Raw genomic sequence first — 54,688 nt, 5'->3', positions numbered from 1 at the left:
TGTCCCCCGTTTCTCATATTTGACAACGTTTGGCGATGAGCCACTCTTACACAATTTGTGTAAGAAAAAAGCCCTTCTAAAAAGGGCCTTTTTTTATTTATTCCACTATTTTCGATTGGGGAGAGCTAATAATTAATATTAGCCCTTCCCAATCGAAATCACATTTTATCTAATAAAAAAGGTGCTGCTAATTCGCAACACCTTAAAACATTGGATTTTCATCCAAATACTCATATACATTATTAACAAGCTCTTCTACTGTTGCACCTTGTACAACTTCACCATTTACAAGTGCAAACGGTCCTTCAAAACAAATACCACAATATCCTAGACAACCATACTCCATTACATCTAAATTCGGATCTTTTTCTAATTTTTCTAGAGCTGCTTGTGAACCACTTGCAAGGTTACCTACACAAAATTCAATTAATGGTTTAATCAAAATTCTCCCCCCTGTACTACAAAACAAATTACCTTTTCACTTTATCTATAAGAAGAAAACTAAGCTGTTTCTTGTTGTTTTCGTTACACATTCTAAACTATTTAGTTACTTCATTATTTCACTTCAAAGTAGATGACTTCTTCTATATAACATGCTACTTCCAATGAAATAGTAACTACAAAGGAAAAACAGTTTATTTTACTTTTCTTCTTATTGTACAACAGAGTATTCATTCATGCATTGTTATTTGTTCACAAATTCGATATAATTTGATTGAGTAAAGTCAAAATATTTTATTAATATAAAATTTTATGATTAGGGGATATTTCAACAGAAAAGGGGTAATCCATCATGAAACACCTCGTAATACTAGGTGGCGGCTACGGTGGAATGAGAATTCTGCAAAGGCTACTTCCAAGCAACCAACTTCCAGATGATGTACAAGTGACATTAATCGACAAAGTACCATATCATTGCTTCAAAACTGAATATTATGCATTAGTTGCGGGTACTATTTCAGAAACGCATATTCGTATACCGTTTCCTGAACACCCACGCCTCAATATTCAATACGGCACAGTAACAAATATTGACCTCGAAGAAAAAGCTGTTCATCTCGATGGCGGCGAAGCAATCCAATATGATGACTTAATTATCGGACTTGGCTGTGAAGATAAATATCATAACGTTCCTGGGGCTAGGGAATATACACATAGTCTACAATCAATTGAACAAACACGTAAAACCTATGAACAATTAAATAGTCTAGAACCAAATGCAACAGTAGCTGTTGTTGGTGCTGGCTTAAGTGGCGTTGAAGTAGCAAGTGAACTTCGTGAAAGCCGTTCTGATTTAAAAATCTATTTATTTGATCGAAAAGATAGAATTTTATTCCCATATCCAGAGAAATTAAGTAGATATGTAGAAGAATGGTTTGTAAAGCATAAAGTTAACATTATACGAAACTCTAACATTACAAAAGTAGAACCAAATATTGTGTACAACCACGATGAACCACTTGAATGTGATGCAATCGTCTGGACAGCTGGTATTCAAGCAAATGAAGTTGTTCGAAATCTTCCAGTTGAACAAGATGGTAGCGGGCGGGTTGTCTTAACGAAATATCACAATATTCCAAACAATGAGCACGTTTACGTTGTAGGAGATTGCGCAGCACTTCCACATGCACCATCTGCCCAACTTGCTGAAGGTCAAGGAGAACAAATTGTCCAAATATTATTAAAACGTTGGAATAATGAACCACTCCCGGATGAACTACCTGTTATTAAATTAAAAGGTGTTCTAGGATCTCTTGGTAAGAAGCATGGATTCGGTTTACTCGCAAACCAACCATTAATGGGACGTGTACCGAGATTATTAAAATCTGGTCTTCTTTGGATGTACAAATATCATAAAGGTTAATACTTTACAGGCTGTCTACTATGTAGGCAGCCTCTTTGCATCAGTTTTTAAAAATTATCAGACACATCTTTCTCAATATTTATAATGATTTATTTTTCATTTTTATATTAAAAAATATTGATAAACATTGTATGCTATTTGTAAGTTGTTTTATTATTTCCTTGAAGACCGAATTCATTCGGTCTTATTTTTTATGTGATAAATACTTTTGTAGGAGGCATTACATTCCACTTATGAACTTATCGAAACTAAACAATCGAATAGAAGCGAAAAAGAAAGAGTTAATCTATCTCGTTGAACGATACGGATTGACTCATGATAAAGTGATTTCTTTCAGCCAAGAATTAGATCGTTTACTTAACTTATTAATAAAACTCAAGACGAAGAAAAAACGTTGCTCTTTATAACCGTTATCTTCTCTTTTTTGATACGATATAACTAGAATCAGAAAGGAGCGATTTATGTTCATATTAAAAAACGTTATATATAAATATATACTACACATTCCTTATTTACAGATTCAAAAAGAAAAGATTACTTGCATTATCGGTGAAAGCGGAAGCGGAAAAAGCACGTTGCTTCGCATGTTAAACGATTTACAATCTCCAACATCCGGTACAATTGAATATAACGGAAAATTAATTTCTGATTATCACCCTATTCAATTACGTCGTGACGTAGTTATGCTTGGGCAAACTCCACCTATTTTTGATGGAACCGTTAAAGACAACCTATTAATGGGACTTCGTCTTTCTGAAAAACCATTTCCAAATGATGATGCCCTGCGGAGTGCATTACAAACCGTTAGCTTAGACAAGCAATTAGAAGATAGCGCCTCCTCACTATCTGGCGGTGAAAAACAAAGACTTGCCTTTGCACGTATCGTACTTATGGATCCGCCTGTCTATTTATTAGATGAACCTACTTCAGCATTAGACAGTGATACAGAAAGCCGCGTTATGAAACAATTTACTGAACTAGCACGAAAAAAGAAAAAAACAATTATCTTCATCACACACTCACAACAACTTCCAGAAGAAATTGCAGACGACATTATTGAGATTAGTAAAGCAAACGGTGCAACTAGAAAGGAAGTGCTCTCTGTTGAAGGGCGTTATTGAACTCCAAATTTGGCAACTTGCAGCTGCCTATATTTTCATTCTTATTTTAATTGGACTTGTAAAATTAAAAGGAATACCTCGCGAAAAACAAATCGCGCTCGCAACATTCCGTATGACGATTCAGCTCGTACTTGTTGCATATGTCCTTACATACGTATTTGAAAACAGTAATCCATTTTATACAATTGCTCTCATTACTTCTATTACTACCTTTGCAATTTTTAATATTTATAAACGAGTTAACATCCCAATGTCTAAAGAATTAAAACGAGTAGCCGCCCTTTCCATGGTCGCCGGATCAATTGGGCCACTTCTACTATTTATCTTTGTTATTATCGGACATGATCCGTGGTATGCTCCGCAATATATCGTCCCTATTACAGGAATGTTAGTTGGGAATGCCATGACTGGTGTTTCTCTCGGCGCAAATACGTTCTTAAACAATATGAAATCGCAAAGAGGTCAAATTGAAGGTGCACTTATGCTCGGCGCAACACCGAAAGAAGCAGCTGCTCCGCTCATTCGAGACGCTTTTGACTCTGCTATTTTACCAACAATTAATTCTATGGTCGGAATGGGAATTATAAGCTTACCAGGCATGATGACTGGTCAAATATTATCCGGTGTATCACCATTCACAGCCATTCAATATCAAATCGCCATCATACTCGGTATTTCTGGAAGTACTGCCTTTGCTGTCATTATCTTTTTACAGCTTGGTTATAAAACGTTCTTTAATAAGCGATGTCAATTGAAAGAAATTGACTATGGTGCACGGTGAATCGTGCGTAGTTCACGATGAATGAAATTATATTAACGATTTTTTCAATATATCTATCATAACTTGCAATATATCAACGATTTTTCAAATATATCTATCATAACTCAGAATATATCAACGATTTTGTACGAAATATCGATTTACCGACAAAAAGTGACATAATAAAAAGAGGAGGCTATTCGCCTCCTCTTCTATTTACTTACGCCTTCTTAACGAACTGTGATTTTAACTTCATAGCTCCGAAGCCGTCAATTTTGCAATCGATATCGTGATCGCCATCAACTAGACGGATACTCTTTACTTTCGTACCGATCTTCACAACTGAAGAAGTTCCTTTTACTTTTAAATCTTTAATAACAGTAACTGCATCGCCGTCTTGAAGAACGTTTCCGTTCGCATCTTTTACAACTTTTGCACCATCATTATTTTCAGCTTCTGCTTCTTGGCCCCACTCATGAGCACATTCTGGACATACGAAAAGAACGCCATCCTCATACGTATATTCTGAATTACATTTTGGACAATTTGGTAAAGTAGCCATAAATTCATTTCCTCCGTTCATTATTTATACGTAAAAATCAAAGTTGATGTTTACATCTCGATAAATAAAATTTGTATAGCATTTCTTTATAGTGCCATAGTCTCACGTTATTGACAAGCCTACCTCAAATTCTCATTTTTTATTGTATTTTACAAAATTTCAATTTGTATGCCGTTTTTCTATTTGCTCTTCTACTAATTTTAAAAATCTTCGTTGTGCATTTTTATTTTTTACAAGCAATCGAACTCTTAGCTTACTTTGTAAATATGAGCGAACTTTGTAGTTCGTAATAAATAACTTTCGATACTTTTCGTCTTCATATATCATTCGAAACCATTCATACTGCTGCAAGTAACGTATGTTAGCATCAATCTTTTTCGTGTGTAAACCCGTACTTAAACTAATCGATCCTATTAGAGCTTCTATTACTGCTGAAATTATTTCTCTCCCCCTAATAAACAAAAGAAGAACCTTCACAAGATTCTTCTTTTCAAAATGAACGAGTTCCCTCTAGAAACCCCAATTATTTTCTTCAATGTAAATTTGATATTCTTCTACTTCTTCTTCACTTAACTTCTTATTATTTTCATATACCTCTTGCCACTCGAAATAATCTTCATCGAAATAAACAGCGAATTTAATTTTCACGTTTTTCTTCTCTGTATAATCATAACCAGTAAACTCTACTACGTCATAATCTTTTTCTTTCTTCACAAACTTCCAAGTTGGATTATCAGTCATAATCTCTAAAGTAACCCCTTCGCCACTTGAACGAACAACGTTTTTAATATTCGGCTCAGTTGGTAAAAAGGACAGCCCGAACGCAGCTAACCCATACACAATCCCGACTATAATCTGTAAAACAATCATACCAGCAATACTCACGCCGCCCTTTGATTGTAAAAAATACGCCTTCTCATGATCAGACGCATCTTCTCCCTTACGAAAAACACGAACAGCCTGCTTATAATATAAACGGTTTCCTTGCCATCCAGTAAATATCATCATTCCTAATTGAAGAGCTAAACTAAATGTTACATAAATCCCATCTGGAATATCTATAAAAGGGGGTATAACTATACTAGGTATAGCCAATAACGCAAATATAATAAATAACTTATACATTTTACGATAAGCTAACCAAAAAGTTGGGAAGAAAAAGGCTACCCAGTTCCATGTATTCCCTTGCGCTGGATTTTCTACTTTACCCCACTTAAAGTCATAATAAGCTGTATTCTTTTGAACAACTTTATGTAATTCTTGTGGAGAAATCGTTTCTTGTAAAACCGTGTCCTTCACGTACATCATCCTTTTCTTATTTCTATATACATTTATTGTATATGGACAAAATGAAGGAATCTAACAAAAAGTACACATATTTCATAAAAGTGAACGGAAATCGAATATATTCCGACAATTATCCGTTTCTTATTTCATTTTACTTTTAAATATATTAAAATAATCGTGTATCATACCTTTAATACACTAAGTTAATTATTTTATATATTCACTAAAAAGGATGCATCAAAATCATTTTTATACATCCTTTTTAGTGAATATATACTACTATTTTAAAACAAACATCTCGACTTAAGAGCGCTCACAAATTAGCCTTCTACTATTTCAAACATATTTCCACTTACACAACTAATGAATAGTCCATTATTACCTGCCTCAATTGATACAATAAAATCTATTACAACAACATTTTTAGGGAGTTTAATTATATCTTTTACTTCACCACATTCAGCATCAAGTATTATCAATTCTAAATTTGAAGTTGCAATGTAAATTTCTCCATCTTTATATAACAGAACCTCTGTAATATCATGTAGAGTAGTATTGTTCCAAAGCACTTTACCTGTTTGAATATTAATACCACAAATTCTGCCTTCTCCTAAGGACAATACCATCATCTCTCCGATAAGAAATGGAGGCAATTCAATTTCAAAAGACATATTTACTTCATATAACTTTTGACCGCTCTTATGATCATAACATTGTATTTGTCTACTTACCCCTTCATATCCATACTCAGTTCTTGTTAATAGTATTTTTGCTTCCTTTGATTCAATGCAAGAGTACCATACCTCATCAAAAGCTTTTTCAAAAATTAAGTTACAGCCTTCTTTTCCATATTCCCACTTTTGTAATACCTCCATTGCTACACATATAAAATGTTCATTAGTTAAAGTAACTGGTTCATTTGGATTACAACCTTCCATCATTTGTTTCCATCGTGTAGAAGCATCTAATAATTGAATGGCAATTGCAACATTACTATATGCATCAACTTCCCCATCTTCATCAAAAGGATTCCCTGCTAATACATAGTAATCTGTGCCAAGATGGCACTGCAATTTTTCTCCTCCGACTCGAACATTCTTTTCCCATACTTTTACTCCACTTTCAAGCTCTAATAAAACATTGTAGCCTTCTTGTGTAATAACTAGTAAACGTGGTAACTCTTCTCCCGTATTTTTTACATCTTGTATAATATGCCCTTCTATTTCTAAATCCCATAGAAGCTCCCCACAACTTGATGAAATAGCGTACAATTTCGCCATACTTTCTCCAAATCTATTTGCATGCCAAATAATTACGACACCATTCACAGTAATGCAATTACAATCTTCTACTATTGGAATACGGCACTGCCAAATCTCTTCTTTCGTTTCACTATCGAGTTTACGAATTCTGTGGTTATTTTCCTCTACATAAAAGATACTCTTCTTATCATGAGATAGTACCGGAGTAAATATCGGTTCAACCTCTCTCCCTTTTAAATACTTCCATTTTAATTCATACTTGTCGCTTGTAGCATGATAAGTTCGATACATAATTTCGTCATTTCCATTTACAAGTTTAGGAACAAATGGATCAATTTCTAACATTCTATGGTAAGCATCTTTGATTCGAAAAGAATCAACTCCACTCATGTAAATCTGCCCTATCTCCTTTTTAAGAAACGAAAAGAGTACTCGTAAAAATTGCTCGCTATCAACACTAGCTAACTTCTTGTCTCGCTGATTAATAATGAGAAATTCCCCATCTTTCTTCTTAAATTCCATCTTTTTTTCATATTCATTTAAGAAAATTGTAGCGTCATTATATCTAAAGACCTCGATACAAGCGTCAAACAACTGACAAATCGGGTCTATTATGTCTGTTTTTTCTTGAAACACAATACTCTCATCTATACTAAGTACTATTTCTCCGGCATTTTCTGTCGGCAGTTTATTTAGTTCGATTTGAAACTTTTTCATTATTTCCTCCCTCTTAATCACATTGAAATACTATTTTATTTCTCGCACATTCCCCTTCACTTTCTCAATAATATCTTCTATACGTTCCGCTATACATTCCAGCTCCCATTCTCCCTCACCGTGCATAGCTGTATAAACTGGACAATTCTCATCATTACTATCTACAAAAATCGGGTCTCCAAGATATGAATCTATCCCTATTACAATCCATCCTTCTTTCCAATCTCCTTCTTCATCAAAACTATAACCAAGTTGCCCTTCTTCTATTTCTTCACTATTAAACAATTCTATCGTCATAGGTTCAGATTCATACTCCAGCTCAATTTCATTATCCTCAGCACGATCTACATGTGCTAAAAGTTGTTTAATTTTATTATGGTTAATCATGATATCTTCTCCATTCTATCTTTTAAAAATCTAATTTTATTCATAATGAGCTGCCGCAAGTAACATTTGAGCAATAAACTTCCATGAAATATTTTCTGGAAGCTTCTCCCCTTGATTTATATAAACCGATTCACAAGAACCTAACCAACTATTTAATGCCTCTAAATAAGTCTCTACCTCTACATTCTCCCATTCATCTTTATTCACTTTAAAATCCTTTTGGAGGTATACAAGAAATTTTAATAAATCTTCTTTAGAATTTACGTGATCGAGGTATTCATACACATCCATACTCCCTTCCTCCCTCTATTGCGTGTTATCTAAACTAACTATAATATATGACATAAGATTCTTAAAACTATTATTTGAGGTGACCGAATATGAAGAGTACAATTTGGGCAGACGATGACTATTTAAAACTAGCACCCATTAACGATGAACTAATCAAAAAAGCAGAAGAAGTACTGAACGTAAAGCTTCCAGAATCATATATAACCCTTCTAAAAGAACAAAATGGGGGAACTCTTCGTCTCGATGTTCACCCTACTTCAAAGCCAAATTCTTGGGCAGACGATCACGTTAATGTATCTGGTTTATATGGTATTTCTTTTAATGAAAATGAATCTAGTATTTTAGAGAGCCGCTATTTAATTCGAGAATGGGAAATGCCTGAGAATATCGTACTTTTATCTGGTGATGGACATACATGGATTGCATTAGACTATCGAAATGTAGCTGAAAATCCTCCAGTTATATTTATCGATAATGAGTTTGAGGAAATTATTGAATTAGCACCTAACTTTGAAAGTTTCTTACAAAACTTAACTACTTATGAATATGACGAAGAATAAGCCTGGCTCTAAAAAGGAGCAAGATTTTATTACAAATTTACACGCCACTTTAAAACCACTCGGCTTTAAGAAAAAAAGACATATATTTTTCAAAGCTGAAAACGGATTTTATAAGCTCATTAACATACAAAAAAGCCAGTTTGGAGATGATTTTTATATAAATATAGGAGTTCACCCTATCGGTCTCCCGCAGCTTATTACGAACCAATTACAAATAAAAGAAAACATTTCAATATTCGCTTGCATTCTACAAACAAGAATAGAGCCTATACATATCAAACAGAACCAGCTATTGCACAATGTTTCACATGAAACTATCAACATTCCGAATTACCTTTCTACTATTTTCGACTGGTTTCAAACGTGGGCATCTTATGAAAATTTAGTGGAAATAAATATACATTCCATTACTCCGGTACTAGCTGTCGTTCCAATATTAGAAGAAAAAGCGTTTCTACTTCTTACCTGTTTTTCTTTCTACAAATTAAAACAGTACGAACAAGCTAATCGCTACTTACAGCAATATTTACATTGCACCGTGCATCTGAATACCGAGGAAAAAGAGCCCATATTCTTTCACGAAGTTGATATGTATATGAAAAAACTAGTAGAAAGTACAATGTAATTTCACATTGTACTTTCTACTAGTGCTTTATATTCCTCTTGTAACTTTTTAAATCGTTCTTCATACTTTTGCATCTTCACAGTATCCGTTTTTGAATTAAGGACTGGCCTTCTTCTCCCAGTCACCATTATATTTTTCCCATCTATTGCATCGTTCATATATACGTAAGGTTTAAAAGACTCGCATACCGTATATGGCAATGCTACAGAGAGTTTTGCATACTCTTCCACTTTAAATTGATTAGATAAGCTTAACTCCTTTAAATTTTTCAATTGCATTAACGGTTCTAATGAATCATCTTTAACCTTTAAATTCATCAAAGTAAGCTTTTGCAACTGCTGTAATTCAGCGAGTGGTTTTAAAGTTTGTACTTTCATCGCTGTATTTATTCCACCACCCATATAGAAGGTATTAAGTTGTGTGCACTTACTTAAAGCACTTAAATCTTCTAACTTAGAAAAATCATCAATTAGTAAGGATTTGAGTTTTTTATTATAATCAATGTCCCATAACGTCTTCGCTTTTGTATTCCAGCACATATACAACTGCTGTAAATTGGACAATTTCTGAAGGCTACTTAAATCCTCGACCCTCATTTTGTAAACGTATAATATATCGGGACAAACATACGTAAGAATATGATCAAACTGCTTTTGATTTACTGTGAACACCCATAATTTTTTAACTTTCAAAGATGCTAGTCGTTCTATATTTTTTGTTTTCCCCTCAATCGCTACTTCTTCTAAATCACCAGCTATACTTGCTAAGTCTTTCATAATCTTCGGCTGATCACCAATCGGAAACATGTTATCCCCCCTACAACTCCCAAGTAATATTCATTTCTTCAAATGAGTCCTTACTAACTTCCAATCCTTCGCTATCTTCCGTTCCAATCATTGCTACTTCTTCTTTAGACAACTTAATTTCCTCATTTGGCCTTTGGATTTTTTTCTCATACACGAGTTGTAAAAGCTCTATTTGTTCCTCTGTCAGTTCATACTCTTCTTCTAGTCTTTCCATTGCTGATTCTGTATCAAGTAATGGAATTTCTAATAAGAATCCGCCGTGCTCTTCCATCTCCTCAAATGAATCAATTGAATACGCACCGCTATCCTCAATCCAAAATGCAGTTGTAATAAAAGGAACTGTTTCGCCTTCTACTTCTTCTAATACGTATTGAAGTGCTTCTTCTTTCGCAATATCTATTACTTCCGAAGGTGCCCCTTCAAAATAATTTTTCGCATCAATCCACTCATCCATTCTCTCGCTATTCACATCTTGAAGACATACAATCGTGTAATTCGGATGAAACGTAATTGTCCCTTGTCCCCCTTGGCTATCTTGCATACTATAGTTAAATCCATCCCATGAACTTTCATGTGAGAAATCTGGACAATGCGCTACATTAATTGCATGGGCAATCGAATTTAAAACGCAGCCTTTCCATAATTGTTCTCTATCTATATATAATTTATATTTACTCATCATCTTCCCCCATGCGCATATTTTTTTCTATTATCTTTCCTCTACACAATGCTTGTAAATACTTTTCTATCTACTACAAAATAAAAAAGACAATACACCCCACTGTATTGTCCATTTTCTTCCCTACCATTTCTCTCTACACGTCTCAATTAAATGCAGTAAACACCTCTTCGTCATATCTGCTCTTCTCCACCTTGAGAGCATTCGCGTTTCTTTTGGATTGTGCCGTATTCTCGCTACTTCTTTTAATAAGAGCTCCCACTCTTCCGCTGAACGTTCTGACAAGTATTGCAACCCTCTATCTTTTGAAACGATTGTTTTATGATCTAGTGTATATAAAATACGTCCCATCGTAACGACAGCTGATTCTACCCACTCTTCTATAAAAAATAAATATGGCTTCTTCGCCTTTTCACTCCAGTACTGTTCTACGTTGTATTTCATCGTATTTACTACATCATTCCATTGTATTTGCAGCGGAAGATCTTCTGCTTCTTTTCCTGTAACTGTAATGCCTTGATTTTTCAACGTCCACCATGTGACCGCATTAATGTCCCAATGACCAACATTAGCTTTACCGTCTGCACAATACACGTACTCGTTCATTTCATCATTGTATTTCCCTAAGTCAGCAAGCGGAATATACATACCGTCCATTCTTTTACCTAGCGTATTGTCACTAAGTTTCTTATGTAGTTCCACAAGCTGCTGTTTTTCAGCTTCATTCACGGAATCATTTATCACTGTAACAAAATCAACATCGCTCGTTTCCTTATGAAATGCACCTAGTGCGATGGATCCGTAAATATATACCCCGACTATTTTTTCATCCAAAAAAATTTCTTTTAATTCTACTGTGTACCGCTCCATTAACCGTTGTACTTCCGTTGGTAACGCATGCTTCACTCCATTTTTCATATCTATCCCTCCAATAAAAAAGCCTTTGCAAATTCGCAAAGACTTCTTGTTTTATAAATATTTCTCGATTTCTTCGTAAACATCCTTCAAACGAGGATTTCCTTCTCCAACAATTTCTCCATTTACAAGAACGACCGGATAAAATAAATCTTCTTCCACTACGCGCTCTGCGAATGCTTTTTTATCCGCATCTTCTTGTTCTTCTTGGAAATCAATATACTCGAAATTAAATTTATTTTCTTGTCCTTCATATTTACGACCAATTGCCGCTTGTAACCATTCAAACGTTTCTGTTGAAGATGGCATTCCGACGCAGCTCGCACAAATTACTTTCGTCCCATACACTTGCACATTAACCATTTCTTCTCCCCCACTTCTTGTCCCAACAGTATATTCAGATGTCTTATTACATAAGCACATCATTTTACAAACTTATTCCATACCCCTATACTGAAAAAACACGATACAATATTTCGACAATAAAACAAGAAGAGAAAAAATAGATTTTCCCCTCTATCTTGATTATAATAAAACTGATGAAAGGAGTCGATAAAAATGGAAAACCCACATATGCAAGAACAAGTATTAGAAGTATTAGATAAATTACGTCCATTCTTACTTCGCGATGGCGGAGACGTTGAATTAGTAGACATTGAAGAAGGTATCGTAAAACTACGCCTTATGGGTGCATGCGGAAGCTGCCCAAGTTCTACAATCACACTAAAAGCTGGTATCGAGCGCGCGTTACTTGAAGAAGTACCAGGCGTTATCGAAGTAGAACAAGTATTTTAATCTAAAAGCGGAAGCGGCTCGTTCAGAACAGGAGGTCATTGGAGCTCCTGACGAAGAGGCGCTTTTTGCCTCACAGGAAGGCGCGAAATGGCCGACTGTTCTGGCCGCTGGAGCTGGATATTAATCTAAAAGCGGAAGCGGCTCGTTCAGAATCGCCTTCTAAAAGGAGACCAAATTTGGTCTCCTTTTTTTATTCAAATCACATTTATCCGTTAACATCATAAAACAAAATTGGAAATCCTTCTCAAAAAATGCGATAATTAATACTATATAGTGAATCGTTCACACATATACAGTAAAAAAACATAGGGGGACGACAGATGCCAAAAATGGGGAACACTTTTGTAACAATTCAAGAACTAGAAAAGAAAAAAGAGTATTTATTAGGCCTTTCATCCGTTATACCAACATGGAATACAAGCTATCAATTTTTATTTAAAGAAATCCAGCAAGAATTATTGGGTAAAGTAAATGAAAAGCTCGAAAGGCATCAATTCGTTTTAAATATATGTACAGATCAGCAGGTAGGGGCATAATGTATTACATAAAATTGTGGTATATAAAAAAGAGACCTCACTCGGTCTCTTTTTTATATTTTTAAGATAACCAATCTAATTTTCTAATCCCGAGCTTATCTACTGGTAAACGAAGTGAGCCATAAAAGTGCTTCATAAATTGCTCTGAGCGGTTCACATCGTGTAAAATGGCTTCTAAGCGATCTCTATATATGCTTTTTTGTTCTTCGTTTCCAGTTTGATAATATCGTTCGACCGTTTCAAAATAGTGAAGCGGGAACAGGAGCCTTGCAAATAATAAACGCCAACCAAATGAGGACAGCGAGTAATTCCGTTCATAATCTGTAACAAATTGAACGATTGTTTGATCCCAGTCTTTCTTTTTTTCAATCATCATATAGCGAATCCATTCTGCTATATCTCGAGTTGGGTGATCATACACCCAATCAAAAGGGAGTTTGAGACGCTTCGTTTGATGCCATAATAAAGGTGTGAATCGTTCTTGGCAAATTGTCGCTGCATCCGTTAGTTGCGGCGTATCATCCATTTCTGTATCAACAACATATTGAATGGCATTTTCTGCAACTCCTAAGTAATACGGGAAGGATTCAATAAACAATTGATCGAATACGTCTGTAGGGTGGTTCATTACTTGTGATTGCCAAAACTTTTCTAACTGATCGAGTCTCTTTTCCCATAACGCTTTCCATTCACCAATGCGGCTTAATTGCTCGATTTCTTCTGGAAAGAATGCACCTCGTTTATGGAATATAGAAAGTTCACTTCCTAATGACGTAGCATGTCGTTCTAACGCTCGCATACCTTTTAATAAGCAGTAATTTTGTTCTTCTATCTCACTTACATAGTAGCCGTGTATAGTTGGAACGAAAGTCGCTACAGTTATATCCCCTTGCTGGTTCATATAGTCACTGAGCTTTTTCATCTCTACAAGTACTTCTTCCTCCATTTCTCCAATTGGAACAAGTACATAAATTTTGTTGCGAATCCAAAAGCTTTTATAGGGGCCAAGGGGGATTAATTCTTTAACATGCATGTGATAATGCTCATAAATATGCTGAATCATCGCAGTCGCCACCTATGGTTTTTCTATATATATATGAGCTTGTGCTCGCCTTTCATTCCTATGCACATGATAAAGCAACGAAACGTATACAAATACTAAAAAGAAAAAAAGGTGATAAACATGAAAGAATCAAATCAACTACAAGAAAGAGCATTACAACTATTACAAGAACGTGGTGTAACAATTGACGATATTGCTGAACTTGTTCATTTTCTTCAAAAAAAATATCATCCAAATTTAGAGATGTCAGAATGCCGTTACAATGTAGAACGTGTACTATCAAAACGTGAAGTACAAAACGCACTGATTACTGGTATCGAACTCGATGTCCTTGCTGAAAAAGGAATGCTAAGTGAACCGTTACAAGATATTGTAAAACGTGATGAAGGCCTATACGGAATTGATGAAGTTATCGCACTTTCTATCGTAAACGTGTACGGCTCTATCGGTTTCACGAACTTTGGATATATTGATAAATTAAAACCTGGTATTTTAGAATACTTAAATGATAAATCAACTGGAAAAGTACACACATTCCTTGATGATATCGTTGGCGGAATTGCTGCCGCTGCTTCAAGCCGTTTAGCGCACCGAGCTGAGCACTCAGAATAATAATGTTTTCTAGGCCGTCAGTTTCATGCTGACGGCCTTTCGTATTCCATAAGCATAAATTCTCTTCCGCGACTCAAAAAAATAGTCCCTTGTTTAAATCCGATATTTTTATATAACGTAATCGCTCTTGTATTAAATGTTGCTACGCTTAATCGAAACATTTTTGCATTAAACTCTTTCGTGGCAAACGCTATTCCAGCTTGGAAAAATTCTTTCCCCATTCCTTTCCCAGTTAACGCCGGTTTCATACCAAGTCCGATATCAATCAAATCTTCTCCATCATATAAATTAGCATCTCTTCCACCTGGTACTTGTGCATTTTCTCCAAAACAAAAATAGCCGATGAACTCTCCTTGATCGTCACAACAGCCATAATACGTTCCATCTAATAGCTCTTCTATTACTTCTTTCTCGCCTGAAAAACTATATAAACTATAAGGTTCCTCGTACGTCCACGTATTTATCTTCTTTGCTTCTTCTATCGTTAACTTATGTATATCCACTTTCTCTTTCCCCCTATTATATTTCTATTAACAATATTCGATATTCATCTTATAATTCATCTTTCTCAATATATTTTTTAAATTTATCGCTTCATTTTTATGGAAGATTTTTCTTATTATGTTACGATTAAACAGAATCATTACAAATAAGGTGGTGACAATTTGAATTACTTTTCTTATCTCTCCTCGGAAGAACGGCAAAATTTTTTCTATAAAGAACCTCTTAGTTTTTCAAAAAATATAGGGAAAGAACAACTAGCTTACGCACTAGGCGCCACACTATATACTCCTGGCACGAAAGAAACGATTGCGGAAGATATAATTAGAAAGAAACATGTGGATGCTACCTCAATTATTCTTTGTCTAGAGGACGCTATCAGCGATGAGGAAGTAAAACTTGCAGAGCAAAACATCGTCGTTCAAATACAGCAAATCGCTAACTTAGTCAGTGCCAACATACTAAATCAAGCAGACATCCCGCTTCTTTTTATTAGAGTTCGAAAGCCAAGTCAACTGAAGACAATTGTTACTGAATTAGGTAGTGCTGTTCATTGTTTATGTGGTTTTGTCTTTCCAAAATTCACACCGATTAACGGAAAGACTTATATCGATCAGCTTGCATATATAAACGAGTTATACTCATTATCGCTATATGGCATGCCGATTTTAGAATCCCCCGAAATTATGTATAAGGAAACACGGGCAGAATCATTATTACAAATAAAGGATTTACTAGATTCTTATCACGATTACATCTTAAATGTACGTATTGGTGCTACTGATTTTTCAAGTATATTTAGTATTCGGCGCAATAAATACACACCTATCTATCATATTACCGTTGTCCGTGATTGTATTTCAGACATTATTAACGTTTTCTCAAGGGCAACAAATGAATATATTATTTCAGGATGTGTATGGGAATATTTTTCTAATGATCATGAAGAAGGGCTTATTCAAGAGGTATCACTTGACCATGCAAATGGCTTAATCGGAAAGACAGTTATTCACCCATCTCATATTAAAGTTGTACAGGCAATGCACATTGTCACAATGGAAGATTATTTAGATGCGAGATCAATTTTACAAAATGCAGATACGTATAATGGAGTGCTAAAAAGCAGTTTTTCTAACAAAATGAATGAAGTAAAACCTCATTATGGCTGGGCTCGCAAAACCATTTTAAAATCTAATATTTACGGGGTGCTACATGAAAACAAACAATTCACCGATCTCCTTATTACAAACGCAAAGCAACACGTATAACGTTTTAAATAATATACAAGTCCATGTAGAAGTACGTGATAATCCATATAATTTAGCGCTAGACAATCTTTTTCAAATGGCTGCGAGAATAAATAAGAAACGTAGTTTTTTATTTGTGAGTACAATCCTTGGAAAGCATCTTCCTATTAAACCTGCAGTCTCTCTATCAAGTGGAGTTGCTCTCGCTGCAAGATATTTGGAAATACTACATAATATTTCTCATCCATTTCAAAAAGAAATTTTAAATCTCATTTCATTAGAAATTGATGAAATCCCAGAGGAAGTATTTCGTTATCAATATCCTCTGCAAGAAGAAGTTTTGTTCATCGGATTCGCTGAAACAGCGACAGCACTTGGTCATTCTATGTTTCAATGCTTTCAAAATGCAAAGTATGTGCATACAACTAGGGAATCGATACCCCACCTAGAATCTGTCATTACATTTGAGGAAGAACATTCTCATGCAACATCGCACCGTTGTTATGTAGATGAAAGCTTTTTTCAAAACAACAACCCGATTGTTCTCGTAGATGATGAGATGACAACAGGAAAAACAGCATTAAATATTATTAGATCTATTCAAAATAAATTCCCACGAGAAGAATATATAATTGCTTCTTTATTAGACTGGCGTTCTCATACTAATAGAAAACAATTTAAACAATTAGAAGAAGAACTTCAAATTAAGATTCATGTTATTTCTTTATTAGAAGGCAGTATTCATACAACTGGCCAACCATTAAATATTGCAAAAACAGATATTCAAATTAAAGAAACAAAACCTGATTTCAAAAAGCATACCCTTACCTGTCCAAAATCACCCTATACATCAAATTATATAAAATATACTGGGCGATTTGGCATTTCAGCATATGAACAAAAGCACATTCATTCTTTCGCTCAAGAAGCAGGAAAAACTTTAAAAAGAGAAAGAATGGGAAAACGAACACTCTGTCTCGGAACGGGTGAATTTATGTATATCCCAATGAAAATTGCTGCTGAAATGGGTGAAAATATTTTATATCAATCTACAACAAGAAGCCCTATCCATCCTGTTTCAAATGATGTGAACTACGCCATTCATAATCATTTCTCATATCCAAGTCCTGAAAATTCTACTATTACAAATTACTTTTATAATATTTCACCTCATAATTACGATGAAGTATTTGTTTTTATTGAGCGTGATTTAGGAGAAGAAGCCCTGTTTCCTCTTCTACAGCAGTTACAAACAGTTATTCCTTTTATTCATATCGTCTCATTTTCAAATAGCATAGAAAAGGAAGGTTGATAATTATGGTAAAAGTAAATTCTCATATTAGTAGTTACAATCCAAATGATGCTATTTTTCTATTAAAAGATATTAGTGATTTAATGAAAGAAAGTTCCACGGAAACTAGAGAACAATCAATTCAAGCTGGCACACATTATTCCGAAATGTTACCAATGGAATATAAACCATCTAAAGCGTATATGGATTTATTCTTTTCTTCCCTGCAACAATATAAACACAAACTAGCCATCGCTGTTGGAGTTGTCGCCGAACAGATTATACAAACTAAAGGAACTAACCTTGTCTTCGTTTCATTAGCTCGTGCTGGTACACCTATTGGCATTCTTATCAAACGCTACATACGCTATCAATACAACCTTGATGTACCTCACTATTGTATTTCTATTGTTCGCGGACGCGGTATTGATGAAAATGCACTCCATTATATTTTGGAACATCACCCTAAAGAAACAATTCAATTCATTGATGGGTGGACTGGAAAAGGTGCAATAAAAAAAGAATTAGAATATGCAGTACACACATTTAATGAACGAAATAATACACACATTTCTCATTGTATGGCTGTGCTTGCTGATCCCGGTTACTGTACTTCAATTTACGGTACACGTGAAGATTTTCTTATTCCTAGCGCTTGCTTAAATGCAACAGTCTCTGGACTCATTAGCCGCACTGTACTAAATGACACCTATATCGGTCCAAATGATTTTCATGGTGTTAAATATTATAAAGAGCTAGAACAAGAAGACTTATCAAATTTCTTCGTTGATGAGGTAACAGAGTTATTCCCTTCTGTTCATTCTCATATAGATAATCAATTACGTTATATTACTTCAACTTACACTGATCCCTCTTGGCAAGGATTAAAAGATATACAGTCTATCCAAAATCACTTTGAAATTGACGATATTAACTTAATTAAACCAGGAGTCGGTGAAACAACTCGTGTATTACTCCGGAGAATACCGTGGAAAATTTTAATACGTAAGCAAAACAATCCCGATTTAAAGCATATTTTACTTCTCGCTAAAGAAAAGAATGTCCCAATTGAAATCTATGAGAATATGGCTTATTCATGTTGCGGGCTCATTAAGCCTCTTAGGAAGGAAACAATATGATTTTCGCCAGTGATCTTGATCAGACGCTTATTTATTCCCGGAAATCGTTTCGTGCCCCTATAGAAGATGAATCAATTCAACTCATTGAAACTTTAGATGGGAAAGAAATTTCTTTCATATCACATAAAACCATTTCACTACTAAAAAAATTACAACTGCACTCACATTTCATCCCAGTTACAACAAGAACTATTAAGCAGTTTCAGCGTATTGCTTTATTCCAAAACGAAATCATTCCCGAATACGCCATTACAAGTAACGGCGGCAATATCCTTCATAATGGGAAACAAGATGGTACTTGGAACAGGACAGTAAAAGAAAGACTATCGGTTGAATGTATAGAGAGAAACGACATACTAAAGGAATTTGGACAAATAGCTCATAAAGATTGGGTTATATCGCAAAAAACAGCTGATGATCTATTCCATTATTGCATTATTAAACGGGAGAACATTCCTTATGATGAATTATCATCCTTCACTTCCTGGTTAGACAAACAAGGCTGGAATCATTCACTTCAAGGTAGAAAGCTATACTTTGTACCAAAACCAATTAATAAATGGGACGCCGTGCAATATATAAAAGAAATTTTGCAAATAGATACGATTATTACAGCTGGGGATTCTTTACTTGATTTATGCATGCTTGAAAAGGCGAACCATGCCTTCGCACCACTTCATGGTGAGTTAGGGGCAATGCATGATAGCTTACAACCCCATATTTTAAAAACAGACGCAATCGGCATATATGCCGCAGAAGAAATCGTAAATAAATCACTTCAAATTATTCACAGTTCATTACCTACCTCATGATCATCATATGCACAATTGCATACGCACAGCTATTAAACAGATGGTACAATTTATTTGAATCGCTGTTGCTACACTTCTTGATTAGAGAAAAGGCGTTAAAACGGAAATTAGCGTCTTATCAACCTCAAGCAATTGGCACATTTTGTCATCTTAAAAGACACTCCAACGAGTGTCTTTTTTTCTATATCCAACAAGGACTTACTCATTTCAAAGTATAAATACATAAAATAATGTAAATCATGACACGCATGAATCACTTTCTAAAAGTTATAAAGTAGATTCAAAATAAAAAAGCACTCTTAACTAGAGTGCTTTTTACTTTCAAACAAGGAGGCTACATATATGGATAGTACTCTCGTATTTAACTTTGGCATTGGTATTGTTATCATTTTATTCGTCTTCTTTGTACTTTGTATGAGCGGGGTATAAAAAGGCGATTTTCGAGCGTCTTTTTATACATACATATGTATTACTTGACTTCTATAAAATCAGTAACCATAATAGTTACAGAAATACAAATAGCTATTCACATATCCACAAATAGGAGGAAGAAAAATGAAACATGTAATCGTTTATGCACACCCGAATACAGAAAGCTTCAACCATGCGATTTTAGAAACGGTAAAAAGTGAATTAGAAGGAAAAGGTCACGAAGTACGCGTTCGCGATCTATACGAATTAAACTTTAATCCAGTATTAGGCGCTTCCGATTTCATCTCATTTTCTCAAGGAAATACACCAGAAGATATTAAAGAAGAACAAGAGCATATCTCTTGGGCTGATAGCATTACATTCATTTATCCAGTGTGGTGGGCGGGACTTCCTGCTATTTTAAAAGGATACGTTGACCGTGTATTTAGCCATGGATTTGCTTATGCTTACGGTGAAAACGGCATTGAAAAGTTATTAAGCGGTAAAAAAGGATTGTTATTATCTACAATGGGCAATACGAAAGAAGCATACACAGCAGGGGGCATGTTTGATGCAATGAAGAAAACAGCGGATGTTGGTATTTTTGAATTTACAGGCATTGAAACAATTGAGCATACATTCTATACAAGTGTTCCTTCTGTGGATGACAGTGTGCGTAAGCAATATCTTGAAGAAGTGAAAGACGTTGTGAATCGTGCATTCTAATAAAATTATATCAGCGATTTTCTAAATATATCGGCGCAACTCAGATTATATCGGCGATTTTTCAAATATATCGACTTACCGATAAAAATCAACACTAGTCACAACTGAATGTTAGCCCACACCAATCGGGCTGCCAGCAAATATCAGAAAAAAAGCTGTTCCAAAGTTTGGAACAGCTTTTTTCATTACATCTTCTCAATCCACTCCGTCAAGTTATGCACAACTTGCGTTGGTTGTACTTCGTATTCTGTTAACTTCTCCACAGTTGTGACTCCAGTGTGGACAAGAAGGGTATGCATACCAGCATTTATTCCTGCTAAAATGTCTGTATCGTAGTTATCCCCAACCATTAATGCTTCATTTTTTTCTATGCCAAGCACTTTCAAAGCTTGTTCCATAATGATTGATTCTGGTTTTCCGATAAAGATTGGATCCACACCTGTTGATACTGCTACAACTGATGTTAATGAGCCGTTACCTGGTAATAATCCTCGCTCAGTTGGGATGGCAATATCCCCATTTGTAGAAATAAACGTCGCGCCATTACGCACAGCAAGACACGCTTTTGCTAATTTTTCATATGTGATGTCACGATCTAAACCCACAACAACGAAATCAGGATTTTCATCCACAAGTTCAAATCCTTTTTCCACAAGTGCATCGTGTAAGCCTTCTTCACCAATCATATATACAGTTGCGTCTTGTTTACGTTCATAAATGAAGTTCGCAGTCGCCATACTCGTTGTGAATACTTGCTCTTCTTTCGCTGGAATATCGAAACGAACAAGCTTTTCTGCTACCTGTTCCGGTTTGCGAGTTGAGTTATTCGTAACGAATAAATATGGAATGCCGCGCTCTCCTAATGCTTTTACGAAGTCGCTTGCTTCTTCAATTTGTTCTTCTCCGCGATACATCGTACCGTCTAAGTCAATTAAGTAACCTTTATACATCGATTATGTCTCTCCTTCTATGCTAACGTTCTCACCTTATCATACCACTCTTATATTACCCGCTTTTCCAAAAGAAAAAAACGCTTTACCTTAAAGCGCCCCATAACGTTCATTTTTTCTCTTTTATTTGGTAAGAACAACTACAATCTCCCTCGCACATATTTGCTAGCGTTTTCACTTCTGCGTTCGTAAATAAACGCTTATACATTTCTTTTTCATCTTCACACACTTGCGGGAATCTCTCGGCAATTTCCTTTAACGGACAGTTTTGTTTTTCAATTACGAAAGATTTCTCTCCATCTCTCTTTATTTGAACCATATAACCATTTCTCTCTTGCATAGCTGCTATCTCTTGCACTTTATATGCTAAATTCTTTTGATTACTCACTCTCTTTTGTAACTGTTCTTCCATTCGCTTCGTTCTCTCTTTTAAAACGTAACGAAGTATTTTTTCATCACCCATTCGAGCTAAATCTTCTAGCATATCAATCGCAAATTGCTTATACTCTTTCGGGAATGTATCTTCTCCCTTTTCGCTTAATCCATACAAATAAGTTGGTCTTCCGACATGTTGCCTTACCATCTTAGAATAAATGAGTCCGTCTTTCTCAAGATTACTTAAATGTCTTCGAATCGCCATTTCTGTAATCTCTAAAACGTCAGCTAGTTCCGCTACCGTGTGCTCTCCCTTTACTTTCAACAATTGTACAATCTCGTCTTTCGTAGTACGTGCTTCCCCCATACTTCACCCTTCTCCCTTTTCTTTCTCACATACAATATAAGATCCCCAAAAGGCATTCTCTGGGGATCTTATAAGCATAATTATTCTGGTACAAATGCAGATACAGGTCCTAATTCCTTTTCTAAATAACTGCGAATATTTGCTGGGTATTTCTCTACCACTGCAATATGTTTTTGAATCGTCTTATATAATTCATCATGATTCATTTGAATATAGTCTTGCGTAAGCATTTTTCGAAGAAGGATAATTTCTTTCATCCCTTGTCCATCTTCTTCACTTATCACTCGCTCGTCCATTAAAATATCAATAATATCTTCATAGCTTCCTGGATCGCGCATAATAAATCCATCAATCATCGCATTTCCTACATCTAATACAGTATCAATAATAAGATGGGCTATGCGCTCTAATGCGTAAAATTCAAACTCGGTTTCATATATCTTTTTCTCTTGAAATGTACTTGTTGCTCGTTCTAAACATACTAGCATTTGTTCTATTTTCTTTCTGTCTACAAAATACATGAATGTCACCTACCTGGAAATTAAAGCATTTACATTTTAATTGTAACGCTTTCTTCTGAAAAAATCGACAATTTTTCGAATTCACCTTTTCTCCGTTATTTGTTATAGTTATATTTGTATGATTTTTGAAATTGGAGGAATGGAATCTTGGAACGTGAACTCGCACTAGAAATTGTCCGTGTAACAGAAGCAGCAGCCTTAGCATCCGCACAGTGGATGGGCCGCGGAAAGAAAAATGAAGCAGATGATGCAGCAACTACAGCAATGCGTGATATGTTCGATTCAGTAAACATGGCAGGTACAGTTGTAATTGGTGAAGGAGAACTTGATGAAGCACCGATGTTGTATATTGGTGAAGAACTAGGAACAGGTAACGGTCCAGAAGTAGACATCGCCGTTGATCCATTAGAAGGTACAAACATCGTTGCAAAAGGTCTTGCAAATGCAATGGCAGTTATTGCAATCGCAGACAAAGGGAACCTTCTTCATGCTCCTGATATGTACATGGAAAAAATCGCGGTTGGTCCAAAAGCAGCTGGTAAAATTAGCTTAGATGATCCAATTGAAAAAACAATTGAAATTGTAGCAGAAGCTAACAATAAAAAGATTCGCGATCTAACAGTTATCGTTCAAGAACGTGAACGTCATCAAGATATTATTGACCGTGTTCGTGCAAAAGGTGCACGCGTAAAATTATTTGGTGACGGTGATGTTGGTGCGTCAATCGCAACAGCACTACCTGGAACGGGTATCGACTTATTCGTAGGTATTGGCGGAGCTCCAGAAGGTGTTATTTCTGCAGCAGCATTAAAGTGCCTTGAAGGTGAAATGCAAGCTCGCTTAGTTCCAATGAACGAAGAAGAAGAAGCTCGTTGTCGTGAAATGGGATTAGAAGATCCTCGTCAACTTCTTATGTTAGATGACTTAGTATCTGGGGATGATGCAATCTTCTCAGCAACTGGTGTATCTGCTGGTGAGTTATTAGACGGTGTTAAATTCCTTGGCGGAGACTTAGCTGAAACATACTCTATCGTAATGCGTTACAAAACAAGAACAGTACGATTCATTAAAACACATCACCATTTAGATCATAAACCACACTTAAACTTAGATATTTAATAAAGGAGCCATGTGTATGGAAGAACGTTTCTTTCTGTACGACGATACTGTCGCTACAAAAACTCGTTTCGTTAGCTTTATGGGAGAAAATGAGCGTCACGATTTAGCGCTATTATACTCCGATCGTCATTACGGTAAAACAATTGTCCTTGATATGCAACGCAATAAATTTGCAATCATCGGTGCTGACGATTTAAACGAACCAGGCTACTTAGAGCATGCATTTTCTATGACTGAAGAAATTGCAGAAGAATTACGCTCATTTTTATTTGAACTTATATAATTTATCGTATGCACCAGCTATTTTAGCTGGTGTTTTTTCATCACAAGTATTTTGAATTTTCAATCTTTCGTGTTATAATGAAGAATAAATCTATTTGGATAGAAAGGACGTTATCTACGTATGCCAACATTTACTTTGTAATGGACCAGCAATTGGATAGCATTACTCTCAAAAAAGCACCGTGCTTTTTCAAGGGAGTAGTCTGCCCATTCCCATTACAAAGGAGCGTATTGCATCTGTAGTATGATGTTTACGGAGGTTCCTCTTTGGGGAACCTCCTTTTATTTTTGTCTTTTTCTCATGCCTTCATACTACAAGACATCCAAATAGCTGTATTACGTTCCTTTACCACTACTATAAGAGGTGAAGGAAAATGCAGAAAGTACAACTTTCTTGGAGTTTATATGAAAACGAGCAAAACACAATCGAAAAATATTGTAAAAATTGCAGACGTACTACCCTATTTACCGATACAAATATTCGTAGGCATAACGCCAACGGAAAAAACATATACCGCTTTGCCATTTATAAATGTCCGAAAGACCATACGTGGAATCAAAAACTTCGTATTTATAAAGCATTTACTGATCACGTTGAAACAGTCGATATGATGCAGCAGGATCAGCCAGAAACAACTACTACCATTTCCATTACGCAACATCAAGAAAGCGGCATAACCGAAATCACGATCGTATTAGATATCGTTTTCGGTTCCCACCGCATCGATAAAGCCTTATCCACATATATTTCCGACTGGAGCCGTACACGCATTGTGGATAAAATTAAAAATGGGGATATTCAATTGAACGGACAACAAATGAAGCCAAATACAATACTTTCTGAAGGCGATTCTATTTCAATTTGTTTATAAGGGGGAGTCTCATGCTAAATGTGAGAAAAGGTACGATGAATTTATTAGACGAATTAGATGCAATGTATACAGAATGTAAAAAAGCGCTCTTACAAAAGAAAATTTATTAATGGGATGATTCATATCCGACTCGAGAACATATTGCCTATCACTTAGAACAAGGTGAACTCTACTGCCTATTTGAGCATGATTCGCTCGTTAGTGCTGTTGTGTTGAATGAGTGGCAATCTCCAGAATATGAGCTAATTGATTGGTCAGAAACACACGGTCGCTTTCTTATCGTCCATTCTTTCGTCATCCATCCTTTCGCCCAAGGAAAAGGATATAGCAAAGTACTTTTATCCTTTTGGGAAAATGAAGCAAAACGAAAAGACTATACGGGCATACGATTAGATGCTTTCACTGGCAATCCCGTTTCATTGCGTTTGTATGAAAAGAATCATTATATTTGTCGAGGTGCTGTTTATTTTTCAAGTAAACAGCCTCCTCACAATTGGTATAACTGCTATGAAAAAATCCTCTTACAATTGTAAGAGGATTTTTTTATTTCTTCACTTTTCGTAATACAAAATGTGCGCAACCGAAGTTACAGTACTCGTATAAATACTCCGTTAACGTACTAATTTTCGTATCATATGTCGCACGTTGGTTACTATCATCAAAGAATCCGCGCAATCTAAGTTGCTCATATCCCCAGTCCCCAACGATGTAATCATATTTATTTAAAATTTCTGCATAGCGCTCTTTAAATGCTTCTTCACTAAAACCGTCACGAAAGTTTTTAATTACTTCGTACTGAACATTATTAATGCTCACCGTAGCATGAATCTCTTGCTTTTGCTCCATCATTAACTTCCTCTCTAAGCATTCTTCTTTTTATCGTATCACAAAGCATAACAACCAACAATTTCAAATACAAAAAATTGCAAATTAGTACATGCTATGGAGAAGGAGGTGATACATCGTGAAAAAACAAATTTTACTTTCCCTTCTCACTCTTTCCTTATTTGCAGGCTGCCAATCAGCGAACAAAGCTGAAATGGAACGTGAAGAAGGAAGCCGTGTTCTTGTTTCCAATAAAAACGACATGTATCATACGGAAAATACAAATACAAGACTCACAAGAGTCGGTTATTCTTCTAAACAAAAGCATGAAGTATCTAACAAACAAGTAGGGGCCATTAATCGCGAGAAGGTCGCTGAAATGATTACAAGCATGACAGTCAAACTTCCTGACGTTACAAACGCTGCTACACTCGTTACTGATGATGAAGTATTCGTTGTATACCGTGCAAACACAACGGATCCAAAACTCGTAGCGGATCAAGTATATAGAGCTGCTTTGTCCATCGTCCCTCGCTATTATAAAGCATATGTATCAACAGACCAAAAGTTGATTTCTCAAATTCAAGGGCTTCAATCTGGCGCATTAAATGATACAGAATATACACAAAGCCTCGATATGTTAAAACGAGAAATGAGTAAAAATCCTCATTTGAACAATACGGGAGATCAGACTTTGAATGATATGATTAAAAAGTAAAACAGGTGGAGAAAATCTCCACCTGTTTTATTTTTTATTACGATCCGCATAAACCTCCATCGCATCACACATAAACTGCGCTAATCCCTCACCAAACTTATCGATATTTTTCGTAAAGCGCTCATCAGCGACGTACATTTGACCGAGTCCTTTAAAAGCATCTAACGAATATTCACCGAAGTTTTGCAAGTAATCGTACCATACTTTAATAGCTGCCTGCGCCTCTTTAGAATCTGGTGCATCGTGTCTAAGCGTTGCTAAATTTCTATAAATAGCATTAAACTCCTCTTGGTTTTCTTTTGACATACCTTTTGTATATTCGTTCGCTTTATCTACAGCTACGTCTCCCCATTTTTCACGTGCTTCTTCTTCATATGGGTTATGGCTGAAATCGAATCCTTCAAATTTCTCTTTATTCGTCATTTCAATCTCTCCTTTTGTATGCTGAATTGTTTTATCAATCGTCGCAATCACCTTATCTAATCTGGCACGCTTTTCAAGAAGCATCTTCTTATGAAGCTGTAGTGCCTCTTCGCGATCAAATGATGGACTCATGATAATCTCTTTAATTTTCTTCAAAGGGAAGCCAAGCTCTTTAAAAAACAAAATTTGCTGCAATGTCTCTAAATTTTCATTGGAATACAGACGATATCCAGACTCTGTCGTCTCGTCTGGGGTTAACAACCCAATTTCATCGTAATGATGCAGTGTGCGCACACTAATTCCAACTAAATCAGCTACTTCTTTTACTCTCATTGTCATTTGTATCTCCCCCTTAGTACATACGATAAAGTATGACGCAACGTTAGAGTCAATAAGTAAATTCATTTTCTTTCTAAAAGTTTCATCTCTCCCCTATTTCATGCATAATAGATATGTACATATATTAGAAAGCGGTGAAAGTATGGTTTCAAATACTGTAATTGCCAGCATCATTTTTCAACTCATTGTCTCGATTCTGGTCCCAATTATCGTACTCGTTTATTTCCGTAAAAAATATAATATGAATTGGAAAGTGGTCGGCGTTGGTGTTCTTATCTTTATCGGATTCACCCAAATTCTTGAAACACCATTCCACCTATTTATGCGCGGTAATCCAACAATCGCTCCATTTTTAGAAAATCCGTTTGTCTTCGCAATTTATGGCGGATTGACTGCTGGTATTTTTGAAGAATTAGGACGCTTCGTTGCCTTCTTCTTCTTACTAAAAAAATATCTAGAATATAAAGATGGCTTCGCTTATGGAATTGGTCACGGCGGAATTGAATCTATTTTAATTGGCGGTTTTTCTGCATTACAAGCATTAATCTTTGCTAATTCTATTAACGATGGTAGCTTCGCTCGACTGATTGAACAAAAACCCGAGCTTAGCATTTTACAGGACATGTTAATTCAGCAACCTGCCTACTTATACTTCCTTGGTAGCTTAGAAAGAATTATGGCACTCGTGCTTCAAATCGCCTTTACAATGCTTGTTTTATACGCAGTCAAACAGAAGAAATATATCTTCCTAGTATACGCTATACTATTCCACGCATTTGTAGACTTTTTCGCGGCACTTTACCAAACAAAAACAATCAATATCTTTGTTGCCGAAGGAATTACCCTTCTCTTCACAATTGGGGCTGTCGTTCTTATTCGCAAGATGAAAGCGAAATTAATGAGTGTGCCGGAGTAAAAAATAACCCACCGATTGGTGGGTTATTTTTTATGGATTGTCGCAATGGTGATAGCTTTTTCCTTCTTGCAGCTCCCTCTTTGTTTCTGCATCTATAACGATGTACTTATGGAACTCTTCTACTTCATTTTGAGAAAAGGAAGCGAAAAAATAAACTTGGCGATCAGGATGAACAAAAAAATCTTGAAGCATCACACTACTCCGACAACCCATGATTGTTTTTTGTAGGAAAGAAAATTCCTCATCAGCCACTTCTTTAAATAAGATTTTTTTCCGAACACTATATGCTGCATTATTGTATTCTTTATAGATTTTCTTATCTAACTGTTTATAAAAAACATCCTCACTCACAAATGACTTATTTCGATTGCTTGGATAATTTAGTTTTTGATTCGACTCTGCATAAGTTGTGGACAAGTGTATAAAAAAACAAAGACTAAATACAATACATATCATTTTATTCATGATTGCACCTCAAATGTTCATTATCCACATTACTTTTCCACATATTTAAATCAATATGCTGTTTCCAATAAAAAGGAATTATTTCTACATTTGTCGAAGTATATAGCGTCAACTTGAAAGATGGGGATGAATTATGAAGAAAATTATTGTAATACGACATTGTTCAGCAATTGGGCAAAAACGTGATGATGAATTAACGACCGATGGAAAAGACCAAGCAAACACCCTTGCTACATTCCTCTTAGAAAATCATCTACAAATCGATCATATTATTTCAAGCCCATTTGTCCGAGCTATCGATTCCATTCGGCCCTATGCGCTCCAAGCTAACTTATCTATCCAAGAAGATGAACGATTAACTGAACGCATATTGAGCAACATTCCAATGGATGATTGGATGCAAAAACTAGAATCTACTTTTACAAATATAGATATTGCCTTTTCAGGCGGAGAGTCAACAAAACAAGCAACAGACCGGGCCCTATCGCTTATTCAAGACGTTTTACAATTAAACCATACGACAACACTACTTGTTACACATGGCAATTTACTTACACTCATTTTAAAGCATTTTGATCATACGATTGGCTTTAATGAATGGAGAACTTTAACGAATCCTGATATTTACGAAATTACAATCGACGAACAATGTATCATAAAACGCTTATGGGAAACATCGTCCAAGTAATATCCCTTTCCAAAACATTCAGTTGACGCCACGAGAAGAGACTGTTCTAACAATAGAAAGGGGTATCATTTCATATGTACGAAGACGTACTTGCTTTACTACATAAAACAAATGTTTCTTATGAAAAATTCGAACACGAACCAGTACTCGATTATGAGACGGATCGGATCGTACGCGAGAGACTTGGCTTACAAGGCACTCCAAGTAAAAGCTTATTTTTAAAATCAAAGTCTGAAGATTATTACGTATTTTTTACGTTAGAGGGCACAAGGCTCAACCGGGGAGAGATGAAAGAATTAACAGGAGAACGCTTATCTCTCTGTTCTCCTGATGAACTGCGAGACAAAACTGGTTGTACGCCGGGATGTGTGGCTCCTTTCGGATATTCACACGATGTAACAATTATTGTGGATAACGCTATTTATAAGTACGATAAAATTTTAATTACACCTGGTGTTCCTGAATTTACAATTGAATTATCCACAGAAGAATTAAAAAAGATTTTATTAACATGTCCAAATACCATTTTAGAGTACAAACAAAAAGAGAGCTAATCATTAGCTCTCTTTTTTCATTATTTAGCTTCTGCTGTTTTTTCTTTTGCAGAACGTACTTGCTCGTCCGCATGGTAAGAAGAACGCACAAGTGGGCCAGCTTCACAGTGGCTAAATCCTTTGCTAAGTGCAATTTCTTTAAGCTCTGCAAATTCTGCTGGTGGGTAATATTTAAGAACTGGTAAATGCTTCTTAGATGGTTGTAGGTATTGCCCAAGAGTTAAAATATCCACATTGTTTGCACGTAAGTCATCCATTGCTTCAATTAAATCTTCTCTCGTTTCGCCTAAGCCCACCATAATGCTCGATTTAGTTGGAATATCAGGCTGCATTTCTTTCGCTCGACGTAAAAACTCTAATGAACGTTCATATTTTGCTCTAGCGCGAACTCGGTCAGATAATCGACGTACTGTTTCAATGTTATGGTTTAAAATATCTGGTTTTGCATCCATTAACATTTTTAAGTTTTCTTCTACTCCACCCATATCAGATGGTAATACTTCGATAGACGTGAATGGGTTTTTACGACGTACTGCGCGTACTGTTTCAGCAAAAACAGCTGCTCCCCCGTCCTTTAAATCATCACGTGCAACCGCTGTTATAACAACGTGCTTTAAGCCCATTTGTACTACTGAATCTGCTACGCGTTCTGGTTCTTGTAAATCAAGCTCAGTTGGTAAGCCTGTTTTAACCGCACAAAAACGACAAGCACGTGTACAAACCGCACCTAAAATCATAAATGTTGCTGTTTTTCTTACAGCCCAGCATTCATGAATATTCGGACATTTTGCCTCTTCACAAACGGTATGAAGATTCTTAGAACGCATCATTTTCTTTAAGCCTGTATAGTTTTCATTCGTGTTTAACTTAATTTTCAACCATTCGGGCTTGCGCTTATATTCTGTTTGTTTTGTCATGGTTATCAACTCCGCACAATATGAAATAGTTTACCGTGTTCGCTTCTTTCAATGTAACATATCTATTCTAACGTATGAAAGCGATTTGCTCAAATGAAGATTCTAAGATTTTTTCCAATCGTTCCCTATAATGAAATACTCCGTATATCCCACACTAAAAAGAGTGATGTTGTGAAAGGAGTCTATTTCATGCTTCGAAAAATTTCTCTTTTGCTTTCTATTTGTTTTCTTCTCCACCAAAACATCGCTTACGGTGAAGATAATCAGCAAAGCATATACGAAAAGCGCATGGCACTATATAAAGAAACCGAGCAGTCTTCAGGCATTCCATGGTATTACTTAGCTGCAATGGATCAATATGAAAGAAATATACGGAGCGTAAGAAAAGATATTCCGAAAAAACCAGATGCCATCATTTCCCTTTATTTCAAACCAGAAATATGGGCTGGACCTATTAATAGTAACGATACTCTCCCCCATACAATTTCTCTATTTGGCGGAATAGGTTTAGATGGTGACAAAGATGGATTTGCAAATGCAAATAGCGACCGTGATCTTCTGCATACCGCAGCGACTATTTTAAGGAAACAAGGAACGTCAGAAGACCGTATTAAAATTATGCTCTGGGAATATTATAGACGTGCAAAAACAGTTGATTTAATTAGCGAATATGCCCAAATTTATAAACATTATGGCCGTATTAATTTAGAGGGAAATGCTTTTCCTCTTCCGATCCGTAGTGACCATAGCTACCGTAGTACTTTCGGCGCTGGAAGAAGTTTTGGGGGTAGAAGGATTCATGAAGGAACCGATATTTTTGCCGGATATGGCGTGCCAGTAAGATCGACTTGCTATGGCATTATTGAAACGAAAGGTTGGAACCGCCTTGGTGGATGGCGCATTGGTATTCGCGACCTTCATAACAATTACCATTATTACGCTCATTTAGGCGGGTTCTCAAAAGAAATACAGCTTGGACAAATTGTTGAGCCAGGGAAAGTAATCGGATTTGTTGGTAGCACTGGTTATGGACCTCCTGGTACAGCCGGAAAATTTCCGCCCCACTTACATTTTGGCATGTATAAAGACAATGGCTATACAGAATGGGCCTTCGATCCATACATGCATTTAAGCCTTTGGGAACGCAAAGAACGAGCAAATACAAAACGATAACCGTAGCTGCATTGCTACGGTTATTTTTTATCCATTAAAAGCCTGGCTGAGCCGGGTTTCACTTTATTTACAACTAACTATCTGTTTTCTTTTTATCAGGTACAGCAACACTTCCACTTCCATAATACGTAGGCACTTCCCCTTGAACGATACGCGTCGCAATCGGAACATTTTGTTTCACCGTTATCTCTTTCGTATGAAATGGAATAATTACTTGCAATGTTACTTCCATTTCCATAACAATTTGAATTGCTGTAGTATTAATCCCATGCGGCTCAATTTTTTGTTTAATATTTGTATTCACATGCCCAATTGGCGTGAAATGAATCGGAATATCCGGTCCTATATTACCAAGAAGTGCATTATCAGTTACACGCCCAAAAGGAACTGCCATAGTCGCCCCGTTTTTTTCAGAAATACCTAGCTCCTTCAACTTCCCTTGTTCTACTTGCTGCAAATATTTTTCTATGTACGTGGTCGTTGACGTTACGATTTCATTTACTTGCTTTGTATTTAAATTAATTGTAGATACTTTTCCGTTTTTATCATTCTGTACTTTCATTAATGAATCTACATCGAATCCTTCATTAATTCGATCCTTTACTGCCTTCGTCATAATTGCCGTCGCCATTTTATGCGTCTCTACTTCCCCATATTTAATTAAGGTCGGCTGAATATTATTATTCACAATCCACAACCCTTGCGTAAGTAATATAATAAAAAGAATAAACGACATAAGCAGTATATACCGAAAGGCAATAGGTCCCCTTCGAAACCGCGAGTTTTTCGAGCGAAATATACTCATAAAAAAACCTCCTTCTTATATCATTTCTATGCAAGAAGGAGGGACGATATATGCTTATCTCATTTTTAATAATGCTTCTTTTCCAATCGTTCCTGCTGGAATGCCTAATGCTTCAGCTCCAGTCGTTACCGATTCTAGCGGCGCTTCAAGAAGTTGTTCAATCGTTCTTACACCAACCGCACGGCCAGCAATAATTCCTCGATCACCTAACTTCTCATTTAAAAGACCTACATCTAATGCACCACACATAATATATCCTTTATCGCTCATTACAGCTAGCAAATTTGTCTTTGGAAGTTTCACGCTAACCGCAATAAACGTATAATTATCAATTATAATTGGCTCCACATTAACCATAGTTCACACTCCTCTCTTTCTTATCTGTATGACAAGAGAAAAATGAGTGTTACAAGTTAACTAGCCTATAGTTTAACGGAAGATGTATAAGTTATTAACATATCTGTTAACACATCTCTAAGTAGTTCTGGCATATAATATTGTTTGTCAGAAAGTGTGGATAGCTCTGGGTATAAGTAGCCAAATGTAAACATATCAATTGTTCCTACTGTATATATACGATCTAATTCCAGCGATTCCCCGTTAATTAATACATCTTCGAGTAAAATTTTATTCCCAGGAATCGTATCTGGAATTACTTCTACACCCGCGTAAATCATTTTCCCCATCACTTTCCCACGAAATCCGAATCCTTTCACCTCAAGATTCTCCATATTCGGCTTACGTGCTTTCAAAATAACTTCTCTTAATATCTTTCCTGGAACTTTCAAAGCACACGGATTAATTGGATGTGGACAAATTCTGTGAATATCTCCGCGCGTTACGACACCCTCTTCTAACCCTTCAAGAAGTACACCAACATTCACCATGCCAACTTCTGCACCGCACCATGTTTTCAGCGCACTTGCTAACATATGAGAAAACGGCGTCTCATGAAACCAATCAACCTGTAATGACTCTTTTAAATGAACGACAGGCTCTGCCATTATATGCTTACTTTCTTCCTGCAGTATTTCAATTGTGGATAACGGCTCGCTATAAGCACCTAACCGTTCCGCCTTAATCGCTCTACCGTCCTTTTTCAACAGCTTCTTCGTCTCTTTATCCACAGTAAGCTGCACGTGCCCAACGTAACGTCCCCACTTTTCACAGCAACAAAGTAAAGTATTATTCATTAGAACACCACGCTCAAATAAATGATGCGTATGTGCCCCTAAAATAACATCTATATCATAATGCTCTGCCATATACTCATCCATACTTTTTCCAAGGTGAGAAAGGACAACTGTTATATGAGCCTCATCTCTCACTTCTTCTAAAATAGACTCTAAATGGATAAGCGGATCTTCAATATGCCAATCGAGCATTTGATAAAACTCTGGATACGCAACAGTTAACCCGATAAAAGCAATCGTAATCCCATCTGTCGTTGTATGTAATTTATAAGGCTTTGCCCATGATGGACGTACACCTTCTTTTTCAAATAAATTTGCAACAAGTACTTCAAATCCAGCATCATCATAGAGCCGATTTAAATGCTCTTTCGCTAACGTAATTCCTTCATTATTTCCGATCGTTACATAATCATATAACGCCTCATTTAAAAGCTTCGTATTCCCAAGCCCATTTGTCGCTTCCGAAATACTATGAAAACGATCCACATGATCGCCGATATCAATCGTCAAAACAGTCTCTCCCGCTTCCTGTCTTCGCTTTTTCTCCCCTAGAACAAACCGAGAAATTTGCGGCCAATTTTCAAAATGACTATGTATATCGTTTGTATGATAAAGGTGGATGATTGTTTCTTTATTTGTATTCAGAGAAAAAACCTCCTCTCAGTTCCTTACTGCCATTTACGCTATGCGCACACAATAATCCTGTAAATACTTTTCGTCTTTTCTTGCTATTTTACATTGTACTCGCATTGTGAGAAAAAGCAAAAGATTGTCCTTTTTATATGAGAAACTTTTGCTAATGCAGGAAAGAATTCCAGATAATGGAGGGATGGGGGTGGATTTGTCAAAAAGTTTAATAGAGAATTCAGTGGGTGGTTGTTCAAGTGGATTTGTCAGTATCTTTGTCTTAAACCTAGTCGTTCTCTGTTCTTATAAAATGTTTGGGGTATGTGAGGATTTTCTTTTGTCTTATCTTGTCGACAAATCGATATTCCTTGTCGAAACGTTGATATATTGAAATAATCGTTGATATATTCCCGTTTATGATCGATATATTTGAAAAATCGTTGATATATTTAGCTGAACACCCACCCGGGTATCCTCTCCCGAGCCAAGCCAAGACAAATCCGCAAAACAAAAAAGCGCCCTGCACAGCAGGACGCTTTCTTCATACATATATTATCCAGTTCCAGCGGCTAGAATAAGCCGCTGCCACTTTTAAATATGTCCAGCTTCGCCTCCTAGACCTTCATGTCTAAGAACCTTCCGCACGAGAAGATAAAAAGCATCTTCTGTGCGAAAGAACCTTAGCCAACGGGTCTGAACAGTCGGCTCCGCATTTCTATTTAACCAATAGAACCTTCCATCTCAAACTTGATTAGGCGGTTCATTTCAACTGCGTATTCCATTGGAAGTTCGCGAGTGAATGGCTCGATGAAGCCCATTACGATCATTTCTGTAGCTTCTTGCTCAGAAATACCGCGGCTCATTAGGTAGAATAATTGTTCTTCTGATACTTTCGATACTTTCGCTTCGTGCTCAAGTGAAACGTAATCGTTTTTGATTTCGTTGTAAGGAATTGTATCAGATGTAGATTGGTTATCCATGATTAACGTGTCACACTCGATGTTAGAGCGAGAGTTTTTCGCTTTTGGTCCGAAGTGTACGATACCACGGTAAGTTACTTTACCACCATGCTTCGCAATCGATTTAGAAACGATTGTTGAAGACGTGTTTGGTGCTAAGTGAATCATTTTCGCACCAGCATCTTGGTGTTGGCCTTTACCAGCAATCGCGATAGATAATGTTAAACCACGAGCGCCTTCGCCTTTTAAGATAACTGCTGGGTATTTCATCGTTAATTTAGATCCGATGTTACCGTCAATCCATTCCATCGTTGCGTTTTCTTCACAAACCGCACGTTTTGTAACTAGGTTGTATACGTTGTTCGCCCAGTTTTGGATTGTTGTATAACGGCAATATGCATCTTTCTTAATGATGATTTCTACTACCGCACTGTGAAGTGAGTTAGTCGTGTAAACAGGTGCTGTACAACCTTCTACGTAGTGTACGTGTGCGCCTTCGTCTACGATGATAAGCGTACGCTCGAATTGTCCCATATTTTCAGAGTTAATACGGAAATACGCTTGAAGTGGTGTATCAACTTTAACACCTTTTGGAACGTAGATGAATGATCCACCAGACCAAACTGCAGAGTTTAATGCAGAGAATTTGTTGTCTGTTGGTGGGATTACTTTTCCGAAATGCTCACGGAAAATATCTTCGTTCTCTTTTAATGCGCTATCTGTATCTTTGAAGACGATTCCTAGAGCTTCTAGGTCTTCTTTCATGTTGTGGTATACAACTTCAGATTCGTACTGTGCAGATACACCAGCTAAATATTTTTGCTCAGCTTCTGGAATACCTAATTTATCAAATGTTGCTTTAATTTCATCAGGTACTTCATCCCAAGACTTCTCAGATTTCTCAGATGGTTTTACGTAGTACGTAATTTCATCGAAATCTAAGTCGTTTAAGTCGCCGCCCCATTGTGGCATTGGCATTTCGTAGAACTTATCCAGTGATTTTAAACGGAAGTCTAACATCCACTGTGGTTCTTCTTTCATACGTGAAATTTCTTCAACGATCTCTTTTGTTAAACCGCGTCCAGCACGGAAAATCGAAACGTCTTTGTCTTTGAAACCATATTTATAATCGCCGATATCTGGCAGTTGCTTCGCCATGTTGGTGTGTCCCTCCTTAGATAACCTCGTTTTTAGGAACCTTTAACATTACTTATCTTCGTTTAAGCCCTTTTCTAACGCTTTCCACGCTAATGTTGCACATTTAATACGTGCAGGGAACTTGCATACGCCTTGTAATGCTTCAATATCTCCTAAATCGATGCTGTCATCGTACTCTTTTCCTAGCATCATGTCAGAGAAAATTTTCGAAAGCTGAAGTGCTTCTTCAATTTTCTTACCTTTTACTGCTTGTGTCATCATTGAAGCTGAAGACATTGAGATTGAACATCCTTCACCTTCAAACTTCGCCTCTTGCACAATACCTTCTTCTACTTTCATCGTAAGTTGAATACGATCGCCGCAAGTTGGATTGTTCAAGTTAACGGTGACACTATCTTCTAACACGCCATGGTTACGAGGATTTTTGTAATGATCCATAATAACTTGACGATATAACGTATCTAAATTATTAAATGACATTTGTGAAATACTCCTTTGTCTTGATTAGCGATTCAACAAATGTATCAATTTCTTCTTTTGTATTATATAAATAGAAGCTCGCACGTGCTGTTGAAGAAGCTTTTAGCCACTTCATAAGCGGTTGTGCACAGTGATGTCCTGCGCGAACTGCAATGCCTTCTACATCTAATACAGTCGCTACATCGTGAGGATGTACGTCTTCAATATTAAATGTAACAAGACCAGCGCGATGCTTTGGACCATAAATTGTAACGCCATCTACTTCTGATAGTCTTTCTAAAGCGTATTGCGCTAATTCATGCTCATGCTTTTCAATATTATCAAGACCGATTTCTTCTAGGAAATCAATTGCCGCACCAAGTCCGATTGCATTACCGATAATCGGTGTACCTGCTTCAAACTTCCACGGAAGCTCTTTCCACGTAGATTCTTGTAAATCTACGAAATCAATCATTTCACCGCCAAATTCAATTGGCTCCATATTGTTCAGCAATTCTTTTTTACCATATAATACGCCGATACCTGTAGGTCCGCACATCTTATGAGCAGATAATGCGTAGAAATCACAGTTTAAATCTTGTACATCCACTTTCATGTGAGGTGTACTTTGTGCACCATCAACGACCATAATTGCGCCATTTTCGTGTGCGATTGCTCCGATTTCTTTTACAGGGTTAATCGTTCCAAGTACGTTTGATACTTGCATAATAGAAACGATTTTTGTATTCGGTGTAACTGTTTGACGAACATCTTCTAAAGAAATTGTACCGTCTGGTTGAAGCGGAAGGTATTTTAAAGTTGCACCAGTTTTCTTCGCAACTTGTTGCCACGGAATGATATTACTATGGTGCTCCATGTAAGAAATAACGATTTCATCGCCCTCTTTTACATTTTCAAGACCATAGCTAGCTGCTACTGTATTTAATGCAGTTGTCGTTCCGCGCGTGAAAATAATCTCTTCCATTGATTTCGCGTTAATAAACTTGCGAACTTTCTCACGTGCACCTTCATACGCGTCGGTAGCTTTCGTACCGAGCGTATGAACACCGCGATGCACGTTAGAATTATATTCTTTATAGTAACGTTCTAACGTTTCAATGACTTGAATTGGTTTTTGAGAAGTTGCTGCACTATCGAAATAAACAAGTTGTTTGCCGTTCACTTTTTGATCAAGAATTGGAAACTGTTTGCGTATTTCATGAATATTCATTAGCGAACTTTCCTTTCAATTACCTCAACAAGCTGTGCCTTTACTCCTTCAATTGGAAGCTCATTAACTACAGGTGCTAAGAATCCATGGATGACTAAACGTTCTGCTTCGCGTTTTGGAATACCACGGCTCATCAAGTAGTATAGTTGGACTGGATCTACGCGACCTACTGAAGCTGCGTGACCTGCCATTACATCATCTTCGTCGATTAAAAGAATTGGGTTTGCATCACCGCGTGCTTTTTCATCTAACATAAGAACGCGAGAAGATTGTTGTGCATTTGATTTAGATGCACCGTGTTCAATCTTACCAATTCCGTTAAAGATAGATGTTGCACTATCTTTTTGTACACCGTGTTTTAAAATCCAACCTTCAGAGTGTTTACCGAAGTGAACAACTTTAGTTGTAAAGTTTTGTGTTTGGTTACCACGGCCAATTGTTACTGTTTTCGTATCAGCATATGAACCGTCGCCCATTAAGTTCGTAACGTTCTCTGAAATTGTGTTTCCGTCATTCATAAGGCCTAGAGCCCAATCAATACGGCCGTCGCGTCCTACAACGCCGCGGCGGTTAACGTAAGTTGTTACGTCTTTTGCTAATAGATCAACCGCACCGAATTTCACTTGTGCGCCTTGTTCCACGATTACTTCTGCCACGATATTTGCAATACCTTTAGCATTTTCATTTGCAACATAGTTTTCTACATAAGTTGCAGTACTGTTCGCATCAGCTACGAATAGCACGTGATTATATACGTTAGCTTCTTCGCCATCTACTAAGAATACAGCTTGAAGTGGAGTTTCAAGAACAACGTTTTTCGGAACATATACGAATGCACCGCCGTTGATTAATGCAGCATGAAGTGCAGTTAGACGATGCTCGTCTACTTTCACGCCGTCTTTCATTAAGTACTTTTGTACTAGTTCAGCATGCTCAGTTGCAGCTGTTACGATGTCTGTGAAAATAACACCTTTTTCTTTTGCTTCGTCTGCTAAAGAAACGAACGCAGTTGTACCAGTGCGTTGTACTAATACGCTGTTATTTTCATCGATTAAGTTTTTCACTGCTTCTGGAAGTTCAGTTAAAGAACTTACAGGCTCTTGCTTAGCAGCGTCGCCTTTTCCGATAAAGTCCCATTTGTCAATTTTCGTTTTATCAGGCGTTGGCATTGGAAGTTCAGTTGCTTGTGCAAGAGCTTGTAAGCGGAACTCAGTCAACCAAGCTGCTTCGTTTACTTCGCTTGCGCGTTGACGGATTGTTTCTTGATCGAAAGGTAATGTACCGATTGTCATGTTTATGCTCCTCTCTTACGCTTCTTGCTCTGTTGTTTCGTCTTCAATACCTAATTCTTTTTTAATCCAGTCGTAACCTTCAGCTTCTAGACGTTGTGCAAGCTCAGGGCCACCAGATTTAACGATACGACCGTTCATCATAACGTGAACGAAGTCTGGAGTGATGTAGTTTAATAAACGTTGGTAATGCGTAATCATTAGGCAACCGAACTCTTCGCCGCGCATTTCGTTAATACCTTTAGATACAACTTTTAATGCATCGATATCAAGACCTGAGTCAATTTCATCTAAGATTGCGATTTTTGGCTCAATCATCATTAATTGAAGAATTTCGTTACGTTTTTTCTCTCCACCAGAGAAACCTTCGTTTAAGTAGCGTTGTGCCATTTCTGGATCCATTTCTAGGAATTCCATGTTTTTATCTAATGTACGGATAAATTTCATAAGAGAAATTTCATCGCCTTCTTCACGACGTGCATTAATTGCAGAACGTAAGAAGTCAGCGTTTGTTACTCCGCTAATTTCACTTGGATATTGCATTGCTAGGAATAGACCCGCTTGTGCGCGCTCGTCTACTTCCATTTCTAATACATCTTCACCGTCGATGATGATGCTACCTTCTGTTACTTCATACTTTGGGTGACCCATAATTGCAGAAGATAAAGTTGATTTACCTGTTCCGTTAGGTCCCATAATTGCGTGGATTTCTCCACCTTTTACTTCAAGGTTTACACCCTTTAAAATTTCTTTGCCATCAATTGATACGTGTAAGTCTTTAACCGTTAATGTAGAACCAGCCATCTCAATACCTCCATTAATCCTATATATACATTTTAAAAATTCCTAAAACGTTCATATTCTCATTTTATTCTCATTCTAATTTTATATCAAATAAAATGATATCGCAAACGACGAAAAAAAGTAACCGTTTTTTCACAAATGTATATAAGTATTTCCTTCACATCTTTCTATGATACACCTTTCTTCTTATTTATATAAAGAAAAAAGGACTGGTAATTTTCCAGCCCTTTCCTTATATTTATTCACTTACCGGAAGTACAGCACCTTTATATTCTTTATTAATAAAATCTTGAATTTTTTTTGAATGTAGCACTTCTACTAGCTCTTTAATTTCTTTTTTCTTCTCATCACCTTTACGAACTGCAATGATGTTTGCATACGGAGAGTCTGATCCTTCAATCGCAATTGCATCCTTTGTTGGATTTAATTTTGCATCAATTGCATAGTTTGAATTAATAAATAAAGCATCTCCCTCATTATTTTCATACAATTTCGGTGAAAGTCCAGGTTCAACATCTGTTTTAAATTTTAAGTTTTTCGGGTTTTCTACAACATCTTTTACTGTTGCTTTAACAACATCTACTCCGTCTTTTAATTTAATAACGCCGCCTTTTTGTAACAGCGCTAGCATGCGGCCACGCTCCGCTACGTTATTACTCATAATCACTGTCCCGCCATCTGGTAGGTCTTTTAAGCTTTTATATTTCTTAGAATAAATACCCATTGGCTCTAAATGGATTTTTCCTGCGTTTACAATTTTATATCCCTTTTCTTGAATTTCTTTATCTAAGTAAGGAATATGCTGGAAGTAGTTCGCATCAATTTCTTTATCCGCTAACGCTTTATTTGGCAGTACATAATCCTGGAACTTTTTAATCTCTAACTTAATGCCTTTTTTCTCTAATATCGGCTGTGCCTTCTCTAAAATAACAGCGTGTGGCACGTTAGAAGCTCCCACAACAAGCTTATTCTCCTCTTTTCCTCCGCAAGCAGCTAATGTAAATACAGACAACGCTGTAACAACTGACAGTAGAACCTTTTTCATATGATTTCCCCTTCTCCCCAATGGTTATGTAGTTATAAAAAGAGCCGGCATACACCAGCCCTTTTCAGCAATTATTCTTTTACAGGAACAACTGCCCCTTTATATTCTTTATTAATGAAGTCTTCAATTTCTTTAGAATGCAATACTTCTACAAGAGCTTTAATCTCTTTCTTATCTTTATCGCCTTTACGAACAGCTACTATGTTTGCGTATGGTGAATCATTTCCTTCAATTGCAATTGCATCTTTTTCCGGATTTAACTTTGCATCAATTGCATAGTTAGAGTTAATTAAAACAGCGTCGCCTTCTTTATTGTTATACACTTGTGGCAATAAACCAGGCTCGATATCCGTTTTGAATTTTAGATTTTTCGGATTATCTGCAATATCTTTTGTAGTTGCTTTAACTGGATCTATTCCGTCTTTAATTTTTAAAATACCTTCTTTTTGTAAAATTGCTAAACCACGTCCGTGGTCAGCAACTGAATTACTCATAATAATTGTCGCACCATCTGGAAGCTCTTTTAGACTCTTATACTTTTGAGAGTACACACCAATTGGTTCTAAATGAATCTTTCCTGCTACTTCAAAGTCATACTTTTTATCTTTAATTTCTTTTTCTAAATACGGAATGTGCTGGAAGTAGTTTGCATCTAATTCCTTATCCGCTAACGATTTATTTGGTAATACGTAGTCTTGGAATTTTTTAATTTCTAATTCAATTCCTTTTTTCTCAAGTAACGGTTTTGCCTTTTCTAAAATAACAGCGTGCGGTACGTTAGAAGCACCAACAACAAGTTTCTTTTCATCTTTATCTTTCCCGCCACAAGCAGCTAATCCAAAAATTGAAGTTGAAATAAGTGCCGTAAGTAATAATTTTTTCATTTGAAACATCCTCCCGTTTTTCATTATCGTTTATCTATTCGAGTCGTTAAACTATCACCAATCCACTGAATTAAAAATACAACTAGTAATACACAAATTGTCGCAACGATTGTTACATCGTTATTCCCTCTTTGGAATCCTTCTAAGTAAGCAAGTGTTCCAAGGCCACCAGCACCAACAACTCCTGCCATTGCTGTATAGCCTACTAAAGCAATTGTCGTAACCGTAATACCAGATACTAATGCTGGTAACGATTCTGGAATTAACACTTTCAAAATAATTGTGCTTGTTTTTGCTCCCATTGCTTTTGAAGCTTCAATTACACCTTTATCAATTTCGCGAAGTGCGATTTCAACCATTCTCGCGTAGAATGGTGCCGCTCCAATAATTAAAGCCGGCAAAGCTGCACTTGCTCCAAGAATTGTTCCAAGAAGAATCTTTGTGAATGGGATTAATAAAATAATTAAAATGATGAATGGTATAGAACGGAATATATTTACGAATGCTCCAATCACCGTATTAATTGATTTGTTTTCCCATAAATTATCTTTTGCTGTCATGAAGAGTAACAATCCTAAAATGAGTCCTAAAACAAATGTCGCAAGAGCTGCGATTGCCGTCATATATAACGTTTCACCAGTTGCTTCTAACATTTGATTCCAATCAACATTTGTGAGTAACTTATCCATGTGCAATCACCTCCAGCTCTACTTGATCTTGATGAATTCCTTCTATTGCTTGCTGGATTGCTGTTTCCTCACCATTTAAATGAACAACTAAACTACCGTAAGAACCGTTATTCGTTTGTGCGATATTTCCTTGCAAAATGCTAACTTCTATGTCACTGCGTTGCATCAATCGTTGAAGCACTGGTCTTTCTACAGCCTCACCGATAAACTGCAAACGAATTACTTTTCCATCTGGATATTTTTCAATTAAACTTTCAATCGTTTCATTTGTATCTTCAGAATCCGTTAACTGCTGTACAAATCGTTTCGTAATATCTTGCTTCGGATTACGGAATACATCAAGTACTGGACCTGTTTCTACAATCTTTCCTTTCTCCATTACCGCAACACGATTACAAATCTTTCGAATTACGTGCATCTCATGTGTAATGAGTACAATTGTTAAACCAAGGCGCTTATTAATGTCTAATAGTAAATCCAAAATTTGATCTGTCGTTTCCGGATCAAGAGCTGACGTTGCTTCGTCACATAAAAGCACTTGTGGATTGTTAGCTAATGCTCTTGCAATCCCGACGCGTTGCTTTTGTCCCCCGCTCAGCTGAGATGGGTACGCGTCTCCTCTTCCTTCTAATCCAACAAGATGAATTAATTCATCAACACGTTTTCTTCTCTTCGCTTTATCAACACCTGCAATTTCAAGTGGAAACTCTATATTTTCACGTACAGTTCGTGACCAAAGTAAGTTGAAGTGCTGAAAAATCATTCCGATTTCTTGCCTTGCCTTACGAAGTTCACTTCCTGTAATTGCTGATATAACACGATTTGCAATTGTAATTTGGCCAGAAGTCGGTTTCTCTAACTGATTAAACAATCTGATTAAAGAACTTTTCCCAGCGCCGCTATATCCAATAACACCAAATATTTCACCTTTTTCTATTTTTAAATTGGCGTTATCTACAGCAGTGACATCACCGCTTTTCGCCTTATATATTTTCTTTACGTTCTCTAATAGAATCATGATGTTCACCCCTTTTTTAAATAAAAAGCGCAAGCGGATCGTTTAGAACAAGAGGGCGTTTGAATCCCTGACGTAGAGGCGCTTTTTGCCTCATAGGAAGGGATGAAACGACCGACTGTTCTAGCCGCTGGAGCTAGATTTCATAAAGATTTTAGGTCGACTCCGCAATTTTTTATTTTTAATGCGTGTAGTCCACTGTTATCATTACTTTTATTATTTGAATGTCCTCCACATTCAAACAATAAAAAAACCTTTCTGCTTTAGAGAAGCAGAAAGGTTTTTATGCGTATATAACAACATTATCCCTCTCTCTCATCTCTCAAAGCATTTGCTTTGCAGGAATTGGCACCATTTCAACATAAGTTGACGGTTGCCGGGCTTCACAGGGCACAGTCCCTCCACCTCTCTTGATAAGAGAAATCAGATTCAATTTTCGTCTGATTTGAAATTTATGAAATTGTCTATATTTTATGACTTGAATTGTATCAATATACACTCACCATGTCAACAGAAATTTTCGCAAAAAATGAAACTTCAGAATTTTAAGCACCTACTGACATCGGTTTACATATATGAAACATCGATTCCACTAATAACATCGTTCGGTACGTTCCCGAATATTGTACACGTCCATCATTCATTAGCATTTGCAATCGTACATTTCCATTCACCAATTGTTCTATATCCTTTTCATCTAAGCAAATGATTTGTTCCGTTCCTCTTTCTTCATGTACCAGCTCTATATAATCTCTTGAAATTTGTAACGAACAACTTTCATCTCCAAAACGAAAATTAACAGTTTTTTCTTCTTGTCTTAAAAGCGGTTCTAAATGATATTGAGCATTAGCGTAATTTACAAATGATTGAAGCAAAGAATATAATCTCACCCTAAATCACATCCTTCATATCACTTTCTATTACATACCATTCCCTCTCACTAAAGAGCAATCCTGTTATTTTCGCTCGACAAATACTGTATCCACCCTGCATCTCGACATATTTCCCAAGAAATATGTCGAGGCGGCAAAAATTTTGCCGCCTACTTTAATTCCGTATATAAATATTCAACCGAATGAAATGCGTATATCTTCTTCATCAGTGTCCCATTTTCAAAAACAAGTAAACAAGGTACACTTTCAATCCCATACTCTTTCGCTAAATGCGGAGCATAATTTAAATCTAACATCCCAATTTTGAGGCCTTCAATTGTCATCTCAACGACTGTTAACATCTTTTTTGCTAATTGGCATGTTCCACACATTGGAGTATATACATATAATACTGTTTTTTCTTCGTTCTCTATTAGGGCTGTAGCTTCGGCTCCTGTCCAATCAATCACTTCTATCATTCCTTACCGTAAATATTCTGTATAAACGTCAATGTCGGCTCCCCATAATACATTTGCTAAGTGTGTAGATGGCGCAGTTGCCACTTCTCGGTACGAGCGATCAATATAGATATGCTCGGCTTGCGGGAATTCTTTTCGAAATTGTTTCCTTAACTTTTCTCCAGCATCATCAGCATCCACTAGCACATACACTTCCTTATCAAAAAACTGATCAACGAGCTCATCCATTTTCGACAAACCAATTGTACCATTTGTACAAACAATTTCCACCGGTTCACGAATAATAGATTCAATCTTTCTTCTATCTGATGTACCTTCTACAATAATGACTTTTTCTACATAAATCATATGTCATCACCCGATCACCATATACTATATAACCTTGAACTTAGTATATAGTATATTCGTTATTTTCATGTTGTTTCCTGTTTATTTTTGCAAAAGAAAAGCGAAACCGACTGTTTAGCCCTGTTGGCTAAGGTTCTTCCGTACAGAAGACGCTTTTTGTCTTCTCGTGCGGAAGGTTCTTAGACATGAAGGGCTAGGAGTTGGAGCTAGACAATGAAAAGCGCAAGCGGCTCGTTTAGATTGTGAGGGGGATGGAGCTTCTGACGTAAAGGCGCTTTTGGCCTTGCAGGAAGAAGCGAAGCCACCGAACAATCTAGCCGCTGGAGCTAGACAATGAAAAGCGCAAGCGGCTCGTTTAGATTGTGAAGACTTATGAAACCTTACCACAAAACAGTTTTTCTCATAATAGCTTATTTATTTACATATAACTTGAATTTCATTATTTCACAAAAAATAAAAAAGGACAGCACAAAGGCTGTCCTTTAGTCGACTATAATTAGTCTTGGTTTGTCATTTCTGCATATTTTTCTGCAGTTAATAACTTCTCAACTTGGCTTGCATCAGAAAGTTCAACTTTAACCATCCATGCACCCTCGTATGGAGATTCGTTAACAAGTTCTGGTTGGTCACTTAATTCTTCGTTTACTGCTACAACTTTACCGCTTACAGGTGCGTATAACTCAGAAACTGTTTTAACAGATTCTACGCTTCCGAATGGCTCGTTAGCTTCGATTGTTGCACCTACTTCAGGAAGTTCAACGAATACGATATCGCCTAGCTCACCTTGTGCAAAGTGAGTGATACCGATAACAACTTCATTACCTTCAGTTTTTACCCATTCGTGTTCTTCAGAGTAACGTAAATTATTTGGAATGCTCATGACTGTACCTCCAGTGAATGTATTAATTATGTAAAAATACCTTATTGGTACTTTTTCCACACACTTTCAAACTGCTCTTCGTTAAAACCAAGTGTTACATTCGTTCCATCTGTTACAATTGGACGTTTAATCAACATGCCATCAGATGCTAAAAGCTCATACATTTCGTCTTCGCTTGCATCTTTCAACTTATCTTTTAGACCAAGTTCACGGTAACGCATTCCACTTGTATTAAAGAATTTTTTTAATGGTAATTCACTTTTTTCATGTAAATTACGTAAATCTTCTTTTGATGGTGGATTTTCAACAATATGAATCATCTCATATGCTACATCGTTTGCCTCAAACCATTTCTTTGCCTTTTGACATGTGCCACACTTTGGATATGAATAAAATGTTACTGTCATAAATTCACCTACTTTTTTACTAACCTTTACCTTTATCATATAGAAAACGTTTTATTATTTCAAACCATTATTCGCTAAACTTTTACTTATTTCGTGATAATTTTTAATAATCCTGCGAATTTTTCTTATTTTTCCGCCATTTGTTAAGAAAAAAATAAATATATAAATTTTTTAGATTCTGCACCAAACATATATCTTAAACAAGCGTTTGATTAATTCTCCATTTTCTTTCTTAACCTTTGAACTACAGGAGTTTCTTTCTACCGAACATACAGCTTAAACAAACGTTTGATTAATTCTCTATTTTTCTTTGTTAACCCTTGAGTTACATCGGTTTCTTCCTACCGAACATACAGCTTAAACAAACGTTTGATTAAAAAAATAAGAAGCCTTTTTTGCAGGCTCCTTCATTATCTATTTAAATAATCTGCAATTGTTTGAAATACGACGATATACATATTATGAATACTTTCTTCTGTATTTCCACCATTCGATAAACCAACTGCCCATTGTTGTCCTTCACCACTTCCGATATTCGCAAACCCTTGCGTATACATAGCATTTACATCTTTTCGGGCACTGTTATACTCTATCCCTTTTGTAATAAAAATCGAATATGATTTATCTTGTAAACCGATAAAAAACACTGGTTTCTTTAGTGATGAAAATACATTTTTATATTGCTCTGTTGAGGCTTCTTGAAAGTGATCTTTCATTATTAGAAAACCATCTACTTCCTTAGATTTCTTTTCCAGTTCCTCTAACTTCATTTCCTCAAACTTTATATTCCTAAACGTATCTTTCGGTTTTTCTCCAACAACTCCAATTACGAGTGCTCTTCCGTTATATTCTAATTTCTCTCCTTCTTTATCCTTTGCACACCCAGCACCGACTAGGCATATCAATATAAAAAATAAGAAATACGATAAACGCTTCATTTAGCACCCTCCCCTTCTTTTTAGTCAAGTGACAAAAACGTAAGGTTAATTCAAGAAAATGTAAGTAAAATCGATAGCCCAATTCACGTTTCTATATTATAATCAATTGAATTTACTTACATTACTAAACATAGGAGATCAACATGAAGAAATTTAAACTTTCATCTTTTCTTCCGTTAAGTTATATACTTCTACTCGTGCTCGTAAGTCCCCTTTACGACGTATTAAATAAATCGACTGTTCACGCAGTAGACGTTACAACTGTAGTAGATGATTGGATTCCATTTGTAAAAGCATTTATTATTCCTTATTTACTTTGGTTTCCATACTTATACGGCGCACTTATTTATTACTGCTTTGCTGACCGAAAGCAATATTATGTTACTTTAAGTAGTGTTATTTTTGGAAAGCTTGCTTGTTTTTCTATTTATTATTTTTGGCAAACAACTGTACCACGTCCGACTGTCGTTGGAACAGATGTATTTTCTGAACTAGTTCGCTATATTTATAGTATCGACCAGCCAGTAAACTGTTTCCCTAGCATTCACGTTCTTACTACATTTGTAATTATGTTAGCTGCCTTTAAGCGTAGAGAACAGCATGTTTTTGAATATTACATCCTTACTTTCTTCGGTACACTTATTATTTTATCAACGCTATTTACGAAGCAGCATGCCTTTGTAGATGCCGTTTCTGGAATGACGCTTGCAAGCATACTTTACTTCGGCGTTCAGCTCTTATTGGCCAAAGAACCAATAAGAGTTCCAGTAAAACAAAATCATAGAATGTAGCATGACAAAAAAGCAGACTGTGGCTTCAGTCTGCTTTTATCTATTATTAAGGAGATTTTCAATTTAAGATTGCGGTACAGTCATATCACCAGAATGAATACGACCTGCTTTTTTAAGAGCAATGTAAAGTATATAAGAAACAGCTACTGGAATGACGATATAAGTAATTACCATCGCCGGGAGAACTTCCCATCCTTGGCTGGAAATTAAATTAATTGGTGCGATAAGAGAACTTAATCCAAGACCTGCAATTTCCTTTCCTGCTTCCAGTTGGAAAATTAATGCTGATACTGGACCGACTATAGCACTGGCGACGACAGTTGGGACGAGAATCATTGGATTTTTAGTGATATTTGGCAATTGTACTTTCGGAGTACAAAGTGCTTGAGCTAATATGCCACCTAAATTGTTTTCTTTCGCTGAGATGACAGAGAATCCGATAAACTGAGCAACGCAGCCGGCAAGAGCAGCACCACCTGCAACACCGTCTAAGCTAAGTGCAATTGCTAACGCAGCTGATGAAGCTGGAGAGATAAGTAATAGTCCCCAAACTACTGCAATGACGATAGAAGCGATGAATGGGCTACCAGCTGAGCTATCTTTAATAAACGCTCCAACTGCATTTAAAACAGGAGTAATATTATGAGATAACCAAATGCCTACTAAACCAGAACCTAATATGGCCGCAAATGGAACGAGCATCATATCTAACGCAGTTTTTCCACTTAAACGTTTACCAATATATACAGCTAAAGTTGCTGTTAATAATGCACCGATTGGCTCACCTGTTTTAATAATTAGACCAGCTTCAGTAATTGAAATGGATCCGGCACCAATCGCTCCGGCTACCATCGCCGAGAAGATTACAAGACCGTTTGCACCGAGCATAAAAGCAATGCCGGCACCAATTGCCGGTGCCATTAGTGATTTTGCAACAACTCCGATTGTAATAAGTAATGGTATATCAACAATTCTTCCTATATTTTCGATCAGTAAACCAATTCCGAGGGATACGAAAATACCTTGTGCGATTCCAGCAGATGCTTTAAATACACGAGACATTATATATTCCTTCATTTGTTTCACCTTCTCCTATAAGTTAGTAACCAATTGTTTTCATATAATCACGTAAAATATCGTTTGATTTTGCGAATCGAGATTCTTCATCCTCTGTTAAATTGAGTTCTACAACTTCTCTTATACCGTCTCTAGTAATAATAGCTGGTACTCCTGTACAAATATCATATTCACCGTACTCACCATCTAAAATGGCTGATACAGCAATGACACGGTGATCATCATTAAAGATTGAACTCGCAATATATGCTAGAGAATTTCCAATCCCGTAATAAGTAGTTCCTTTACGTTTATAAATTTCCCAGCCAGCTTTTGCAGTCTTCTCAACAATTTCATCTAAATCTATTTCACCAAATCGTTCTTTTTGTTCTTCTAAAATTTGCAGAATTGGCTTTCCACCAACAGTTACATGAGACCAAGCAACCATTTGAGAATCACCATGTTCTCCTAATGAATACCCATGAATACTACGAGGATCTACATGTAGCATTTCAGATAAAATTGTTCTTAAGCGAGAAGAATCTAGTGATGTACCAGTACCGATTACGCGATTTCTAGGTAATCCAGATAATTTCCACACTTGATATGTAATAATATCAACTGGGTTCGATGCAAGTAAGAAAATACCATCAAATCCACTTGCCATTACACCACCAACAACACTTTCCATAATCTTCGCACTCGCTCCTAAAGTATCTAAGCGACTTTGTCCAGGTTTTGGTGCTGGCCCTGCTGTAATAATAACAATGTCCATATCTTTGCAGTCTTCATAGCTTCCTGCATATACTTTTGTTCTTGTATTTGTAAAGTTAATGCAATGTGATAAATCCATTGCTTCCCCAACTGCACGTTCATGATTTATATCAATTAATAATAGCTCTTCGCAAATACCTTGATTCACAATAGAATACGCACAACTTGATCCAACTAATCCAGTACCGATAATTGCAATTTTTCTTGTATGTCTTTTCATAGCAATCTCTCCTAATTGATCATATAATCTATTTCTTTTGTTCTTTACAATCCTAATTATAGAGGTTCTCACGATAGAAACCATGGATACTTTGTGAAATATTGAACAAAGTTTTTGTCCTTTTTGTGAATTGTTATATTCCATTTTCGTCATATTTGTTACAACTGGAAAAATATTTATTATGTATTTATTGACATATACAAAAAGAAAACGAGCGAATAAATTCGCTCGTCTTCTTTTTCCTGTTATTCCGCACTTAATTGACTTTTTAATTGCTGTACAATCATTGGATTAGCAGGTGCTGCCGGTTTGTAATAACTCTTTTGCTTTGCATACTCATACATATTACGTTGGCGCGCCTCGTCTTGATTACGAATTTGAATTAACGTTTGATGTAACTGTTCATTATCAGACTGAGCAATATAATTTGCATAGCTTGTTAAACTTGCATTTAATCCTGCTAAATAATCATTTACCATATCTTTTTCATTCATTTTCCGCTTCCTCCTATCCTAGGAAAGTCATTAATTGCTGTTTCGTATTTCGTGCATCTTGCGCATCTTTTTGTAGCATTTGTTTCAGTTGTGGATCTGTACACGTCTGTGCATACTGCTCCAACTTGTTAATAATTGTTGCGTGTCCACCAATTAAATGACGTAAATTTTCTACTTCAAGCTCTGTTAAGTTTTGCATATAACATACCCGCCTTTCTTTGTTCATTCATCATTAGTATTTGGTTCTTTTTGGATTGTATTCATCAACTTTTCCCACATATAAACAAAATAAAAGATGAATAGCTAGGCCATTCATCTTTTATGCTAAATATTCATTCAATTTTATAAAGAAACAATCATACTTATACTCACAAGTAGGTTCCATACAATATGTAAAATGATGCTAGGTAAAATAGATTGTGTTTTCTTATATAACATAGCAAATACAATCCCCATAATCATTGCCGTAACTGGAAAACCACCATGAAGAATCCCAAAGATAAAGGAAGAAATAATGATACCAACTAGAAAACTATATTTCTTTTCAAAAAATCGATACAAAATACCTCTATATAAAATTTCTTCTTTAATTGGTGTAATTATAGCAACACTTAACACATATATAATACTTTGTAGACTATTTTGAAGTCCTAAGCTCCCTAATTGATCTCGTTGCTGCTCTGCACTTTCAAAGCTAAACAACTCTAACATTACATACTGAGTTAATGCAATGATGATAAAACCTATTAATAAATACAAGTAGGTTTTCCCATTTTTTAAAATAGATACATCCCATATGTTCTTAATAAAATGAAGCACTGGTTTATACGCAAATAAAACAATAGTAACAACAGCTGCATCAAATAGAAGTAAATAATATCCCTCTAAATTAGCACGTAATACCTCTTCTCCAAAAATTCCAAGGGCTAAAGCAAGGAATAATCCCCCTAAGAGTGAGAACCCTAGAATGCTTGCAATCGTTACAACTAGATTTTTATATGTTATGTTATCTACTTCTCTTTCTGCATTATACGCGTCTAATACTGTTTTTCTCATACTATTCCTCCATTTGTTTTCATTACCTTAACAAAAAACCCTTTAATACAAATATATAGATAATATAACAATTTTTTCAAAAAGAATAATATGCAATTTTACATATCATGAAAGCTTTGTATTATATAGTTTTTGGAATTAGATTACTATATAATAATTATTAGATGAAATTCCAAAAATTTCTTATCTATCCACCATAACCCTCGCATCATATAAATTTTATTAGTTAAAGGAGCAATGAACATGAAAACACATGACTTCCTTACAGAAATCCAGAAGGGCTCTGAGCCTAGTCCATATCAAGATCCTACCGTATTCAGTTTCGTTTGCTTTTTCTTAGCCATATACACATTTTTCAAACCTGTAAAATAATATCATGTAATTCGAAAAAGCCTACCGCTCTTTTCGAATTATATGCACTAAAAAACCTTAGAATCACTTCTAAGGTTTTTGTTTGCCTCGCTTCTTATTCACGTAACCCTTTAATAAACGTTTCCAACAATACATGTAAACTTATATCTAAATCTAACGGCAAACCAAATCCGCCCTGTTGTTCAATCGAAGCAAATCCATGACAAATACTTCTGAATCCGCGTGTCGCATGAAGTGCATTCTCTCCTTCTAAGCCGTACTGTTGTAAAATCTGAAGACAAAGCTTTACAATTCCGTCACCTGCTTTTCTTACTTCTTCATCTCGTAAAAAAGTTGCTTCATATAGTCCAGGATGTTTTCGGACAAATGCTACATATGCTTCTCCTAATGCATGAATTGCTTCATCCATACGTTTATCCTCGGCTGCTTCTTCCAGTTTGTTATGCAGATGTTTTATTCCGTAAATACCAAGATGTTTCCGTACATCTTGTAACCCTTTTACATGATTATATAGTGAGGGCGAACGTATCCCTAATCTTTGCGCTAATGAAGCTAACGTTACTTCTTGTATTCCATTTGTATCTGCAATTTCTGCAGCTGTTTCTACAATTTTCTGTAATGTAAGTCCGATTCTCGGTGACATAAATTAACCCTCTTTCTTACTTTCTATATTCCGCTTCGCTTCCTTAATAGCAAGCTCTATGACAGCCCCTGGATCCTTTATCATTTTTCCGTGCCCTGCTGCAAGCAAGGAAGGCTCATATTCGCTTAGCTTCTGTGCACTTTGTAATGATATTTCTTTGCTCCACGTTGCCATCGCCGGAAACGGAAACCAAAATTTTATTTGTCCCGAAACGGCCATACCTCCTCTTGTTTGGAATGCATCCCCAACAATAAGAGCTTTATTTCTTACATCAAGAAACGACATGGAGCCCGGCGTATGTCCCGGTGTCATAATCGCAAGAAGCGATCCAACTCGGTCGCCATCTTCCAATAAAACATCAGGTACCGTTTTTAATTTTTTAGGTACACCGCCTTTTATCGGTATATTCGGTTCATCCTTTTGTAACGTCGTATCTCCTTCTAACAGCTTTGCGTCCCGCTTAGAAATATAGACTGGAACATGAGGAAGTACTTCCTTTAATGCGTCTAATGCACCAATGTGATCATCATGCGCATGTGTTAATACAATTTTAGTAATTGGTTTTCCTATTTTCTCAGCCGCCTGTAAAATACCTTTTGCGCTATATGGCAAAGCCGCATCAATTAAAGTTAAACCATCTTCTTCCTCTACAAAGTAACAATTTACAGGAAACGCTCTTGGCAAAAATGACAATTGATATAACGTTTTTTCATGTATCATCCTCATA

Annotated in this window: 68 protein-coding genes, 1 pseudogene and 1 riboswitch; of the genes and pseudogenes, 24 read left to right on the top strand and 45 right to left on the bottom strand. The window is 36.3% G+C overall.

The genetic code is table 11. The features are described from left to right. Positions 1–202: 202 nt before the first annotated feature. A complete protein-coding gene (locus ACTFP3_RS26700) occupies positions 203–442 on the bottom strand; it encodes a YuzB family protein (RefSeq protein WP_000595026.1) in 240 nt (79 codons plus the stop codon). Positions 443–793: 351 nt separating this feature from the next. On the opposite strand from ACTFP3_RS26700, the gene ACTFP3_RS26695 reads away from it, so the two are divergent. The 4 genes from ACTFP3_RS26695 (at position 794) to ACTFP3_RS26680 (ending at position 3,766) form a co-directional block, all read left to right on the top strand. Beyond that, entirely contained in the window at positions 794–1,864 is a 1,071-nt protein-coding gene (locus ACTFP3_RS26695) for an NAD(P)/FAD-dependent oxidoreductase (protein ID WP_000682079.1), read from the top strand. 233 nt (positions 1,865–2,097) lie between these two features. After that, complete coding sequence (locus tag ACTFP3_RS26690) at positions 2,098–2,271, top strand: aspartyl-phosphate phosphatase Spo0E family protein (RefSeq protein WP_001054091.1); 174 nt, start codon at positions 2,098–2,100, stop codon at positions 2,269–2,271. Positions 2,272–2,325: 54 nt separating this feature from the next. Beyond that, positions 2,326–2,985, top strand: coding sequence for an ABC transporter ATP-binding protein (locus tag ACTFP3_RS26685; RefSeq protein ID WP_440011687.1), 660 nt, complete (start codon positions 2,326–2,328; stop codon positions 2,983–2,985). Beyond that, entirely contained in the window at positions 2,969–3,766 is a 798-nt protein-coding gene (locus ACTFP3_RS26680; protein WP_000679254.1) for an ABC transporter permease, read from the top strand. Before ACTFP3_RS26685 ends, ACTFP3_RS26680 begins: the two co-directional genes overlap by 17 nt. A 199-nt stretch (positions 3,767–3,965) precedes the next feature. On the opposite strand, the gene phnA is transcribed toward ACTFP3_RS26680, so the two are convergent. The 6 genes from phnA to ACTFP3_RS26650 all read right to left on the bottom strand — a co-directional run bounded on the left by phnA (position 3,966) and on the right by ACTFP3_RS26650 (position 8,251). Then, on the bottom strand, positions 3,966–4,307 hold the full coding sequence (gene phnA, locus ACTFP3_RS26675; RefSeq protein WP_000212737.1) for an alkylphosphonate utilization operon protein PhnA: 342 nt from the start codon (positions 4,305–4,307) through the stop codon (positions 3,966–3,968). A 159-nt stretch (positions 4,308–4,466) separates the two neighbouring features. Then, positions 4,467–4,748 carry a hypothetical protein gene (locus ACTFP3_RS26670; RefSeq protein ID WP_048534699.1) on the bottom strand — a complete coding sequence of 94 codons (282 nt, stop codon included), beginning with the start codon at positions 4,746–4,748 and terminating at the stop codon, positions 4,467–4,469. Positions 4,749–4,817: 69 nt separating this feature from the next. Continuing rightward, positions 4,818–5,615 (bottom strand): DUF2628 domain-containing protein, encoded by a 798-nt coding sequence (locus tag ACTFP3_RS26665; protein ID WP_440011685.1) that lies wholly within the window; start codon positions 5,613–5,615, stop codon positions 4,818–4,820. 299 nt (positions 5,616–5,914) lie between these two features. Further along, entirely contained in the window at positions 5,915–7,573 is a 1,659-nt protein-coding gene (locus tag ACTFP3_RS26660) for an outer membrane protein assembly factor BamB family protein (RefSeq protein WP_440011683.1), read from the bottom strand. Between the two features lie 30 nt (positions 7,574–7,603). Continuing rightward, entirely contained in the window at positions 7,604–7,960 is a 357-nt protein-coding gene (locus ACTFP3_RS26655; protein WP_440011682.1) for a hypothetical protein, read from the bottom strand. Positions 7,961–7,996: 36 nt separating this feature from the next. Next, entirely contained in the window at positions 7,997–8,251 is a 255-nt protein-coding gene (locus ACTFP3_RS26650; protein WP_149150004.1) for a DUF7660 family protein, read from the bottom strand. Between the two features lie 89 nt (positions 8,252–8,340). Here ACTFP3_RS26650 and ACTFP3_RS26645 point away from each other — a divergent pair, with 89 nt between their 5' ends. Next, positions 8,341–8,811, top strand: a complete 471-nt coding sequence (locus ACTFP3_RS26645) for an SMI1/KNR4 family protein (protein WP_002025033.1) — start codon at positions 8,341–8,343, stop codon at positions 8,809–8,811. Then, positions 8,798–9,436: a DUF4304 domain-containing protein gene (locus ACTFP3_RS26640; protein WP_440011680.1), complete on the top strand. Its 639-nt coding sequence runs from the start codon at positions 8,798–8,800 to the stop codon at positions 9,434–9,436. Before ACTFP3_RS26645 ends, ACTFP3_RS26640 begins: the two co-directional genes overlap by 14 nt. Before the next feature lie 2 nt (positions 9,437–9,438). Here ACTFP3_RS26640 and ACTFP3_RS26635 read toward each other — a convergent pair whose 3' ends face one another. The 4 genes from ACTFP3_RS26635 to ACTFP3_RS26620 all read right to left on the bottom strand — a co-directional run bounded on the left by ACTFP3_RS26635 (position 9,439) and on the right by ACTFP3_RS26620 (position 12,199). After that, positions 9,439–10,242: a hypothetical protein gene (locus ACTFP3_RS26635; RefSeq protein WP_000483946.1), complete on the bottom strand. Its 804-nt coding sequence runs from the start codon at positions 10,240–10,242 to the stop codon at positions 9,439–9,441. A 10-nt stretch (positions 10,243–10,252) separates the two neighbouring features. Continuing rightward, positions 10,253–10,921, bottom strand: coding sequence for a hypothetical protein (locus tag ACTFP3_RS26630; protein WP_163093230.1), 669 nt, complete (start codon positions 10,919–10,921; stop codon positions 10,253–10,255). A 123-nt stretch (positions 10,922–11,044) separates the two neighbouring features. Then, positions 11,045–11,839 carry a nucleotidyltransferase domain-containing protein gene (locus ACTFP3_RS26625; protein WP_163093231.1) on the bottom strand — a complete coding sequence of 265 codons (795 nt, stop codon included), beginning with the start codon at positions 11,837–11,839 and terminating at the stop codon, positions 11,045–11,047. A 51-nt stretch (positions 11,840–11,890) separates the two neighbouring features. Continuing rightward, a complete protein-coding gene (locus ACTFP3_RS26620) occupies positions 11,891–12,199 on the bottom strand; it encodes a YuzD family protein (protein ID WP_000248588.1) in 309 nt (102 codons plus the stop codon). Positions 12,200–12,394: 195 nt separating this feature from the next. Between ACTFP3_RS26620 and ACTFP3_RS26615 the strand changes: the two genes are divergently transcribed. Further along, positions 12,395–12,631 carry a NifU family protein gene (locus ACTFP3_RS26615; RefSeq protein WP_000431159.1) on the top strand — a complete coding sequence of 79 codons (237 nt, stop codon included), beginning with the start codon at positions 12,395–12,397 and terminating at the stop codon, positions 12,629–12,631. Between the two features lie 320 nt (positions 12,632–12,951). Further along, positions 12,952–13,167 carry a hypothetical protein gene (locus tag ACTFP3_RS26610; RefSeq protein ID WP_001125507.1) on the top strand — a complete coding sequence of 72 codons (216 nt, stop codon included), beginning with the start codon at positions 12,952–12,954 and terminating at the stop codon, positions 13,165–13,167. Positions 13,168–13,228: 61 nt separating this feature from the next. On the opposite strand, the gene yutH is transcribed toward ACTFP3_RS26610, so the two are convergent. Continuing rightward, on the bottom strand, positions 13,229–14,230 hold the full coding sequence (gene yutH / locus ACTFP3_RS26605) for a spore coat putative kinase YutH (protein ID WP_000614215.1): 1,002 nt from the start codon (positions 14,228–14,230) through the stop codon (positions 13,229–13,231). A 120-nt stretch (positions 14,231–14,350) separates the two neighbouring features. Between yutH and ACTFP3_RS26600 the strand changes: the two genes are divergently transcribed. Further along, positions 14,351–14,842, top strand: coding sequence for a phosphatidylglycerophosphatase A family protein (locus ACTFP3_RS26600; protein WP_000665103.1), 492 nt, complete (start codon positions 14,351–14,353; stop codon positions 14,840–14,842). A gap of 23 nt (positions 14,843–14,865) precedes the next feature. On the opposite strand, the gene ACTFP3_RS26595 is transcribed toward ACTFP3_RS26600, so the two are convergent. Continuing rightward, the gene (locus ACTFP3_RS26595; RefSeq protein WP_000351158.1) at positions 14,866–15,345 is read right to left on the bottom strand and encodes a GNAT family N-acetyltransferase; all 480 of its coding nucleotides are present in this window, start codon (positions 15,343–15,345) and stop codon (positions 14,866–14,868) included. A gap of 162 nt (positions 15,346–15,507) precedes the next feature. On the opposite strand from ACTFP3_RS26595, the gene ACTFP3_RS26590 reads away from it, so the two are divergent. The 5 genes from ACTFP3_RS26590 (at position 15,508) to ACTFP3_RS26570 (ending at position 20,969) form a co-directional block, all read left to right on the top strand. Next, positions 15,508–16,611, top strand: a complete 1,104-nt coding sequence (locus tag ACTFP3_RS26590; protein ID WP_440011678.1) for an HpcH/HpaI aldolase/citrate lyase family protein — start codon at positions 15,508–15,510, stop codon at positions 16,609–16,611. Then, positions 16,556–17,902 (top strand): phosphoribosyltransferase family protein, encoded by a 1,347-nt coding sequence (locus ACTFP3_RS26585; protein WP_326035842.1) that lies wholly within the window; start codon positions 16,556–16,558, stop codon positions 17,900–17,902. The genes ACTFP3_RS26590 and ACTFP3_RS26585 overlap by 56 nt, the downstream gene beginning before the upstream one ends. A gap of 5 nt (positions 17,903–17,907) precedes the next feature. Continuing rightward, complete coding sequence (locus ACTFP3_RS26580; RefSeq protein WP_152122581.1) at positions 17,908–19,020, top strand: cysteine protease StiP family protein; 1,113 nt, start codon at positions 17,908–17,910, stop codon at positions 19,018–19,020. Continuing rightward, the gene (locus ACTFP3_RS26575) at positions 19,017–19,832 is read left to right on the top strand and encodes an HAD family hydrolase (RefSeq protein ID WP_049107544.1); all 816 of its coding nucleotides are present in this window, start codon (positions 19,017–19,019) and stop codon (positions 19,830–19,832) included. The genes ACTFP3_RS26580 and ACTFP3_RS26575 overlap by 4 nt, the downstream gene beginning before the upstream one ends. A gap of 555 nt (positions 19,833–20,387) precedes the next feature. After that, complete coding sequence (locus tag ACTFP3_RS26570) at positions 20,388–20,969, top strand: NAD(P)H-dependent oxidoreductase (RefSeq protein WP_000683439.1); 582 nt, start codon at positions 20,388–20,390, stop codon at positions 20,967–20,969. Between the two features lie 185 nt (positions 20,970–21,154). Here ACTFP3_RS26570 and ACTFP3_RS26565 read toward each other — a convergent pair whose 3' ends face one another. The 3 genes from ACTFP3_RS26565 to ACTFP3_RS26555 all read right to left on the bottom strand — a co-directional run bounded on the left by ACTFP3_RS26565 (position 21,155) and on the right by ACTFP3_RS26555 (position 23,182). After that, entirely contained in the window at positions 21,155–21,919 is a 765-nt protein-coding gene (locus ACTFP3_RS26565; RefSeq protein ID WP_326035841.1) for a TIGR01457 family HAD-type hydrolase, read from the bottom strand. 109 nt (positions 21,920–22,028) lie between these two features. Then, positions 22,029–22,661 carry a helix-turn-helix transcriptional regulator gene (locus ACTFP3_RS26560; protein WP_326035840.1) on the bottom strand — a complete coding sequence of 211 codons (633 nt, stop codon included), beginning with the start codon at positions 22,659–22,661 and terminating at the stop codon, positions 22,029–22,031. An 80-nt stretch (positions 22,662–22,741) separates the two neighbouring features. After that, positions 22,742–23,182, bottom strand: a complete 441-nt coding sequence (locus ACTFP3_RS26555) for a DUF86 domain-containing protein (protein WP_000274010.1) — start codon at positions 23,180–23,182, stop codon at positions 22,742–22,744. Between the two features lie 147 nt (positions 23,183–23,329). Between ACTFP3_RS26555 and glpX the strand changes: the two genes are divergently transcribed. From glpX to ACTFP3_RS26535, 4 genes and pseudogenes are all read left to right on the top strand, one after another. Beyond that, positions 23,330–24,301 (top strand): class II fructose-bisphosphatase, encoded by a 972-nt coding sequence (gene glpX, locus ACTFP3_RS26550; protein WP_000439090.1) that lies wholly within the window; start codon positions 23,330–23,332, stop codon positions 24,299–24,301. A 16-nt stretch (positions 24,302–24,317) separates the two neighbouring features. Continuing rightward, the gene (locus tag ACTFP3_RS26545) at positions 24,318–24,584 is read left to right on the top strand and encodes a DUF3055 domain-containing protein (RefSeq protein ID WP_000392606.1); all 267 of its coding nucleotides are present in this window, start codon (positions 24,318–24,320) and stop codon (positions 24,582–24,584) included. 373 nt (positions 24,585–24,957) lie between these two features. Beyond that, positions 24,958–25,455 carry a cytoplasmic protein gene (locus ACTFP3_RS26540; RefSeq protein ID WP_440011675.1) on the top strand — a complete coding sequence of 166 codons (498 nt, stop codon included), beginning with the start codon at positions 24,958–24,960 and terminating at the stop codon, positions 25,453–25,455. Between the two features lie 11 nt (positions 25,456–25,466). Further along, a pseudogene (locus tag ACTFP3_RS26535) lies at positions 25,467–25,988 on the top strand (GNAT family N-acetyltransferase). A 10-nt stretch (positions 25,989–25,998) separates the two neighbouring features. On the opposite strand, the gene ACTFP3_RS26530 reads toward ACTFP3_RS26535, so the two are convergent. Further along, a complete protein-coding gene (locus ACTFP3_RS26530; RefSeq protein WP_000435943.1) occupies positions 25,999–26,301 on the bottom strand; it encodes a YutD family protein in 303 nt (100 codons plus the stop codon). Between the two features lie 118 nt (positions 26,302–26,419). Here ACTFP3_RS26530 and ACTFP3_RS26525 point away from each other — a divergent pair, with 118 nt between their 5' ends. Continuing rightward, on the top strand, positions 26,420–26,998 hold the full coding sequence (locus ACTFP3_RS26525; protein WP_000744132.1) for a YhcN/YlaJ family sporulation lipoprotein: 579 nt from the start codon (positions 26,420–26,422) through the stop codon (positions 26,996–26,998). Between the two features lie 27 nt (positions 26,999–27,025). On the opposite strand, the gene ACTFP3_RS26520 is transcribed toward ACTFP3_RS26525, so the two are convergent. Further along, positions 27,026–27,760, bottom strand: coding sequence for a MerR family transcriptional regulator (locus ACTFP3_RS26520; RefSeq protein WP_266008560.1), 735 nt, complete (start codon positions 27,758–27,760; stop codon positions 27,026–27,028). A 100-nt stretch (positions 27,761–27,860) separates the two neighbouring features. On the opposite strand from ACTFP3_RS26520, the gene ACTFP3_RS26515 reads away from it, so the two are divergent. Further along, the gene (locus tag ACTFP3_RS26515; protein ID WP_002164635.1) at positions 27,861–28,676 is read left to right on the top strand and encodes a YhfC family intramembrane metalloprotease; all 816 of its coding nucleotides are present in this window, start codon (positions 27,861–27,863) and stop codon (positions 28,674–28,676) included. A gap of 30 nt (positions 28,677–28,706) precedes the next feature. On the opposite strand, the gene ACTFP3_RS26510 is transcribed toward ACTFP3_RS26515, so the two are convergent. Beyond that, positions 28,707–29,141, bottom strand: a complete 435-nt coding sequence (locus ACTFP3_RS26510; RefSeq protein ID WP_266008562.1) for a hypothetical protein — start codon at positions 29,139–29,141, stop codon at positions 28,707–28,709. Positions 29,142–29,274: 133 nt separating this feature from the next. Between ACTFP3_RS26510 and ACTFP3_RS26505 the strand changes: the two genes are divergently transcribed. Both ACTFP3_RS26505 and ACTFP3_RS26500 read left to right on the top strand, forming a co-directional pair. Next, a complete protein-coding gene (locus ACTFP3_RS26505; protein WP_086385643.1) occupies positions 29,275–29,829 on the top strand; it encodes a histidine phosphatase family protein in 555 nt (184 codons plus the stop codon). A 74-nt stretch (positions 29,830–29,903) separates the two neighbouring features. Then, a complete protein-coding gene (locus tag ACTFP3_RS26500; RefSeq protein WP_086385644.1) occupies positions 29,904–30,383 on the top strand; it encodes a YbaK/EbsC family protein in 480 nt (159 codons plus the stop codon). 20 nt (positions 30,384–30,403) lie between these two features. Here the strand turns inward: ACTFP3_RS26500 and lipA are convergent, their stop codons facing one another. Beyond that, entirely contained in the window at positions 30,404–31,300 is an 897-nt protein-coding gene (gene lipA / locus ACTFP3_RS26495) for a lipoyl synthase (RefSeq protein WP_000166372.1), read from the bottom strand. A gap of 189 nt (positions 31,301–31,489) precedes the next feature. Here lipA and ACTFP3_RS26490 point away from each other — a divergent pair, with 189 nt between their 5' ends. Beyond that, on the top strand, positions 31,490–32,473 hold the full coding sequence (locus ACTFP3_RS26490; protein WP_000944665.1) for a M23 family metallopeptidase: 984 nt from the start codon (positions 31,490–31,492) through the stop codon (positions 32,471–32,473). A 73-nt stretch (positions 32,474–32,546) separates the two neighbouring features. Here the strand turns inward: ACTFP3_RS26490 and yunB are convergent, their stop codons facing one another. The 18 genes from yunB to ACTFP3_RS26400 form a co-directional block, all read right to left on the bottom strand. Next, the gene (gene yunB, locus ACTFP3_RS26485) at positions 32,547–33,278 is read right to left on the bottom strand and encodes a sporulation protein YunB (protein ID WP_012593364.1); all 732 of its coding nucleotides are present in this window, start codon (positions 33,276–33,278) and stop codon (positions 32,547–32,549) included. Between the two features lie 54 nt (positions 33,279–33,332). Beyond that, positions 33,333–33,635, bottom strand: a complete 303-nt coding sequence (locus tag ACTFP3_RS26480; RefSeq protein ID WP_000248466.1) for a YunC family protein — start codon at positions 33,633–33,635, stop codon at positions 33,333–33,335. A 65-nt stretch (positions 33,636–33,700) separates the two neighbouring features. Next, positions 33,701–35,092, bottom strand: coding sequence for a bifunctional metallophosphatase/5'-nucleotidase (locus tag ACTFP3_RS26475; RefSeq protein ID WP_440011700.1), 1,392 nt, complete (start codon positions 35,090–35,092; stop codon positions 33,701–33,703). A 725-nt stretch (positions 35,093–35,817) separates the two neighbouring features. Further along, positions 35,818–37,215, bottom strand: a complete 1,398-nt coding sequence (gene sufB / locus ACTFP3_RS26470; RefSeq protein ID WP_001118827.1) for a Fe-S cluster assembly protein SufB — start codon at positions 37,213–37,215, stop codon at positions 35,818–35,820. Between the two features lie 48 nt (positions 37,216–37,263). After that, on the bottom strand, positions 37,264–37,695 hold the full coding sequence (sufU, locus tag ACTFP3_RS26465; RefSeq protein ID WP_000009523.1) for a Fe-S cluster assembly sulfur transfer protein SufU: 432 nt from the start codon (positions 37,693–37,695) through the stop codon (positions 37,264–37,266). Then, positions 37,685–38,905 (bottom strand): cysteine desulfurase SufS, encoded by a 1,221-nt coding sequence (gene sufS, locus ACTFP3_RS26460; RefSeq protein ID WP_001020767.1) that lies wholly within the window; start codon positions 38,903–38,905, stop codon positions 37,685–37,687. Before sufS ends, sufU begins: the two co-directional genes overlap by 11 nt. After that, complete coding sequence (gene sufD / locus ACTFP3_RS26455; protein WP_000152167.1) at positions 38,905–40,197, bottom strand: Fe-S cluster assembly protein SufD; 1,293 nt, start codon at positions 40,195–40,197, stop codon at positions 38,905–38,907. The genes sufS and sufD overlap by 1 nt, the downstream gene beginning before the upstream one ends. A gap of 15 nt (positions 40,198–40,212) precedes the next feature. Continuing rightward, a complete protein-coding gene (gene sufC / locus ACTFP3_RS26450; protein WP_000929160.1) occupies positions 40,213–40,998 on the bottom strand; it encodes a Fe-S cluster assembly ATPase SufC in 786 nt (261 codons plus the stop codon). A 238-nt stretch (positions 40,999–41,236) separates the two neighbouring features. Continuing rightward, on the bottom strand, positions 41,237–42,043 hold the full coding sequence (metQ, locus tag ACTFP3_RS26445; protein ID WP_440011672.1) for a methionine ABC transporter substrate-binding lipoprotein MetQ: 807 nt from the start codon (positions 42,041–42,043) through the stop codon (positions 41,237–41,239). A gap of 71 nt (positions 42,044–42,114) precedes the next feature. Beyond that, positions 42,115–42,927: a methionine ABC transporter substrate-binding lipoprotein MetQ gene (metQ, locus tag ACTFP3_RS26440; protein ID WP_000735102.1), complete on the bottom strand. Its 813-nt coding sequence runs from the start codon at positions 42,925–42,927 to the stop codon at positions 42,115–42,117. Between the two features lie 23 nt (positions 42,928–42,950). Then, positions 42,951–43,616, bottom strand: a complete 666-nt coding sequence (locus tag ACTFP3_RS26435; RefSeq protein ID WP_000359557.1) for a methionine ABC transporter permease — start codon at positions 43,614–43,616, stop codon at positions 42,951–42,953. Then, a complete protein-coding gene (locus ACTFP3_RS26430) occupies positions 43,609–44,634 on the bottom strand; it encodes a methionine ABC transporter ATP-binding protein (protein WP_000601775.1) in 1,026 nt (341 codons plus the stop codon). The genes ACTFP3_RS26435 and ACTFP3_RS26430 overlap by 8 nt, the downstream gene beginning before the upstream one ends. 309 nt (positions 44,635–44,943) lie before the next feature. Beyond that, positions 44,944–45,051: riboswitch (SAM riboswitch) on the bottom strand. A 125-nt stretch (positions 45,052–45,176) separates the two neighbouring features. Further along, entirely contained in the window at positions 45,177–45,521 is a 345-nt protein-coding gene (locus ACTFP3_RS26425; RefSeq protein WP_001242136.1) for a hypothetical protein, read from the bottom strand. 152 nt (positions 45,522–45,673) lie between these two features. Then, positions 45,674–45,982 carry a thioredoxin family protein gene (locus ACTFP3_RS26420; protein ID WP_002025020.1) on the bottom strand — a complete coding sequence of 103 codons (309 nt, stop codon included), beginning with the start codon at positions 45,980–45,982 and terminating at the stop codon, positions 45,674–45,676. Between the two features lie 3 nt (positions 45,983–45,985). Further along, positions 45,986–46,330 (bottom strand): toprim domain-containing protein, encoded by a 345-nt coding sequence (locus tag ACTFP3_RS26415; RefSeq protein WP_000640870.1) that lies wholly within the window; start codon positions 46,328–46,330, stop codon positions 45,986–45,988. Between the two features lie 496 nt (positions 46,331–46,826). Then, positions 46,827–47,210 (bottom strand): glycine cleavage system protein GcvH, encoded by a 384-nt coding sequence (gcvH, locus tag ACTFP3_RS26410; protein ID WP_000026897.1) that lies wholly within the window; start codon positions 47,208–47,210, stop codon positions 46,827–46,829. Between the two features lie 41 nt (positions 47,211–47,251). After that, positions 47,252–47,617, bottom strand: coding sequence for an arsenate reductase family protein (locus tag ACTFP3_RS26405; protein ID WP_000218968.1), 366 nt, complete (start codon positions 47,615–47,617; stop codon positions 47,252–47,254). 410 nt (positions 47,618–48,027) lie between these two features. Then, positions 48,028–48,555 carry a hypothetical protein gene (locus ACTFP3_RS26400; protein ID WP_000826874.1) on the bottom strand — a complete coding sequence of 176 codons (528 nt, stop codon included), beginning with the start codon at positions 48,553–48,555 and terminating at the stop codon, positions 48,028–48,030. Between the two features lie 143 nt (positions 48,556–48,698). Between ACTFP3_RS26400 and ACTFP3_RS26395 the strand changes: the two genes are divergently transcribed. Next, positions 48,699–49,346, top strand: a complete 648-nt coding sequence (locus ACTFP3_RS26395) for a phosphatase PAP2 family protein (protein ID WP_000713775.1) — start codon at positions 48,699–48,701, stop codon at positions 49,344–49,346. 63 nt (positions 49,347–49,409) lie between these two features. On the opposite strand, the gene ACTFP3_RS26390 is transcribed toward ACTFP3_RS26395, so the two are convergent. From ACTFP3_RS26390 to ACTFP3_RS26360, 7 genes are all read right to left on the bottom strand, one after another. Further along, a complete protein-coding gene (locus ACTFP3_RS26390; protein ID WP_000666172.1) occupies positions 49,410–50,423 on the bottom strand; it encodes a PTS transporter subunit IIC in 1,014 nt (337 codons plus the stop codon). Positions 50,424–50,445: 22 nt separating this feature from the next. Further along, on the bottom strand, positions 50,446–51,396 hold the full coding sequence (locus tag ACTFP3_RS26385; protein WP_000820649.1) for an L-lactate dehydrogenase: 951 nt from the start codon (positions 51,394–51,396) through the stop codon (positions 50,446–50,448). A 245-nt stretch (positions 51,397–51,641) separates the two neighbouring features. After that, positions 51,642–51,890, bottom strand: coding sequence for a spore coat protein (locus ACTFP3_RS26380; protein WP_001002981.1), 249 nt, complete (start codon positions 51,888–51,890; stop codon positions 51,642–51,644). 13 nt (positions 51,891–51,903) lie between these two features. Then, on the bottom strand, positions 51,904–52,089 hold the full coding sequence (locus tag ACTFP3_RS26375; RefSeq protein WP_001180555.1) for a hypothetical protein: 186 nt from the start codon (positions 52,087–52,089) through the stop codon (positions 51,904–51,906). A gap of 143 nt (positions 52,090–52,232) precedes the next feature. Next, positions 52,233–52,946, bottom strand: a complete 714-nt coding sequence (locus ACTFP3_RS26370) for a CPBP family intramembrane glutamic endopeptidase (RefSeq protein ID WP_001232991.1) — start codon at positions 52,944–52,946, stop codon at positions 52,233–52,235. A gap of 466 nt (positions 52,947–53,412) precedes the next feature. Next, positions 53,413–53,961, bottom strand: a complete 549-nt coding sequence (locus ACTFP3_RS26365; RefSeq protein ID WP_326035836.1) for a TetR/AcrR family transcriptional regulator — start codon at positions 53,959–53,961, stop codon at positions 53,413–53,415. A gap of 3 nt (positions 53,962–53,964) precedes the next feature. Then, positions 53,965–54,687: an MBL fold metallo-hydrolase gene (locus ACTFP3_RS26360; protein ID WP_001242322.1), complete on the bottom strand. Its 723-nt coding sequence runs from the start codon at positions 54,685–54,687 to the stop codon at positions 53,965–53,967. Position 54,688: the final 1 nt, after the last annotated feature.

The organism is Bacillus cereus group sp. MYBK5-2, from assembly GCF_051915685.1.
In the GTDB taxonomy this organism is placed as follows: domain Bacteria; phylum Bacillota; class Bacilli; order Bacillales; family Bacillaceae_G; genus Bacillus_A; species Bacillus_A cereus.
The sequence above is the reverse complement of the archived record's forward strand: the minus strand, read 5'-3'. Positions and strand labels throughout refer to the sequence as shown.

What these genes read in the sequence shown, in the direction of transcription:
- ACTFP3_RS26695 (WP_000682079.1), top strand. Translation starts at nt 794, where the DNA reads ATGAAACACCTCGTAATACTAGGTGGCGGCTACGGTGGAATGAGAATT.
- ACTFP3_RS26690 (WP_001054091.1), top strand. Translation starts at nt 2,098, where the DNA reads ATGAACTTATCGAAACTAAACAATCGAATAGAAGCGAAAAAGAAAGAG.
- ACTFP3_RS26685 (WP_440011687.1), top strand. Translation starts at nt 2,326, where the DNA reads ATGTTCATATTAAAAAACGTTATATATAAATATATACTACACATTCCT.
- phnA (WP_000212737.1), bottom strand. Translation starts at nt 4,307, where the DNA reads ATGGCTACTTTACCAAATTGTCCAAAATGTAATTCAGAATATACGTAT.
- ACTFP3_RS26665 (WP_440011685.1), bottom strand. Translation starts at nt 5,615, where the DNA reads ATGATGTACGTGAAGGACACGGTTTTACAAGAAACGATTTCTCCACAA.
- ACTFP3_RS26660 (WP_440011683.1), bottom strand. Translation starts at nt 7,573, where the DNA reads ATGAAAAAGTTTCAAATCGAACTAAATAAACTGCCGACAGAAAATGCC.
- ACTFP3_RS26655 (WP_440011682.1), bottom strand. Translation starts at nt 7,960, where the DNA reads ATGATTAACCATAATAAAATTAAACAACTTTTAGCACATGTAGATCGT.
- ACTFP3_RS26650 (WP_149150004.1), bottom strand. Translation starts at nt 8,251, where the DNA reads ATGGATGTGTATGAATACCTCGATCACGTAAATTCTAAAGAAGATTTA.
- ACTFP3_RS26645 (WP_002025033.1), top strand. Translation starts at nt 8,341, where the DNA reads ATGAAGAGTACAATTTGGGCAGACGATGACTATTTAAAACTAGCACCC.
- ACTFP3_RS26640 (WP_440011680.1), top strand. Translation starts at nt 8,798, where the DNA reads ATGACGAAGAATAAGCCTGGCTCTAAAAAGGAGCAAGATTTTATTACA.
- ACTFP3_RS26635 (WP_000483946.1), bottom strand. Translation starts at nt 10,242, where the DNA reads ATGTTTCCGATTGGTGATCAGCCGAAGATTATGAAAGACTTAGCAAGT.
- ACTFP3_RS26630 (WP_163093230.1), bottom strand. Translation starts at nt 10,921, where the DNA reads ATGAGTAAATATAAATTATATATAGATAGAGAACAATTATGGAAAGGC.
- ACTFP3_RS26625 (WP_163093231.1), bottom strand. Translation starts at nt 11,839, where the DNA reads ATGAAAAATGGAGTGAAGCATGCGTTACCAACGGAAGTACAACGGTTA.
- ACTFP3_RS26620 (WP_000248588.1), bottom strand. Translation starts at nt 12,199, where the DNA reads ATGGTTAATGTGCAAGTGTATGGGACGAAAGTAATTTGTGCGAGCTGC.
- ACTFP3_RS26615 (WP_000431159.1), top strand. Translation starts at nt 12,395, where the DNA reads ATGGAAAACCCACATATGCAAGAACAAGTATTAGAAGTATTAGATAAA.
- ACTFP3_RS26610 (WP_001125507.1), top strand. Translation starts at nt 12,952, where the DNA reads ATGCCAAAAATGGGGAACACTTTTGTAACAATTCAAGAACTAGAAAAG.
- yutH (WP_000614215.1), bottom strand. Translation starts at nt 14,230, where the DNA reads ATGATTCAGCATATTTATGAGCATTATCACATGCATGTTAAAGAATTA.
- ACTFP3_RS26600 (WP_000665103.1), top strand. Translation starts at nt 14,351, where the DNA reads ATGAAAGAATCAAATCAACTACAAGAAAGAGCATTACAACTATTACAA.
- ACTFP3_RS26585 (WP_326035842.1), top strand. Translation starts at nt 16,556, where the DNA reads ATGAAAACAAACAATTCACCGATCTCCTTATTACAAACGCAAAGCAAC.
- ACTFP3_RS26580 (WP_152122581.1), top strand. Translation starts at nt 17,908, where the DNA reads ATGGTAAAAGTAAATTCTCATATTAGTAGTTACAATCCAAATGATGCT.
- ACTFP3_RS26575 (WP_049107544.1), top strand. Translation starts at nt 19,017, where the DNA reads ATGATTTTCGCCAGTGATCTTGATCAGACGCTTATTTATTCCCGGAAA.
- ACTFP3_RS26570 (WP_000683439.1), top strand. Translation starts at nt 20,388, where the DNA reads ATGAAACATGTAATCGTTTATGCACACCCGAATACAGAAAGCTTCAAC.
- ACTFP3_RS26565 (WP_326035841.1), bottom strand. Translation starts at nt 21,919, where the DNA reads ATGTATAAAGGTTACTTAATTGACTTAGACGGTACGATGTATCGCGGA.
- ACTFP3_RS26560 (WP_326035840.1), bottom strand. Translation starts at nt 22,661, where the DNA reads ATGGGGGAAGCACGTACTACGAAAGACGAGATTGTACAATTGTTGAAA.
- ACTFP3_RS26555 (WP_000274010.1), bottom strand. Translation starts at nt 23,182, where the DNA reads ATGTATTTTGTAGACAGAAAGAAAATAGAACAAATGCTAGTATGTTTA.
- ACTFP3_RS26545 (WP_000392606.1), top strand. Translation starts at nt 24,318, where the DNA reads ATGGAAGAACGTTTCTTTCTGTACGACGATACTGTCGCTACAAAAACT.
- ACTFP3_RS26540 (WP_440011675.1), top strand. Translation starts at nt 24,958, where the DNA reads ATGCAGAAAGTACAACTTTCTTGGAGTTTATATGAAAACGAGCAAAAC.
- ACTFP3_RS26530 (WP_000435943.1), bottom strand. Translation starts at nt 26,301, where the DNA reads ATGGAGCAAAAGCAAGAGATTCATGCTACGGTGAGCATTAATAATGTT.
- ACTFP3_RS26520 (WP_266008560.1), bottom strand. Translation starts at nt 27,760, where the DNA reads ATGACAATGAGAGTAAAAGAAGTAGCTGATTTAGTTGGAATTAGTGTG.
- ACTFP3_RS26515 (WP_002164635.1), top strand. Translation starts at nt 27,861, where the DNA reads ATGCATAATAGATATGTACATATATTAGAAAGCGGTGAAAGTATGGTT.
- ACTFP3_RS26510 (WP_266008562.1), bottom strand. Translation starts at nt 29,141, where the DNA reads ATGAATAAAATGATATGTATTGTATTTAGTCTTTGTTTTTTTATACAC.
- ACTFP3_RS26505 (WP_086385643.1), top strand. Translation starts at nt 29,275, where the DNA reads ATGAAGAAAATTATTGTAATACGACATTGTTCAGCAATTGGGCAAAAA.
- ACTFP3_RS26500 (WP_086385644.1), top strand. Translation starts at nt 29,904, where the DNA reads ATGTACGAAGACGTACTTGCTTTACTACATAAAACAAATGTTTCTTAT.
- lipA (WP_000166372.1), bottom strand. Translation starts at nt 31,300, where the DNA reads ATGACAAAACAAACAGAATATAAGCGCAAGCCCGAATGGTTGAAAATT.
- ACTFP3_RS26490 (WP_000944665.1), top strand. Translation starts at nt 31,490, where the DNA reads ATGCTTCGAAAAATTTCTCTTTTGCTTTCTATTTGTTTTCTTCTCCAC.
- yunB (WP_012593364.1), bottom strand. Translation starts at nt 33,278, where the DNA reads ATGAGTATATTTCGCTCGAAAAACTCGCGGTTTCGAAGGGGACCTATT.
- ACTFP3_RS26480 (WP_000248466.1), bottom strand. Translation starts at nt 33,635, where the DNA reads ATGGTTAATGTGGAGCCAATTATAATTGATAATTATACGTTTATTGCG.
- sufB (WP_001118827.1), bottom strand. Translation starts at nt 37,215, where the DNA reads ATGGCGAAGCAACTGCCAGATATCGGCGATTATAAATATGGTTTCAAA.
- sufU (WP_000009523.1), bottom strand. Translation starts at nt 37,695, where the DNA reads ATGTCATTTAATAATTTAGATACGTTATATCGTCAAGTTATTATGGAT.
- sufS (WP_001020767.1), bottom strand. Translation starts at nt 38,905, where the DNA reads ATGAATATTCATGAAATACGCAAACAGTTTCCAATTCTTGATCAAAAA.
- sufD (WP_000152167.1), bottom strand. Translation starts at nt 40,197, where the DNA reads ATGACAATCGGTACATTACCTTTCGATCAAGAAACAATCCGTCAACGC.
- sufC (WP_000929160.1), bottom strand. Translation starts at nt 40,998, where the DNA reads ATGGCTGGTTCTACATTAACGGTTAAAGACTTACACGTATCAATTGAT.
- metQ (WP_440011672.1), bottom strand. Translation starts at nt 42,043, where the DNA reads ATGAAAAAGGTTCTACTGTCAGTTGTTACAGCGTTGTCTGTATTTACA.
- metQ (WP_000735102.1), bottom strand. Translation starts at nt 42,927, where the DNA reads ATGAAAAAATTATTACTTACGGCACTTATTTCAACTTCAATTTTTGGA.
- ACTFP3_RS26435 (WP_000359557.1), bottom strand. Translation starts at nt 43,616, where the DNA reads ATGGATAAGTTACTCACAAATGTTGATTGGAATCAAATGTTAGAAGCA.
- ACTFP3_RS26430 (WP_000601775.1), bottom strand. Translation starts at nt 44,634, where the DNA reads ATGATTCTATTAGAGAACGTAAAGAAAATATATAAGGCGAAAAGCGGT.
- ACTFP3_RS26420 (WP_002025020.1), bottom strand. Translation starts at nt 45,982, where the DNA reads ATGATAGAAGTGATTGATTGGACAGGAGCCGAAGCTACAGCCCTAATA.
- ACTFP3_RS26415 (WP_000640870.1), bottom strand. Translation starts at nt 46,330, where the DNA reads ATGATTTATGTAGAAAAAGTCATTATTGTAGAAGGTACATCAGATAGA.
- gcvH (WP_000026897.1), bottom strand. Translation starts at nt 47,210, where the DNA reads ATGAGCATTCCAAATAATTTACGTTACTCTGAAGAACACGAATGGGTA.
- ACTFP3_RS26405 (WP_000218968.1), bottom strand. Translation starts at nt 47,617, where the DNA reads ATGACAGTAACATTTTATTCATATCCAAAGTGTGGCACATGTCAAAAG.
- ACTFP3_RS26400 (WP_000826874.1), bottom strand. Translation starts at nt 48,555, where the DNA reads ATGAAGCGTTTATCGTATTTCTTATTTTTTATATTGATATGCCTAGTC.
- ACTFP3_RS26395 (WP_000713775.1), top strand. Translation starts at nt 48,699, where the DNA reads ATGAAGAAATTTAAACTTTCATCTTTTCTTCCGTTAAGTTATATACTT.
- ACTFP3_RS26390 (WP_000666172.1), bottom strand. Translation starts at nt 50,423, where the DNA reads ATGAAGGAATATATAATGTCTCGTGTATTTAAAGCATCTGCTGGAATC.
- ACTFP3_RS26385 (WP_000820649.1), bottom strand. Translation starts at nt 51,396, where the DNA reads ATGAAAAGACATACAAGAAAAATTGCAATTATCGGTACTGGATTAGTT.
- ACTFP3_RS26380 (WP_001002981.1), bottom strand. Translation starts at nt 51,890, where the DNA reads ATGAATGAAAAAGATATGGTAAATGATTATTTAGCAGGATTAAATGCA.
- ACTFP3_RS26375 (WP_001180555.1), bottom strand. Translation starts at nt 52,089, where the DNA reads ATGCAAAACTTAACAGAGCTTGAAGTAGAAAATTTACGTCATTTAATT.
- ACTFP3_RS26370 (WP_001232991.1), bottom strand. Translation starts at nt 52,946, where the DNA reads ATGAGAAAAACAGTATTAGACGCGTATAATGCAGAAAGAGAAGTAGAT.
- ACTFP3_RS26365 (WP_326035836.1), bottom strand. Translation starts at nt 53,961, where the DNA reads ATGTCACCGAGAATCGGACTTACATTACAGAAAATTGTAGAAACAGCT.
- ACTFP3_RS26360 (WP_001242322.1), bottom strand. Translation starts at nt 54,687, where the DNA reads ATGAGGATGATACATGAAAAAACGTTATATCAATTGTCATTTTTGCCA.